Genomic DNA, 57,671 nt, shown 5'->3' with positions numbered 1-57,671 from the left:
GTTTACTTTAACAACAATTGTATTAGTATAAATTGCAGAGCGGATTTGTATTGCGTGAAATTCAAAGCCGCTTTTTTATTTTCTAATTGTCACAAAATTGCTGCGAGCTCTATTGTCGTGGCTAATCATGAAAAATAAAAAACAAGGAATGTTATGACTACTATTTTACGTATTGCCGCGACGATTTCTGCTACTACGCTATTGTTAGGCTGCGGTGGTAGCGATTCAAACGACCTACTCGACGACCTTAACGCAAACCGCGCAAAGTGGGAAAGCGCGAATATCGACAATTATCAGTTTGAATATCAAATTTCATGTTTTTGCACCGAAGAAACCACACTTCCTCGCTTAGTACTGGTAGAAGGTAGTCAGGTCACCTCTCAAACTATTATTGAAGGCAATATTGCCCTGCCGCTAGATGATGCATATACAGAAAGCATTGATAGCTTGTATCAACTTATTTCATTAGAAGAAAGTCGTGCCGAATCGCTATCGGTTAAATATGACCCGGAACGCGGCTACCCAACCGAAATTAAGGTCGATATTAACGAGCAAACGGCTGACGACGAATATACCCTAACAATTAGCAACCTTATTACCGCAGGTGATGTGGCTTGTACAGCAACGGTAGAAGATGGCCTCTTGCTTTCAGTAACCGATCAAACAACGCAAATGCCAAGCGCATGTGGAGTTACTGCTACTGCAATAGAAGAAGCGTATTCTGAAACTGTTATAGTTGATGAAACGGATTGTGCAGAAGACCATTTGATTGCAATGCTGGAAGAGCGTCCTGGCTTTTACACCCTCAAAGTACAAAAACAGGGTTATCAAGACTATCAGATAGATAACATAGGCATTGGTAAAGACTTATGTCATGTATTGACCAGAGAATTCAACGTAGAACTAGTACCAGAATAACCATTACTCAATGACTCTCGAAAAAAGCCTGAACCATAGAATGGAAAGACCCTTAGTAGTTAGACTATCCAATTACTGGGGTCACTTCAGAAAGCTCAGGCTTTTTCGTTAATTACCTTCGTGTCAGGCTTTTAGGATCAGGGCACAAGAACCATCTTACCTTTCACTTCCCGGTTCATTACCTTGGCCATGGCTTTCGTTGCTTGTTCTAAGGGCAATGCTTCATCTACGACCACTTTAACCTTACCTTGCACATACCAAGTTGAAAGCTCTTGCATGTTTTCAGCGAAGCCTTTTGGATCGTGCTGAGTAAACGAGCCCCAAAAAACGCCCATGACTGAATAGCCTTTTACCAGCGCTAAATTAACCGGGAATTTCGGGATCTCACCACCTGCAAAGCCAACCACAAGTAAACGCCCTTCCCATGCCATACTGCGGCTGCAAGCGTGGAATGTGTCACCGCCAACGCATTCATAAACTACATCGACACCTTTACCGCCTGTGACTTCTTTCAGCGTTTCTTTTAGATCTTTTTCTTTGTAGTTAATTAAAACATCAGCGCCATACTCTTTAGCAAGCGCCAGTTTTTCCTCTGTTGAGCAAACTGCAATAACTTTAGCGCCCATAATCTTGCCTATTTGCACTGCTGCTAAGCCAGTACCACCCGCTGCGCCGGTTACAACCAGTGTTTCGCCTGGCTGCAGTTTTGCGCGCTGCTTTAACGCGTGATGTGCTGTCGCATGCGCAGTTACAAGAGCAGCCCCCTCATTAACATGGATGGGATCAGGTAACGGCATAACATGAGTGGCAGGGATCAGCGCTTTTTCTGCGTAACCACCTAAGTTAGACAACGCGATAACTCGCTGACCTTCTTTTAAATGGCTTACGCCCTCACCTACTTCAGATATGGTGCCTGCCACTTCATTGCCAGGAATAAACGGGAAGTCTGGCTGCATTTGATACAGACCTTGCACCAATAGTCCGTCTGGAAAGTTCACCCCTGCGGCTTCAACATTTACGACTACATGCCCTTTTTTTACTTGCGGGTCTGCAACCTCTTTAAATTGAAGTTCTTCAAGTGGCCCAAAAGATTCGCATACAATTGCTTTCATACTGTCTCCAGTTGCTATGTTCGACGTGTATGCTATTGATAGCACGACATGTCATTAAATACGTTATATGGCGTTTATTCGCTTTGGTGAATGGTTTGGTTCGCAATTTGCGCCAGAGGTCGCACCATTGCGCCTAATTGCATAGCCTTCTCGCTTGACGCATTGCCATCGTGTGCGCGTTTTACTACGCCTTGTAAAATAGCGGCTAAACGGAAAAAACTAAATGCTAAATAGAATGTCCAATTATTGATCGCGCCTATTCCTCTACGTTTGCAATAGGCATCGATGTACTCTTCTTCCGTAGGTATACCTAACTGCTTCCTGTCAAGCCCACCTAGACCAGCGGCATGCGCTATGTCAGAGGGCAAGCGCAACTGCATACATTGGTAAGCCAAATCGGCATACGGATGCCCCAACGTTGATAATTCCCAATCAAGCACCGCGACTACTCTTGGGTTTTTAGGGTCAGACATATCAAACATCATATTGTCTAAACGAAAATCGCCATGGACCAACGAGACTTGACCATCATCTTTTGGCAGGTTGGCCTCAAGATACTGAATAAGACTTTCAATTTCTTCAACATGCTCAAGTTCAGACGCTCTATATTGCTTTGTCCACCTGCTTAGCTGACGTTCAAAGTAGCTGCCTGGCTTTCCATAATCGCGTAAGCCTGCGCTTTCAATATCTACACTGTGAAGCGCTGCAAGCACTCGGTTCATTTCATCATACATGGCACCACGAGTAGCAACAGATGCTATTTCAGGCAGTGCGCTATTCCAGAAAATGTCACCTTCAACATAGGCCATTATGTAAAACATGCTACCGATTATGCTGGCATCTTCACATAAATGGTACGCTTTGGGCACAGGCACTTCTGAGCCCTGCAACGCGTTGATAACGCGAAATTCTCGGTCAACCGCATGGGCCGATTTCAGTAACTTGCCCGGAGGTTGACGGCGTAACACGTAGACGCCGTTATCCGTAGTAAGCTTAAACGTCGGGTTCGATTGCCCACCCGCAAATTTCTCAGCGCTTTTGACGTGCCCAATACTCGGGCACGCAGAAGATAAATACGAATTCAGCACTGCTAAATCTATGACATGTGGGGCTTTCGCATTGTCTTTAGACACGTTCACTCCTTACCCGTAATTTTTTGTATTGTTTATTTACAACAATGACCTATTCAGCGACTGCTTTTTCTGCAATAAGATTACGACCTAACTGCATCATGTGAACCTGATCAGGGCCATCAGCCAGTTTGATAGTACGCGCATAAGCGTACATGGCAGACAATACGAAATCTTGGCTTGTACCTGCAGCGCCGTGCATCTGAATGGCTTGGTCGATAACGTTACAGGCCATAGTAGGTGCAACTATCTTGATAGCAGCGATAAGGTCGCGCGATACTTTGTTGCCATAGCGATCCATCTTATCTGCCGCTTTTAAAGTAAGCAGGCGCGCCTGTTCAATATCACAGTGCATCTGCGCAATGCTTTCTCTAACCGATTGCTGTTTTGACAACGGTTTGCCAAACGCCACTCGGCTTTCAACTCGTTCACAGGCCATATCGAGCGCGCGCTGTGCACAGCCAATAAGGCGCATACAATGGTGAATACGGCCCGGGCCTAAGCGCCCTTGCGCAATTTCAAAACCACGCCCTTCACCAAGCAGTAAGTTTTCTGCCGGTACACGTACATCTTCAAACAAGACTTCAGCATGACCAATAGGCTCGTCGTAATAGCCCATTGCAGCCATTGGGCGAACAATAGTTACACCCTTGGTGTCCATAGGAACTAAGATTTGAGACTGCTGCTGGTGACGAGGCGCATCGAAATCAGTTTTGCCCATTACCACCATAATTTTACAGTTTTCATTCATAGCACCGCTGGTGTACCACTTACGGCCGTTGATAACGTATTCATCGCCATCGCGCTTAATGGAAGTTTCGATGTTTGTCGCGTCACTTGATGCCACTGCAGGCTCTGTCATAGCAAAGGCTGAGCGTATTTCCCCGTTTAAGAGAGGCTCTAACCACTGCTTTTTCTGACTCTCGTTACCGTATTTCGCAAGCACTTCCATATTGCCGGTATCTGGCGCACTACAGTTGAAGATTTCAGAGCTAAACAAAACTCTGCCCATTTCTTCACAAAGTGGTGCATACTCTGCGTTAGTCAAGCCCGCGCCATATGGCTTATATTCTTCAGGTAAAAATAGATTCCAAAGGCCCCCTTCTTTTGCACGCTTTTTCAATGTATGCATCATTTCAGGCGTTTTCCAACGACCTTCGCCATTGTTGGCAGAGCCATTTTCTACGGCGTGAATGTATTCCTTTTCAATTGGATACACTTCTTCTTTCATAAACCCTTTTAGTTTTTCTAAAAGTGCTTGGGTCTTTTCATTATATTCAAAGTTCATAACTGCCCCATTTAGCTGTAGGTAATGGCGTGTAACCTGTCAATCACATCCAGGTGAGGTACGCTGTTGAAGTTATTAAGGTGAACGCCTCGCGCATTGGCAAAGCATTGAGAAAAACTGGCATTTCGGATCTGCAAATTCATATTCACAACGGTGGCCGCATCGTAGCCAAGAATGTGTTTGAGCATCATGGCAATTGCACCGCCAGAACTCACAACGAGAACACGCTTCGCATCTATACTTTGAAGGTGCGTGAGCATACTGTGAACTCTGTCTTCGAACTGACCCCATGTTTCATCAAGGAGTTCATGCGCCAATTCGTCTTGCGACCAGGCAAGCATTGCTTTTTTTAGTAATCGGTAATACTCAGAAGGCGAAGCACCTTCAGGTACTTTTGCTTCTGGATAGCGTGTTAAATAGGCGGTAGCCACTGCCTGAAAATTGAATTCATTCAGGGCGCTATTCACCGTAACTTCAGGTAGCGTATAGTCTTCAGTAGCAATACCCGAGGCAATACCCTCTTTGGTTTCGTGATGCCTAACCATGTCGCCAGAGAAAACTGCATCAAATTCAACATTGCGATGCTTGAAATAGTCACCAAGCCAAATGGCCTGTTGCCCACCCAGTTCACTAAGTTTGTCATAGTTCGCTTTGCCAAAAGAGGCTTGACCATGTCGCACTAAATAGATGTCTGTCATACCGCTGCCTGATGTTATTAATATGTTAACTTTCAACCAACATACTAAGGAAAACAGCGATATAAGTTTAATTGATATTTTGAATGAGTATGCATCATGTGAAACTATTCACTGCCAAACATCTGTTCGCTTTTTGCACGTTGCGAACAAAATTTGACATGATAGCTTCAAATGCGTGCAATATATGTTTATTAAATTGTATAGTGAAAAAACACGACACGACGTCATAGGGAAGTTGGCGTATTTAAAATGTAAAGGACTGTACGCATTTGGACGCGACCTTGTCGTGATTAATTTTGTTTAAAGCCCACCGCTTTTGAAAAATAAAAAGAACCAAAATGAAGTCACTTACACACGCTTTGTCTTGTAATAGCTTAAGCATATCTACACCACAAAACGCCACTACGCGTTGCCTATGTAGTTCGCCGTTTATTGCCTCTATTATATCGTCGACACTTACTTTGGCTCCCCACGCTCACGCCGATGAGAATGCTCTATTTACTCAGCATAACAAAAAGGCGCTGGAACACATTGTTGTACAGGCGCAAAAGACCAGTCAAAACTTGCAAGATGTACCTGTTGCAGTCACTGCGCTTTCAGGTCAAGATTTGGTTGAGACCGTAAGCCGAGACGTGTTTGACCTGCAAAACTACGTACCCGCATTTGGCGCGTTTCAAAATCAAAGCGTAACAAATTCAGGGTTTTCAATACGCGGCATTGGCACGTCTTCACAAAACTTCGGCTTCGAGTCTTCGGTGGGTTTATACGTAGATGGTGTATACCGTGCACGACAAAACGCGTTAATTAACGACTTAGTCGATATTGAATCTATTGAAGTGTTGCGTGGGCCACAGGGCACACTATTCGGAAAGAATACCGCCGCTGGCGCAATGACGTTAACTACGATCGCACCTTCACACGACGAGCGCAACGGCTTTGCCGAAGCCATAATCGGCAATGATAACTTGGTTCGTTTAAGCGCTGGCTCGTCGTTTTCGCTTGTCGACGATGTACTCGCCATGCGAGTATCTGGCTTTAGTTCTCACAGTGACGGTTTCATTACCGATGAGCGCAGCGGGCAAACCCTGAATAACCGTAACCGTTCTGCGATAAAAGCACAGCTGCTTTACACTCCAACAGCTGACATTAGCGTACGGCTTATTGCTGATTACGGCGAGCTAGACGAACGGTGCTGCGGCGCACTTACTTTTCAAAACAACATTCAGGCTAATGACATAGCGGGTAAATTCGGCACTGATGCACTGCTGCTTCAACCACCATTCAACGCCACCATCTACGGGCGTGAAAACTTTTATAATTATAAGACATCGCTGTCGCAGCCTCCCCTTTCAAAAATGGAAGATAAAGGACTGTCGGTTCAAGTAGATGTGGCTTTAAACAACGCATGGGATTTAGTGAGTATTAGCGCCTATCGTGCGTTTGATAGCTTAGATACGGTAGATACCGACTTTTCTGATGCGGACCTTCTTACTGCCACTAACGACGCCAAGCAGCAATCGTTTTCTCAAGAAATTAGATTACATTACACCAGTGAAGATGTGCGCGGTTTAATAGGTGTTTATTACTATAGCCAAAACCTAGATCTCACTTTCGATACTACTACGCAAGATGATTTTAGCTTATTTTTCAATGCAGCCGCGCCTGACCTCCTGCCTTTGGCTAATGCCATTAGCGAGCTATCTTCAATTACATCCGGTTTCATTGCACCTGCTGCAGCACCAGCGCCGTCCGGTACTGCTTTCGCGCACAGCGCCTATCAAGAGCAAGATAGTATTGCTTTATTCTCTCAGCTGGATTGGCTGTTAAACAGTGATTTCACGTTAACAACGGGCTTACGCTATACCCGCGAAGAAAAGTCGATTGTTGGAGCCTACGATGAGCAAGGGCCTGGTATTGATCGACTAAGTCAGGCCCCTGGGCAATGGCCAAATATCGGGCGCGCAGTTGAAGGGTTACAAAACATCGCTGCCGCGTTAGCGGCGGGACAAACTCCTACAGCACAGTCTCTTAACGCTATCGCACCATTTCAACAAGCTGGCTGGGGGTATTTTTTCTTGGGATCTGCAGCGGTTATGCCTCGCCCTGGTTTAAATGAGCAGCTAAATGATTCACAGTTAACCGGTACGGTAAAACTGGCTTATCACCCTAATGACAACACGTTAACCTACGCCAGTTTTGCCACAGGTTACAAAGCTGGCGGTACGAATACCGACAGAATTTTACCTTCGCTTAGCCCGCTTTTTAATGCTGAAAAATCACGTAGTGCTGAAATAGGTATCAAACACGATTTTGAAGAATACGGCGTTCGCATAAATGCCGCGGCTCACTATACACAAATTAGCGACTTTCAGGCGACGACCTTTACCGGAACGGGGTTCAACCTGCAAAATGCGGGCGATATCATAGTGAAAGGCATAGAGCTTGAAGCAACTTGGTTGGTAACAGAAAACACCGAATTACATGCCGTTGCATCGCGCACATTGGCGAACTTTGATGAGTTTGAACGCGGTACCTGTTGGGTAGCGTACACGTGGCATACGGACATTGATGACCCGGGCCGTGTGGAACCTAACGACCCGTTCTGTTCAAGAGACGGAGACCGCGTAGGCTTCGAGCCTCAGAACTCACTGTCTCTCATGCTGAATCACTATTTCGACGTTGGGAATTATCCAGCCTCCGCCAGTATTGACTACCAATACACGGGGGACGTATTTCTTGATGATGCGAACGACCCGTACAAATACGCTGACGACTTTTCATTATTTAACGTTCGCGTAAGTTTCACTATCCCACAATGGGATAGCGAAATTATTGCGTGGTCGCGCAACGTTTTCGATGAAGAGTACGTTGCACGAAGTGGCTTTGATGTACCCGTACAAACCGGAAAGATCATGGCCTACCCAGGCGCGCCTAGAAGCTTTGGCGTTACCTTCAGAAAGTCTTTCTAACGCTTTAAATGCGTAGGTTTGGTATGAAACACCGCATGGCACTGAGCGATAACAGACAGCGCTATATGCTCTGGTAGCTCACCACCAATGTCGAAACCAGCGGGGCTTGCGAAATACTGGGTAAAATTGGTATCGCCAAGCCCGGCTAAATCCATAATTTCCTGCTTACGGTGCAGTGGACCGAGCATTGCCATATAGGATAACGATTGCTTGCTTAGCACCTGCAGCGCCTTTGCATCAATTTCCCTGTGATGGGACATAAGCACTGCTGCTTGAATGTTATGTTCGCCCATGTGAAGACGTAAGCCTTCAGTAGACGGGTCTTCAATCAAGTAATTTACCTCGGGAAAATGTTCAAGTCTTGCTTGTGCAGGCCTTGGATCCCAAAGGCTGACTAAATAGCCCTGCAAACTAGCAAGCTTAGTCATAAAGGTAGCGTCGTACCCACCTCCAACAACAAGTAGGTGGATAGGCGGCAGCATCAAAACCGACAACATATGCTTGCCATCAACGGTGTCGAGTACAGCTTTTCTAGGTGTAGCAGAATGTTCTTCCAATTCCGTGCAATCACCCAAAGTGCCGTCTACCGCGCAGCGCCACTCACACGCTTTCCCGTTTGATAAGCTTTTGCTAACCACATCCAAAGATAAATACTGGTTACTCTCGTTAACTGGGACGAGTGCCAGATGCACTACGCCGCCGCACCCAACACCTAGCTTGAAAGCAATATCTTCTTCATCTTCATCGTCATAAACCGCAGTACGGCTAACGCCGTCAGTCATCACACGCTGTGCTTTTTTAACGATATCACTTTCCAAGCAGCCGCCGCTTAATATACCTAGCTGATGCCCGACATCACTAAACAGCATCATAGCGCCGGCCTTGCGATAGCATGAGCCTTCTGTTTTAAAAATAAACCCTAGCACCCACTTATGCTTGTTTTTAAGTGGAAGCCATTGGGCCAACAAATGGTTAACGTGATTACTCATAACTACCTCTAAACTGATCCAACCTGCTTACTGCTGCGATGCTGCTTGGGAAATAAATGCAGCCAATGTTGCAGGCTCTTGCGCACCTGCTACGCCCTGATTACCAATCACAAATGTAGGAACGCTTTGAATACCGCGCTGCATCCAAAGGGTTTCTTCCTCGCGAACTACTTGTGCGTATTTTTCGTTTTTGATTACTGCTTCAGTTTCGGCTTTATCAAGACCTACAGCCTCTGCCAGTTCTATCAGAACGCCTAGATCGTTCACGTCTTTACCATCAGTGAAGTAGGCGTTAAACAAGCTGAGTTTCATTGCTTCTTCAAGATCGTTTTGTGCTGCAAAGTGAATCAGCTGATGGGCCTTGAAAGTATTCTGCATACGGGAGTCGTCATTGAAATTAAATGCAAAACCCAACTCTTCACCTGCCTGTACGAGTCGTGCTCGATTCTCCACACTTTGCTGCTCGCTAATACCGTATTTTTCCATAATGTGTTCACGAAGGTTTTGCCCTTCTGCAGGCATATTTGGGTTTAGCTCGAACGGATGGAACTTGATATCTACTTCAATGTTATCAAGGGTTTTAATCGCTTCTTGCAACCGCTGATACCCCACAATACACCATGGGCATACTACGTCAGATACCATATTGACTGTTACTTTCTGTACACCTTGTGTACCTTTCTCACTTGCTGCCATAACATGACTCGCTTTATTGAAGTCTTGAATCTATAGGGGTTTAGATAAGGTTACAAAAAGAAACTTCAACCCCATTTAGCAACTATTTTCGTTGTCGCCCGTCAGTTTTAAAACGTCTTTTTTGAATCGTTTATATCGGCATGGTGAATGGGCGTGATTTTATCTAAAGCCAGGCGCGCCCAAATCTCGTAGCCCTTAGAAGACGGGTGGAAGCCATCTTCAGCCATTAAGCCACTTTGCTGAATATCGGTAACAGTGCCGCCTGGTTTGAACGCGGTAACAAACAATATTTCTGCGTTAGAACGTGCTGTTACGGATTTAACCAGAGCTTGGTTTAAAAGTAATGCTCGCCAGCCCAACAATGCCCGTAAAGGCTGCGGTAGCGCTGGAAAGCAATGAATAGGAGGAAGTGCAGTAAACACTATTTTTTTACAGCCAAATTTGTGCGTTAAAAGTGTACTGATGGCTTCAATATTTTGCTGCCATCGCTTTAGTGACACAAACTTAGTGACATCGTTAACGCCTATAGAAATAAGCGCGGAAGAGAAGTTTTCACGGGGGAGATCTCGCAGAAGACTAACCACATCTTCGCTTTTAAACCCTGTTTTGGCATGCAACGATACACGGGCTGGGACAATTTGACTAAGGCTAGAATACAATAGACCAGTTAGCGCACTCTGTTGCGTTAAAGCACCTACGCCAGCCGCTGCAGAGTCACCCGCTACCAATAAGTTAGTAGTTGGTAAGGGCGCACCTTGTACTGAAGCTAATATACGCTCTCCTTCAGGTTCAGGCAGAACAGCAGTCTTTTTTCGCACCCACATCGCCTGCACTAGTACAACAGGGGAAAGTAAAACAATGGCTAGGTTTAACGCCAAAACCTTGAAGTAGATCAAATCAAATACCTTAGCAATCACATAAGCTTAAACCATCAAGCTCAATTCGCGCCTATACACCTAAAGACAAGTGCAAACATATGACTAACATTAACAATTTACAACAAAAAGCCGTATCGACTATTACCAAGTATGCGCTTAACGCTCCTCGTTATACGTCTTATCCCACTGCACTTAAGTTTGAGCCATTGCAAATTGACCCGTTGCCGCAAGCATTAAACATTTCTAAAGCACCTGCGGTGAGCCTGTACGTGCACATTCCGTTTTGCAAAACACTATGTTATTACTGCGGTTGCAACAAAATAGTGACGCGTCATAACGAAAAAGCAGACGAATATTTAGACTATCTAGAAAAAGAATTCCTGTCTAAGCGTTATTTAACAGACGGCAGGCGTGTAGTTTCTCTGCACTTAGGTGGCGGTTCACCCAGCTTTTTGAGCGAGACTCAGCATACTTATTTAATGTACCTGCTAAAAAAACACTTTACCCTTGAAGTAGGTGCTGAGTTGTCTATTGAATTAGACCCCAGAAATATCGATAAACGTTACCTTCAGAACTTAAAATGTCTTGGCTACACGCGCATCAGCTTTGGTTTGCAAGACACCGACTACAACGTCCAGAAAACGATTAATCGTGTGCAAAGCACATCGCACATTGCTGACTTAGTGTTCGAAGCACGCTCGCTTGGTTTTGACTCAGTTAATTTGGATTTAATTTACGGTTTACCAAACCAATCACTAGACACGTTTTCATCAACCATTGCCGCTACTAAAGCAATGATGCCAGACCGCATCTCGCTTTTTAGCTACGCACACCTGCCTGAACGATTTGCGGCGCAGCGCAAATTTGCTGACGAAACATTGCCAACGAGTGAAGAAAAAGCGTCGTTATACAACCTCGCCGTTAAAAGCTTTACTAGTATAGGATACGAAATGATTGGTCTTGATCATTTTGCCCTAAGCAAAGACGCATTAGCCATTGCCAAGAATCAAGGTGAGCTTCACCGTAACTTCCAGGGTTATACTCTACGTGGCGACACTGACCTTATAGGGTTCGGCGTATCAGCTATTAGTACGGTAGGTAATGCGTATGCGCAGAATGCTAAAGATCTTAAGGAATATTATAGCCGCATAGACAACCACCTACCCTGCTCGAAGGTTGGACTTTCACTTACCGTAGATGACCTTATACGCAGAGACGTAATATCTAGCCTGATGTGCAATCTAGTGGTTAATAAACTAGCTATTGAAAGCAAACACCATATCAAATTCGATGAGTATTTTGCTTCAGCTTTGAATAATCTTGCAGAGATGAAACAAGATTCGCTTATTGAAATTACATCCGAGCATATTCGAGTGCCAGAGTCAGTGCGTATATATATTCGCGCAATTTGTGCGCGTTTCGACGCCTACTTGAATACAAGTGAAACGCTGAGTAGCTACTCCAAGGCCATATAAAACTAAGGCAATTTGAAGCGTGCAATTACCTGCATACCTATTTCAAGATTAAGGCGCTCAAGGGAAATACAGCTTATGCTGGCATAAAGGGATTGGTTGCTGTCGAGTACATTCAGCGTTAGTAATACTTTTGCATTTCTTGAAGTACCTCGCCCAATTTGAGGGTTATTTCCAGCCCCCTCTGTACCGCTAAGCTCAAACGATACATGTTCGATACTAGTTATACTGCACGGCAACGCATTTAGAATACTGCTTGTGCTGGCATTACCAAATTCAGTGATGTTGGTATCGATACTTACATCACAGGATTTGATCGCAAACCGAACCGGAACCGGCCCAGCACTTTGCTGGCGGAAATAAGACACCGACTCTTCTGTAATAAAAACCTCGTGTCCCGCCACAATCACGCGCTCTATACCTGTATTTTCCTGAGATGGATGTTGTTCTTCTGAAGCTAAAATACTTTGCTTTTTTTGCGCTTCAGTGCCGCCGCTTATATTTCCATGGTAAATATTGAGCTGTTCATCATGGGCAAGCTCGCCAAACGAGGAAGCCTTAAGCCCTTCAAGCACGCTAGAGGGCATCGCTCCCCCTTCCTTTTCGAATACTTGAGTCAATACCTCACGCGTTTTTCCACAAAGCTCGGTGCTGCCTTTATCAACGTAAACGAGTTCATCACTAAATAAGGCAAGATCGTCTAAGTCGTGAGAAATAACAAAGCAGGTAAGCTGCCCTGTCACACATAGGTTATTTAAAAATTGATAAATTTTACGGCGGGTAAAAATGTCGATTGCGCTTAGCGATTCATCTAGCAGTAGCACATCTGGCCCGTTGACCAACGCCCGCACAATCGCGACACGCTGTGCTTCTCCACCAGAAAGCGCTTGAACCGGCTTGTCGATTAAATGTTCGCTGCAGCAACCGCGCAAACTCTCTTCAATAGACAGCGCATTCGAGCTTGCGTGACGCTGCGCCAAGGCTAAATTACCCCGCACATCGGTATGGGGAAATAGCATGGGCTGCTGAAACACGATACCGACTTTTTTATCCGCCCACGGCGTTTGCACTTTTGCACTTTTCTCTACACCAGCCAAGGCACGAAACAGGCTACTCTTACCTGCGCCAGACGGACCGGTCACCCCAATGAATCGGCTTTGCGGCTGCAGTGAGATTTGTGCGTTAATGCGATTAGAAAGTCGCGCAGATATTTGCATGTTAACGTGCCTCATTGCTGCGGTTGATACCGTTCAAGCGATAGAGCGCCGCGAGCATCACGAATGAAAAAATAAGAAGGGCCAACGCAAGGTTGTGTGCACTGTTATATTCCAACGCTTCTACCTGTTCATATAGCGCGATAGACAGCACCTGAGTTTCTCCAGGAATATTGCCACCTATCATTAGTACTACGCCAAACTCGCCTATGGTATGGGCAAAGCTTAAGCCTAATGCCACAACGATGGGGGCTTTGCTTAAAGGAAGCACTATTTTCAAAAAGGCTTCGGTGGCCGAAAAACCTAACGTTTTTGCCACATCTAAATAACGGTTATCCAATTGTGAAAAACCGCTGTACAAAGGCTGTAGAGCAAATGGAAGGGAATAGATAACAGACCCCAATACCAAGCCTTCAAAGCTAAATGCTAAATTACTCCCGGTTAGGCTTTGCCATCCCTGCCCCAACGCACTTTGCGGTGAAAAAGCAATAAGTAGATAAAACCCCAGCACAGTTGGCGGTAACACCAAAGGCAACGCTAGTATCGACATAACCAGAGGCTTAGCTTTGCTCTGCCATTTCGCTAAAAACCACGCTAGCGGCAATGCGATTAACAACAGCAAACCACTGGTTATAAAGGCCAGCTTAAAGGTAAGTGATATGGCTTCAAGTGTCGATGCCCCGAAGAATTCTGTGAGCATACTTAGTTACCGACGCCCGATGCAATGATAGGTTCATAGCCCCATTCAATTAAGCTTTGCTGCACCCCTTGCGACATTAAATACTGTACGAACAGGCTGGGTGATGACACTCCACTAGCGTCACTCAACCGAAATGCTCTGGTTGGCTCAACGTTGTCGTTGTGAATAGGCTCATCAACTGGCGCTGCCGCATTTTTGATTAGAAGTGGTTCGAACAGATTCGGAGATAACGTAGCTACCGTTTTACTGTTAACCACCAACGACTGAATGATGGGTTTATACAAGGTTTCAGGTACCGGGACGATAACCGTAATAGCCTCAGCGCTTTCGGTAATCACAACACTATTAAAATTAGAAGGCAAGTTAGAAGATAAGTTTGCAGGCAAATCTAACGCCGATGAGTACGCAACGAACGCCCCTTTCACGCTGCCAGTAGTATAAAACTGCAAGGTTTGTAGCACGTTTTTACCCATCACTCTGTGAGGTAAAAACTGGTGCCATAAGGATAAGTTTTGCAACGTCTGTTGCGCAGCATCACCATAGGGAGCCAGTTTAGGGTTTGCGATAGCTACCTTGTTTTGTGGATTTTCCATTAATTGAACAAGCTGCTTCGACAAGCAATCGGTAAGCTGAACGTTTATTTGTGCAGTTGTGTCTCCAGTAGATGAGCGCGCGATTTGCTCGCAATTCCTTTCACCGGATGTCTTACTAGATATTTCACTGAATGCCTCACTTGATAAGTCGCCAGCATAGACAAACGCAAGCTTGCCTTTAGCGTAATCCACCAGATTGCCGTGGTGGACTAGGTTATTATCAACTAATGCTTGCGGCCGAGCGCGATCTGCAGATAGAAAAACGTCGAAGCTAGCACCATGTTGAATTTGCGCATACAAAGTACCGCTAGAAGATACCGTTACCGCGACTTCTATGCCGGTTAGCTCAGTAAACTGCTCGGCAATACTCTTTAGCGGTTTTGCAAAGTTTGCCGCAACGGCTATGTTAATTTTTTCGTCGCGCTTGAAATTTACTGACTGGTTTTGTTTTTCGGCACTAATAACACTCCCTTCATTTACATTATTATTTGCCGCTTCAAAACTACCCGCTTGTGCTGCAGAGCCGGAAAAAAACGTAACATCTGGGACTACACTTGCACTTGCGCTAACACTTACCAAAATAAGTATGGCCAAGTTAACAAAACTTGAAAGTCGCATTGCTAAAGAAAATAGCATTACTTTTTATGCATCCACTTAAGTGCCGCTTTATCGTCAGATGCTTTCGCCTCAACCCATTCAGATTTATCGCCCTTAAATTCTTTTTTCCAAAGCGGTACCGACTGTTTAAGCATGTCCATTAAGTAGCAGGCAGCGTCAAATGCGGCTTGGCGATGGGGAGCGGCGGCACCCACCCATACAATTTGTTCATTATTGTATATACGCCCTACTCTGTGCAGTGCGCCAGCGCTATTAAGTTCAAAACGATCTACAGCTTGCTCAAGTAGCAGCATTAATGCCTTTTCGGTCATACCGGGATAATGCTCTAATTCGATGCCGTCTATGTCGCCAGAATTATTATAATCACGCACTAACCCAGTAAAAGTAACGATCGCGCCTGTATTGCCACACGCCTTTTTGTCTGCTGACTGTTTTAGCCTAGCGTAAAGCTCGCCTTGGTCGAAATCTTCAACTTGAATTAGCGCGAACATAGCTAGCCCCCTGTCACAGGTGGAAATAGCGCCAGCTCATCACCGTCGCTAAGTTCGGTTTTAAGGTCGCAGAGCTCTTGATTACAGGCAGTAAGCACACTGCCCTCTAAGGCTAATGCCCACTTGTCACTGCGCGCTTTAAGCTGCGATATCACGGTCTCTATGGTGCTGTTCTCGCTTAGATTAAGCGCAATATTGTCCTCTCCCGTAATCTCTCGGGTTTGTGCGAATGTTTTTACCGTTACCTGCATACTTTGCCTGTTATCTACTTTGTTAAGGTCGCTTTGTGCGCACTGTTTGATAGTTTTTAAGCCTCGGAAATGGATTGAGCCTAAAGTGCATTGCTTTTTGAGCACGTGTACGCTTTATGCACTTTAGGCTCGTTTATTTTTAAGCTAGCAACTTTTCATGTGCACTAGGAACCAGACTGCCAATGGCCTGTCTTACCGCCTTTTTTCTCTAGTACCCGTACCCCTTCCATATGCATGCCGGGGTCGATGGCTTTGCACATATCAAACAAAGTTAACAACGCCACATTTACGCCCGTGAGCGCTTCCATTTCAACGCCGGTTTTACCGCTTAGCTTGCAATAGCAGGTGGCTTTAATTCGGCTTTGGTCGGCCTGAATGTCAAAGTTTATATCCACCTTTGACAGTGCCAATGGATGACAAAGAGGAATAAGATCGGCGCAGCGTTTTGCACCTTGAATTCCCGCTACTCGGGCAACTGCGAATACATCACCTTTTGCAATTTTTGCTTCAGAGATTTGGCGAATAACGTCTTCGCTTACGTATAAAAAACCTTCTGCTGTGGCTTCTCGCTTTGTAACGTCTTTGTCGCTAACGTCGACCATATTGGCTTCGCCGCCAGCGTTTAAATGGCTAAAGGTACTCATGCTTCCACCAGATGCTTTACGAAATTACACGGTCTAAAGTCGGCATCAAGCTGGCTAGAAATAATTTTTTCCCACGCCGTACGGCACGCGCCTGTTGAGCCTGGTAAGCAGAAAATAACCGTATTATTAGCAAAGCCCGCAACCGCGCGAGACTGAATAGTTGATGTGCCAATCTCTTCATAGCTAATTTGACGGAATAGCTCGCCAAAGCCGTCGACTTCTTTATCGAACAATACACTGATGGCCTCTGGCGTTGAGTCGCGGTGAGTAAAACCTGTACCACCGGTAATTAATACGGCGTGAATGTTTTTATCGGCAATCCATTTCGACACCACGGCGCGCTGCTGATAAATATCGTCTTTCACCAAATCGCGATCGTAAAGGTTATGGCCAACCGAGGTAAGCGCCTCTTTCAAGTAGTCTCCCGACTTGTCGTTTTCGAGGGTGCGCGTATCTGAAATAGTGAGTACGGCAATATTAAGGGGTTGGCTGACAACTGACATATGAAATCCTAATTTGATATGCGACATTTTGGCGGTTTTTGATAAAGTACCAGCCAAAATACTATTTGGTAATCACTTTATAAGGGTGCATACCATTAATTCAACAACTAAGTTGGCATAAACTATGTCTAAAAGCCTAACTCATCAGCAGGCTATGCGTTATAACCGCCATATCGTGCTTCCAAAAGTGGACCTAGACGGTCAAGAAGCGCTGCTAAACGCCAATATTTGTATCATTGGTATTGGCGGGCTTGGCACCGCGGCTGCTACTAACCTTTGCGCCAGTGGCGTGGGCTCTCTTACACTTATCGACCACGACACCGTCGAGGTCACCAACCTGCCAAGGCAAACCTTGTTTAGCGAACAAGATGTAGGCACAAGTAAAGTAGAGGCGGCTAAAGCGCGGCTTACTGCAATAAACAGTGACTGCGACATTACCGTAATGGCAGAACCGTTTTCGGCGCCCGGCACTACTGAGCTTTCACCAGTATTAAAACAAGCTATAGAGCGTGCTGACGTTGTGCTAGATTGCACCGACAATACAGACTCGCGAGATTTAATAAACCTACTGTGTTTTAAATTAAATACCCCGCTAGTGTCGGGTGCAGCCATTCGCTTTGAAGGCCAGCTTTTCGTCGCTATACCCGGTGAGAGCCGCTGCTATGCATGCTTACGAACGCTATTTGAATCACCCGATTTAAGCTGTGTTGAGGCAGGTATATTCTCGCCAGTAGTAAATATTGTTGGTACTTATCAAGCTATGCTTGCCATGCAAGTATTGATGGATTTCGATAATATTCCTAAAAACACGTTAATGACGTTTGATGCTCTGTCGCACGAGTGGCGAAACTGGAAGTTACCTAAAGGCGTAGATTGCGAGCTATGTGCTTGTTAAGTTCAGATACATTTGCGCATGAATTCTAAAAACGTGGTTAAAAGCAACAGACTAAAACAAAGAACAAGACAGAAAATAGGTTGATTTAAATGACAACCCAAGTAGTGAAAAAACACATGGTAGTGGCGCAAAACGCGTCTGGGCGTAACATGAACGTGCCAATTTATCGAATGAAGGGCGCTCGCCCTGGCCCCACCGTGTATATTCAAAGCTCTATTCACGGCGCTGAAGTGCAAGGCAACGTGGTAATTTACCATCTCATTCAGCGCTTAAAAGACATGGATATTTGCGGCGAAATTATCCTAGTGCCCAACTGTAATCCCATTGGTACTAACATTAAAGCCGGTGAGTACACATTAGGCCGGTTCGACCCTGTGAACGGCACAAACTGGAACCGCGGCTACTTCTTCGATAAAGATGCAGTTGAACATTTCGCCAAAACAGTCACCCGCGAAGAGTCAATTGAAGGCATAAAACAACGTTTTCGTGCGCACTTGTCTAACGCTATCGACAACAAACTGGCTGAACCATGGGGCCTAGGACTAGCGCAGCAGCTTAACCTGAAGCTACAGCAAATGGCGGTCAACGCCGATTTCGTACTAGATCTCCACAACGGCCCGGTGTCTACCCGTCACGTTTATATCCCCGAATACGCCAAAGACAGCGCCAAGCTGTTTAACATTCCTCACTGTATTTTTATTCCAAACGTATTTGCGGGGGCGTTGGACGAAGCGACGTTCTGCCCATGGTGGACACTGCAAGAAAGCATAAAAACTAATTTAGATCGCGAAATAAGCTTCAACGTTGAAGCCTTTACTCTGGAAATGGGTAGCCAAGAAGTAATCGACTTTAACGAAGGTAACATAGACGCCACCAGTATTCTTAGCTACCTAAACGCCAAAGGCGTGCTGCACGAGTGTGACATTAAGCCCAAAGCAATGCAGCGTTTAGGCGTGTACTTAAAAGACTACAAAACCCTGTTTACTAACTGGGGCGGCATGGTGGAGTACATGGCAAAACCAGGCCAAACCGTAAAGAAAGGCGAACCGCTGGCGCAAATTTTAAATATTGACGATCTGGATACCGACAACGGCAGCAGGACCTTAGAAGCGCCTTGCGATTTGATCCCTATTCTGCATTTCCCGTCCGCTTCGGTATTGAGTGGAACGCAGTTGTATAAGGTGTTTACGAATTATAAGGAGTTGTAGATTTTTGTACGCAAGTTGATGGAGTAAAACTTTATTACGACATGGTTGATTAGGGTACGTATAAACATCTCACACGAGTTAGTGATTTATTTTTTTGGATTACTATCTTGCCGTTCGATACAATAAATTGAACGGCAGAAGAGTACCTTAAGCTGCCCATCGCACAAAGGCACTTCGATGGCTGCAATGAGCGTAAAGCGGACCTTGGGACAAGGAATTTTTCCACCTCAAAGGACAGTAGACCAAATCCAACTTCATCTGCACACTGAAATACCAACCCTTGACAAGGATGCATTTGCTAGTAGCTCAATACTCTACCTATAAACGACATCGGCCAGAGCAGACATTGCTGTATCAATTAGTCGAAAGTCACTATCCAGAATTTATAAAGCAGCTTAAAGATCAAGGAAAGTCGTTACCACGCCATGTGGAAAAATAGTTTGCCGAATTTCTTAAGTGTGGTCGTCTTGAACACGGATTTTTGCGTGTTATTTGTGACAACTGCAAACATAAGAAGCGGGTCGTGTTCAGTTGCAAAAGCAGGGGTTTCTGCTGATACCCACCAATCTGATAAACTCGAACGCGTTTGCTGATACATCGCAAGGCCAGCGGTGAGTGAAAAACGCTTAAGTCTAATCTCCACAGGCAACGTCAGATATGAACTCAAGACGCCATATACAGATGGTACCACTCACGTTTTCTTTTCGCCGATTGACTTCATGGACAAACTTGCTGAACTTGTGCCACCACCTAGACTCAATCTTACTTGTTTTTACGGGGTATTTGCCCCCAATGCCAATGTACGTGCAGAGGTCACGGCTTCTCAGCGAGGAAAGAACAGCCCTCGGTTAGCAGAACATCTGAAAAATCCAGATAAACGCTACCACGCCCGCAGTATGTCGTGGGCTCAGCGTCCGGTGACCGGCGCAGTAAAGCGAGTATTCAACATTGATATTACCATTTGCGAAACGTGTGAGAGCAACAATGTCAAAATTGTCGCTTGTAATACACAGCCTACTATCATCAACAAGATATTGATGCACTTAGACAAAAACGGCTCTCCCATTACTGCCAACACATGCAGAGCACCACCGTTAGATGAAGTACTAGAACCACCGTCATTTGAAGACTTTGTCATTCAGCGAAATTTCGATTTTGTGGCTTAGTTGTTGTGCAAGCTGTGAGAAAAAAGGCGGCAATAAAACTTAGCCACATCACCTTAACTATCGAAAAAAAGAGAAACTATCTTTATGTTTGTTTATTTTGTGTAAGTGCTTCCTTAGTCACTGTTTCATTGAATTTACGCTTTAAACTTTAGCATTGAATACTTGTTTATTACCTACTATCAGCTAGTTTTAGATTAACGCGTTTTGAATTTAAGTGAATAAATGAAGTTGACGAGTGTGCAATTTTTCGCAGTATTGTTTCTACTCACCGTTAGTTATAAAACCTTAGGAAACGATAAATTTACTATAACGTGGGCTGTAAACGACGCCCCGCCTTTTCATATAATTGGAGGTGAGCTTCAAAATGGTGGAATTTGCGATGTGCTGATTGATGCGTTTTCAGAGTTGATGCCTGATACTCACTTCGATACTGTCATCATGCCGCAAAGCCGCATTAACATGCTGACCAAGCAAAAGCAAAATATGTGCTTTCCGTGTTTAATTAAACGTACCGACAACGATGTATGGGTGTACTCAGATGTAACCGTTTACCATGCGCCCCTTGGGATTATTGGTAAGCCAAGTGTATTAGGCGCATTCGTTGACGATAACGGCCGAATTTCCTTGGAAGCCCTTACTACAAGTAAAAAGCTTCGCTTGGGTAAGCCACGGGCTAGGCGCTATCCAGAGGTATTGCAAATCCACATCGATATTGCCCAAAAAGCGCGCACATTTGCTGAAATCAATGGTGAGAAGGCTACGTCAAGGGTACTCAGTCAAATAGAGGTAGGACGTATAGATTACACTCTTGAGTATCCGTCTATCTTGAAGTATTACAACTTAACCAACGCGCCCGAAGCGGTTGAGCACGAGCCGCTTAGGTATTATCAAACCACAGAACTTGCGGGGCAACGTGTTGCCGGTGCCGTGGGCTGTACCAGCAATGCGTGGGGAAAAGAAGCCGTTACAAAACTTAATCAAGCTTTACCGCACATAATGGCAAGCTCCATATATCAACAGCAACAGGCATTTTGGTATGGTTCTCCTACGCCAGCCCTGTAAACTACTGCGTAGGGTAGTAAATAGCGTTTGTTCTTCTTATACTTGCAAATTCTAAATATAGACGATTTAGACACCGACAACGGCAGCAGGACCTTAGAAGCGCCTTGCGATTTAATTCCTATTCTGCACTTCCCGTCGGCTTCGGTGTTAAGTGGTACACAGTTGTACAAGGTGTTTACGAATTATAAGGAGTTGTAGGTTTTTATACGCAAGTTGATGGAGTAAAACTTTATTACGACATGGTTGATTAGGCTATGTAGAAACGTCTTCCGCAAGCCGCTGGTTTATTCTTTGAATTAATTCCTGCCGTTCAATACGTTAAATTTAACGGCAGAAGAGTACCTTAAGCTGCCCATCGCTCAAAGACACTTCGATGGCTGCAATGAGCGTTTAGCGGACATTAGAGATAACCTTTGCGCTAGTCCGCCTCAGACAAAAAAGCGGACCTTCAGATTCTTGGTTTGCTTCCTAAGGGCTGCACATTTCAAAAAAGTTGAATATTTGCAGCTAGGGGGCTCATTGAAAACAAACAACCACTGCCTGATTTAAATTAAACCTTTTTAGCAATAAAAAACTGATAGCCAAACTCACCCAGATGAGACTTATAAAGGCTTACTTCGTTTTGTATATCTTCTACTGCTTGAGAGTTTTCCATCATCGGTGTAACCTCATGTAAACGCTGTTGCAACGGTTCATAGTAGTCCTTCCAAGCACGGTCCGAAACAGTGAATGTATGCTTTAGTTCATAACCTGCTCTTATTATTTGCGACTTGCGAGTTTCAACGGTTTGAATATCTGGGTAATCACTCTTCCAGTGGTTGATAGACGCCTTACTAGGCTTGTCTGTTAACCAAACTAAATCACTAAACACAAGTACTCCCTCTTCAATTAACAGAGATCTCCATTTAGTTAGTGCATTTTCAATTCCCATTATATATGCAGAGGCTTCGGCCCAAATTACGTCAAATTTATCAGTACCAAAATCAAGCTCAGTCATGCTAACGCACTTCGTGGTTACTCTGTCGTTCAAGCTGTGTCGCATCAACTTTTCGTCTAATTTACCTAAGGCTAATTCCTCATTGTCTGTTGCTATAATTTCAGCATTCGTTAGCTTAGCAAGTACTAGGGTCGAGTTACCTTTACCGCAACCAACTTCCAAAATTCTTTTGGGGTTATGTTTAACCATCTTAAACGCTTTGGTTGTGTCGTCTTCGCTGTTGGGTCCCCAAGACTCTAGGGGTTCAAAAATCTGCATGAAATCTTGCATATATTTGTCATGTTCGTTCATATCTTTTGATAACCATTTGACTCTGAGAGCTTGCTTTTCATCAAGTGTACTTAAAATGAATCAACGCTAATCTAATAAAAAGCGCCTAAGGTCTTGTTCTTGCCGCATTACGTACAAAATAAAGACTTTGTTGTCCTCAAATTTATAAAAAATTCGACAGGGCTTCACATAAAGCTCGCGGTAATTGAGGAATGGTAATTCAGAGACGTACTTTCCTGATTTAGGATATTCCTCAAGTATGTCTACTTTGGCGAAGATTTCTTTAACCAGTTACTTTGCCGCAACTAAATTAGATAGCGTTATGTATTCAGCAATATTGTCCAAGTCATTGAGAGCAAGTTCTGTCCATATTATTTCAGCCAATTATCCATTTTCTCTTTGGCCTGCAGGTTAGTTAAAACGTTATCATTTCTTATTGCCTGCTCACCTTTTGCAATACCTTCCAGAATTGACATACGCTTTTGCATCATCTCATAATCATCAACATCGACTAAGTAAGCCGATGGCTGACCATGTTCAGTAATCAAAACAGGCTCTTTTGAAGTGTGCAGGTCTTGCAGAATTTTTGTGGCTTGTCTCTTCAATGTAGTAACTAATTCTACTTTCACGATGCAGGTTCCAGCTTTCAAATGTACCACTACAGTATCACTTAACGATAACCACACAAGATTTCATTCGCTGAGAGCAGATTTGAAAAGAACTTACCACAATCTTCGCCACTAAAATTAAACCAATCGCCAAACTCATCACGCTGATTGAATACATCAAAACCATTATCAGAAGTTTTAAACCATAGTTCCCATACTCAATTTTTTTCAATCAATTTTAGTTCATAGTGTTTTAAAGGAAGCGGGCATTTTAGGTTAGAACTCATGGTAGTTTTTCCCCACAGAGGCTGGGTGTGCGGTAAACACGTAAATGGCGTTATTTTCTAAATCGAATTTTTTGTGAAAGTAGTCTTGGTTAGCTACTAGTGTTGTAATTGAATGTTTTCTGTTCTATTTTGAATCATACAAGGATGACGTCTTTTTGCCGCTTTTCAGTGCCACTGAATATAGAGTTCTTTGTGATTACAAATCAAAAGGACTCTAATATGAAAAACGCTATCATTTTAATGGTCACAACTTGCATTCTCTCGGGCTGTATCATTAAAACGAATAAAGTAAATGAAGTTTACGCTGGCAGCACCGCAAACATTGAATTCGATGGAATTGTTGACGTAATTAAAGGAACGAACAAAGATATCAGAATAGTTTTTATACATGGAATGGGTGGCTATTCCACGACCGACAACGTTAGCGATTACTCGCGTGTCATCAATGATTTGCGCTCAGCACTCAAAATAGAAAGTCCCTATAATGATGACTCTCTTGATAGCTTCAGCTACAAGGGTCAAGCTCTAAAATTCAATGTATTGTGGTGGTTGGACATCACTTCTCAAGCCAAAAGAAAACTAAGGGATGTCGATGACGACCCTGTATTAAATCCAAATAGAACCGCAACGACGAAACTCGCGAAAGATAGCCTACTTAATAATGGAATTGTTGACGTGGTCATGTATACGGGTAGTTCTAAAAAGCAGATAGTACAAAGGGTTAGAAGCCAAGTTTTAGATTTGAAAGGGCAGATTGATGAAAATGAAAAGCTCATTGTTGTCACCTTTAGTCTAGGCTCTAAGATCCTTATTGATGTTCTCAATGAACTGAAGGCGGATGGAGATCATGTTCTAGATAATCGTGTCGATATGATTTATATGATGGCAAACCAAATCGCTCTATTAAATACCGGAGATTCGGTAAACAAAGCTCCGAAAACGTTGTCTGAGAAAATGGCTAGCGATTATGACACACTTCACTCAATCTTAGATGACGGTACTATTGATGCTAGAAACGCTAACCAAAAAAAGAGAGTAATTGCGTTTAGCGATCCTAACGATCTTTTGTCTTACCCAATAGATGAGAGCAGTGTTGGCGAATTAAAAGGCCAATATGCCAATGTTGCGATATCAGTTGCGAGAAAAACCTACAAGGTTCCACTCCCTGGCGTATATAAATATGGTGTGGTTAATTATTTACAAGCTCACACAGGGTATGTACATGATGAAGTAGTGTCAGATTATCTGCTCTTTGGTACGAGTAAGTAACGATTCATTACTTGGTCTAAATAGGCGAAATATGAGTTTCACTTTTTAAAGATTAATGTCTTGCTCAATTTTGTTCGCCAATATTTGCGTGTTGGCATAGGGGCCAGTAGCAAAGCTAGCCCAATAGATATAACAATACGCTGTGCCGCAGCATTATTCTGCGGCACTAGCTACTCATCAACGTTGCACTACACTGCCCCTTCGCCTGCTATTAAATAGGCGAACCTGGCGGTAGCGGCTCTACTTCAAAGGTACTTGGCCATGCCTTACTAGCCCAATAAGTATCGAACTGTTCTTTCAGTATTTCATACTGATTGTCGTCGGCTTCATCGTCTAACCATTCGCTGAATTCAAGAAGAGCAAGTTCGGCCTCCATTCTTACTTCAGGCGCTAGCTTTTCATTAGTAACCGCCTGCATAACAGCGTTCAACGCCACTAACTGTAAGCGTTTTGCTAATGGGCTTTGTGACTTATTTTTATACCAGTGAACGTTAAGTATTTGCTTCACCAGCATAGAAACGCCTACTTTTTTACGTCGGTCATTAGTGCTTCTTGTTTGCCACTCTAAGCGGTTTAAGCGCTCTGGGTGCAATAGTAATTCAAACGCAAAGTTAGATGCTGAAGCGGCCGCAGAAACAGGGTCTAACATTAACCCCATTTTGCCCTTAAAGTGCTCGCGGGTAATATCGTCGCCATAAGCTGTAGGTGGAATAAGGGCGAGTACCGATTCAGGTATAGTCAAGTAGTCAGCGGTAGTAGCTGTAATTAACTGCTGCATCGCGCGCTGCTGCACCGCAGGTGCTACAAACTGCTGGCCCTGTGCCTTGGTATAGTCACCTTTGCGTTCGTATTCATACACTAAGCCGCCGACTTGCTTTGCAACGGCTTCTAACTGATAACGGTGGAGTAAGTAAATAGGCACTAAAGCATTTTCAAGCGAGGATAAACTGCTGTTTGGGCTTAAGGTGTCTAAACCTAAATTGGCTAACGCCAGTTCGCGTACTTGTGAAATTTCATCGAAGGCATCTAGCGGATTACTACCGTTTTCCCACATATGACCGTTTGCTGATGCATGACGACTACTGCGGGTATCGGGGTCTGACTTAAAGCTTAAGCCCTCATTACGGCCTTTTACGATAATCTTTGCCAAGATTTCGGCTTCTTCTACGTCGCTGGCAAAGTCTTGATAGCCATACGCTACGGCGTGAATATCCCATGCGCCTATGCCTTTTTCATACGCGCCTTCTAGGCTAATTTTGCCATTTTTAATGCTTATTTTGGGATGAGGGTAATCCATCACCGATGCACGGTTATTTTCGCTTGCCGCAAAGTTGTGCGCTATACCCAATGTGTGCCCTACTTCGTGGGCCGACAGCTGCCTAATGCGGTCTAGAGCCATTTCTTGCTGCGCAGTGGTGTCGGTGCTGCCGTCCTTAAAAGGACTGGTTAGGCCAAGGGCAATTAAATAATCTTGTCTTACACGCAATGAGCCGAGCGTAACGTGACCTTTGATAATTTCACCAGTGCGCGGGTCGACAACCGACGAACCATAAGACCAACCGCGCGTTGCGCGATGTACCCAGTTGATTACGTTATAGCGCACGTCCATTGGGTCGGCATCTTCGGGCAATACTTTCACCTGAAACGCATCTTTGTAGCCTGCGGCTTCATAGGCTTGATTCCACCAGCTCGCCCCTTCTTTGAGCGCGGTCATCACCGGCTCAGGAATACCTGGATCTAAATAATACACAATAGGCTCTTCTGCTTCGCTCATTGCAGCATGCGGGGTTTTCTTGTGTAAACGATGGCGGGTAATAAAACGCTGTTCGGTAGGCTCACTGATAGGCGTTGAATAATCAAAGTAACTGAATTTCCAGTAGCCAGAGTATGGGTGGTACTCTCTGGGCGTGTAATTGTCGTCAGGCAGTGCCACAAACGAATGATGCAAGTGAACCGTCACGCTCTCTGGGTCGGGCGTAACTTGCTGTATGTATTCGCCTGGCTTCTTACCTGCAAAGGTGACTAAAGACTCTAATTCAGTATTCTTTTCGAAGCCTTTGGTTTTAGGTAAATACACGCCGCTTCGCATTTTATCAACGCTGAAGCTACCTTGCTTGGTGCGTGCCATACGGTTTCCTATACCGTGAATATCGCTTAACAGAAAAGGCGTATAGTCGATGAGGCTAGCTCCGTCGCTGTTTGCTACCAGCGTGAAACCCGCGATAACCGAATCAGCAAAGGCTTCATCGATACTCTGCTTTTCGGCGTCACTGCCGTGGGCCGCGCGGTATTTGGTATTGTGCTGCTTTAATAAAATCTTGTTGCCAAATTTTTCAAAGCTGACCAAGCGCGTATCGCCCAACTGGCCGCGATCAAGGCCAATATCGTTAGACCCTACGCCATACGGCAAACTACTTTGAAACAGGTATTCGGCGTTGTCTGTTGGTACCGCCAAGTAAACTTTGTCGTTTTCATCGTCATAGTAAACAGGAATTAAACCATCTTTTTTAATCATATCGCTGGTGAATTCACCAATGCTTGGCAGTGCAGCCAATACGGAAGACGTAGACACGACAAATAATACCGTAATCGCAATGGCCGATTTAGCCGATGCTCTTACTTGTCGCGCCGCTTTATGAAAAATGTTCAATTGCAGCATGCAGTTAGTCCTTATTATTGTGAATTTCTAGCCTACCCTATGTGGTGGGTTTTGCCCATGGTAGTTCATCGTTTATTGTGCTCTATTTGCTTGTTATTTATCTGTGAACGGGCTTGCTTTTTTATAACCGAAGGTAACGTACTAAAAACGCAACTATATGAAATAAAACAGCTGGCATTGACTCTGCTCAACTGCCGTTTAAACGTTCAAAAACATAAGGGACAACAAATTGTTTGATCTTGGTCAACACCAAGCTTTGTTTGGGTTGTAGAGGTATTTTACGGCTTATAAAATCCGCCGCCTTGTTTAAAGCGTCTAGTAGCGGTTTTTTATCTATGACTTCAAAATTATCACCTAATCGCAGCTCTTCTAATCTACGTGAAGACTCGGCTTCAACATTGCCACACCAAACGTTAAACGCGCCAGAGCTGCTTGCACCTGCCGGTAGCTTACGCAACATGCGCTACGCTTTTGCCTATGGCGCCGATGCTGTTTATGCTGGGCAGCCACGTTACTCACTTCGCGTAAGAAATAACGAATTCAGCTTTGAGAACTTAGCGATAGGCATAGAAGAAGCACATGCTTTAGGTAAAAAGTTCTATGTAGTAAGCAACATTGCTCCGCACAACAGTAAGCTAGATACCTACTTAAAAGATATTTCACCAGTAATTGCTATGAAGCCCGATGCGTTAATTATGTCAGACCCAGGGCTTATTATGATGGTGCGCGATGCCTTTCCTGAAATGCCTATTCATTTAAGTGTACAGGCCAACGCGGTGAACTACGCTACGGTGAAGTTTTGGCAGACACAAGGTATTGAGCGCGTTATTTTGTCGCGAGAGCTCTCTTTGGAAGAAATTGAAACTATTCGCGAACATGTTCCAGACATGGAATTGGAAGTATTTGTGCATGGCGCGCTTTGTATGGCCTATTCGGGCCGCTGCTTATTGTCTGGATATATGAATAAACGCGATCCGAATCAGGGCACTTGTACCAATGCTTGTCGATGGTCTTACGATATTAAGGCAGGCGAGGAAAATGAAACTGGAGATATCGTTCAACCCACCGAAGTTGATAAAAAAGGGACAGCGCCTGAAATGGTAATTCCTACCCTTGGTGAAGGCACGCCAAGCTCCCAAGTGTTTATGTTAGAAGAAAAGGAAAAGCCTGGAGAACTGATGCCCGCTTTTGAAGACGTACATGGCACCTACATTATGAATTCTAAAGATTTGCGTGCCGTGCAACATGTTGGCAGGTTAACCCAAATGGGCGTGCATAGTTTAAAAATAGAAGGCCGCACTAAATCACATTACTACTGCGCTCGAACCGCTCAAGTCTATAGAAAAGCAATTGACGACGCGGTAGCAGGAAAGCCTTTTGATAGTGCATTAATGGGAAGCTTGGAAACTTTAGCTCATCGAGGTTATACCGAAGGTTTCTTGCGTCGCCATGCGCACCACGCGTATCAGAACTATGAGTATGGGCACTCAGTCAGCGACAAACAGCAATTTGTTGGTGAAGTGATTGATCGTTGTGAAGAGTCTGGCTATGCAATTATAAACGTCAAAAACAAATTCTGTGTAGGTGACTCGCTTGAGTTGATGACGCCAAGCGGCAACGTTACCTTTGCTCTTAATGAAATGCTGGATAAGAACAACCATCCTATTACAGATGCTAAAGGTTCAGGACACCAAGTAAGAATACCGATACCTAGCGATGTATCTTTAAATTTTGCCCTACTGTTGCGAAACCTAGATGAAGGCGTTGATACCCGCAATCCATTTCGAAAAGCACCAAATGCAGTAACACCCGAAAACGTGAGCGAGGCATGATGTATGGCACTGCTTATTCTTGATAGCTGCATTAACTGCGACATGTGCGAACCAGAATGCCCTAATGGCGCTATAAGTATGGGCAATAAAGTGTATGAAATAGACCCTTTGCGCTGTACTGAATGCGTAGGGCATTACGATGCGCCTACTTGCGCAGCGGTATGCCCAATCGATGTTGTTAAGCCCGACCCGCACAATAAAGAGTCACTAGACGAGTTGGCCGAAAAGTTTGTTCGTTTAAACAGTTAGCAAAAAGTAATTCAGCGAGTTAATTGTACTTCTCGAAGAATTCCCTTGAATCATAACCAAGAGTGGTCCCTAATTGCGGTAAAGTTTGAATTGGCACTACTAATAAGGGGTTTATTTTGAAGTTTGCCTCTCGCGCTACGGCGATCTCTCCGTTTCTTGCTATGGCCTATGGCGAAAAAGCCACGACACTAGAACAGCAAGGTAAAGATGTTATAAGACTTAATTTAGGCGAGCCTGATTTCGGCGCACCCGCGGCAGTGCTCGCCGCAATGAAAGAAAGCTTAAATGCCCCAGTTTTTCCCTATACCTCGGCGCTGGGCATGCCTGAACTACGTGAAGCCATTGCACGCTTTTATGATGTTAAACATGGCGTAGCGGTAAGCCCTTCTAGAGTGGTCGTGACCGCTGGGGCTTCTGGCGCTTTACTTTTGGCAAGTGCTGCCTTGGTTGAACCAGGCGACAACGTGATATTGGGAGACCCGTCTTACCCCTGTAATCGACGTTTTTTAAACGCATTTGGCGCAGAGGTAACGCTGGTGCCAACACGCAGCGAAGATAACTTTCAGCTAACCGCGGAAAGTGTCGCCGATAATTGGAAGCACAACACGAAAGGTGTACTTATCGCCACACCTGCCAATCCTACAGGTACGGTTATAGATGCAGAAAAACTGATTAAAATTGGTGAATACTGCAAATCCCAAGGTGGTTTCTTAATTGTTGACGAGATTTACTTAGATCTTTCGCTTTCGGCTGATCTTGATATTCGCGATGATGCATTCGCTTCCCAATCGACCCTGGGCACTAATACCAAACTTCAAACCGTACTTGCCAATGCACAGCTTGAAGAAACAGTGGTCGTAATAAACAGTTTTTCCAAATATTTTGGCATGACCGGCTGGCGTCTTGGCTGGTGTGTGGTACCTGAAGCGATGACGCCCATCGTTGAAAAACTCGCGCAGAATTTGTTTATTTGCCCCTCTACCCTTTCGCAAAAGGCCGCCCTTGCGTGCTTTACGCCTGAGTCGCTGGAGCAGTGCGAGCAAAACCGCCATACGCTGGAAAAGCGTGCTTCCCTTGTTTTTAGTGCACTTGAAAACATGGGGCTTGGTTTAGATGCAAAGCCTGACGGTGCGTTTTACGGCTACATCAATATTAAGCACACAGGGCTAAGTGCAATTGAATTTTGTGATGCCCTACTCTCACAACATCATGTAGCGCTTACTCCGGGTAATGATTTTGGTGAGCACAATGCCAACCATTACGTAAGGCTGTCTTTCGCCACTAGCATTGAACGCTTGAAGGAAGGCCTGTCGCGACTAGCAGTGTTTGTAGAGTCAATAAGCTAACGTTTTTTATACTCACTGTTTAATTTCGTGAATAGACAAATATTACCGAAAAAAATGATAGATATGTGTGCTTGTGCGTATATTGGGTAACGCATATTAATGACACGTGTCGAAACGAAATAAAACAGGACAAAACAATGAGTAACGAACGGGAATTTGATGTAATTATCTTCGGTGCTACAGGCTTCACGGGCAAACTAGTGGCTGAGTATTTTCAAGCGCAGTATGGCAGTGACAGCAATGTTAAATGGGCAGTGGCAGGTCGTAACGAAGCAAAACTTAATGATGTTAAACAAGAGCTAGGCATTAGCGATAGCGTTGCGAGTATTGTAGCCGACGGTGACGATGCCAATGCACTTGACGCAATGACAAAGCGCACAGCCGTTGTACTTACCACTGTTGGGCCGTATCAAATTTACGGCGAAAAGTTACTTTCTGCATGTGTCGATAACGGCACCGGCTATACAGATCTTTGCGGTGAGCCTGCCTGGATGCACCAAATGATCAACAAGTACGAAGCGAAAGCTAAAGAAACCGGCGCAAACATTGTGTTCTCGTGTGGCTTTGATTCTGTGCCTTTTGACCTTGGTGTGCACTACCTTCAAGAACATGCCAAAAAGCAAACTGGCGATGTCATTGAATATGTAAAAGGTCGTGTACGCAAAATGCAGGGCACGTTTTCTGGCGGTACGGCTGCCAGTTTAAAAGCGACCATGGCGGCTGCGCACAAAGATAAGTCTGTCATGGCTGCGCTTATTAATCCGCACTCATTAACCGATGGCGCGTCAAATCAGCCACAGCCCGATGGCAACAAACCTTACTTCGATGAGCAGTTAGGCACATGGGTTGCACCATTTATTATGGCGGCAATAAATACTAAGAACGTACACCGCTCTAACTACCTAGCAGGCTACGCTTACGGTAAAAACTTTCAGTATGATGAAATGATGATGACTGGCCCAGGTGAGAAAGGTGAAGCCATGGCGAATCACGTTGCCAAAGATAAGTCGCTTGCAAGTGATGATGGCCCTAAACCAGGTGAAGGCCCGAGCAAAGAAGAGCGCGAAAATGGCTTTTACGATGTCATGTTTGTGGGTACCGCTACCAATGGTGATATGCTAGCCGTATCGGTAAAAGGCGACAAGGATCCAGGTTACGGCTCTACCAGTAAAATGATTTCAGAATCTGCCCTTTGCTTGTGCAAAGACGTTAGTTTATCTGGTGGTTTCTTTACACCTGCGGCAGCACTTGGTAACAAGCTTATCCGCCGTTTAGAAGAAAAAGCAGGCTTAACGTTTGCTATCGAGAAATAGCGATTCAAAAAATGAAGGCTGAACACAACTTGCGTTCAGCCTTTTCTCTCTGCGCTAGGTGTTATTGTTCTTTTTTAAGCGAGTACCGCTTTTAATGCTTTAACGCAGGCATCGGTTTCTGCAGGCGTACCCACACTTATTCGCGACCATGAATCGTAACCCGGCCAGGTGCGCCCTACTACCTTTATACCCTGAGCTTTCATTTTTTCCGCGAACTTGTCGTGCGGCATACCCGTATCCATGTAAATGAAATTTCCTTGTGGATTCGGCGCATATGGCTGTTTTAATTCTTTAGCAGCTTTTACTAACTTATCACGTTCAGTTTTAATCCGTGAGCGCATGGTGTCTAGGTTCGCGTGGTCATCCATGCTAGCCATACCCGCAACCAGTGCCAAGTAGTTTACGCCACCCATTCGCAACATTCCGCCCATCGTTTTTGCTTGCACAGCAGGCATAATGGCGTAACCGAGACGCTGGCCTGCCATGGCATGAATTTTCGAAAATGTCCGGCAAATTACTACATTATGTCCTTCTGCTACTAGCTTCGACTGCACGTTAGCCGGGTAAGCATCAGACATTTCAATGTAGGCTTCATCAATGAAGACTTGCGCTTTCTTCGATACGCGTTTTGCAAAAACCGTAAGTTTGGCCGCATCTACCATGCTGCCCGTTGGATTGTTTGGATTACATACATAAACTGCGGTTGTATCTTCAGTTACTGCCGCTTCAATGGCGTCTAGGTCGAAAGTCATGTCACTAGCAAGGGGCACGTAAGTCACGTCTGCCCCCATAAATTCAGCGCCTCGTGGTACACCTTCATAGGTTGCCATAGACGTTACTAGCTTATTACCATTTTTCGTGATCCAGTCGGCATAGCCAAAAAGAATAGGTGAAGAACCGTTTGTGATAACGATTTGGTCAGCAGATACGCCTTCTTGCTCAGCAATTTTCTGCGCCAATACTTCAACCGTAGCATCGGTATAACGCGCTAGATTTAAAAGCTCGCTTTGCATTGCCTTAGCGGCCTTTTTCGAAGGTCCAAAGGCATTTTCATTTGACGATAAGCGAATAAGACCGTCGTTCACGTTAGGTGTAGCCGAGGGAAAATGTTCGGTAGGCATTCCCGCCGCACGCAGGTTGCCCATAATACTGTCGACACTCGTCGTCAGGGCCACTGCACCAGCCCCTAAACCCACTGATTTTAACCAATTGCGACGTGACGAATTCACCGTGGCTTGTTGTACATTTTTATTCATATTTCGCTCAGCCTTCTATCTACAATGTCTTTAGACTAAAGGCTAAATTTTAAACGCGCAATAGCCTAAAAATGCTAACTCATTGACACTATTGCACTTTTTACGTGCACAAAACGCACTAAAATTGACAATACAAGAAGTTTTAACGTCTTAAGCCGTTACATTGCGGTGCAGCGATATTTTGAGCATTTGAGCGTTTGCGATGAATGACATTTTTTAAACAAACTGGAGGGGGTTAAAGCGTGAAGACTCACGCTTTAACAAATTGTCTTTAACAAGACGATGCTTGAGACGGTTTATTTAGCGCGTCTAGCTCTCGAGAAAGCGACTAGAGACAACAAAAAGATACCAAACGTTGCAGGCTCAGAAACCTGGGCAATTGAAAGTTGTGCGTTTCGGCCGATATCATAAGCCTCGTCATTAGCCGTGATATACCAAGTTCCATCATCGAAAAACTCTAAATCAAACGTAATCAACGTAAGAAGAGCTTCTTCACCTGTGTTGACTAATGTACCCATTTTAATATATTCGCCTGTCAACGGGTCTACAGGAACGTAAGTATCGAAAGATATTGATAAGAAATAACTTTCTAAATTACCTGTAATTTTACCCGATACGGTCAAGTTTTCGCCAAATTCAGCATAATAGCCCTCTGGTGGAACCGTACCAGTTACTGTTGCAAGAAACTCAGTGCGTTCAATGTCACTAAATATTGCGTCAGAGTTATCTATCCAAGCATCGTCAGAGGAATACCCCGCGTTATATATGATCAAATTGTCTACGTGATTTGATGGGCCATCGTATTGAAATGAATAGAGGTTAGACGAATTAAAACGAAAGTCTTGGCCATAAGTGAAGCCATCTACAACAATGTTACCTGATACATCTATCGGATCTGAAAAACTATCGTCACCCTTTGTGCCTAAACAATCAGAACAACTTCCAGTCCAGCTAATTATCGTTCTGTTTTGAGCATCGGTTTCAATAATCAAACCAGCAGATGCTGACGATGCTAGCCCTATGAGCGCTAATGAAAGGCATACATTTCTAAAATACATTTTAATTCCTTTTTTAATTTTAATAGCTTAATTGCTGCGAGATATAAGCAAATCCTAATCCATGTTTTATTTTTATATTTTTCATAAGGTTATAATTTTTTTCTAAATTTTTGTAAATTTTTCCGACACTCGAAAAGCACTATAAGCTTCGATATTTTTTAAATTTCACGAAGCAAAAAAGCAAAGCAATAATCGTTTGAGATACAAATGGATACATCATGTAACGAATTGTATTTATCAGAGTGTCCTCCGCATGATTCTTTAAACTTTAATACGACAACTAAAGTACAAAACTTTGTTATCACCATTAAACAGGAGTTTAAAATGGCTAAGGATCACGGTAATCAAATCAAAAACGACGATACTTACGAGGCTCTTCGCGATGAAGGCTACAGCAAGGAGAAGTCAGCGCGAATAGCGAATGCACAGGCGAACAGCAAACAAACGCCTTCTAAAGATGGCGGAAAAAGCAAACCATACGAGGACCGCACTAAAGATGAGCTTTACCAAAAAGCAAAAGAGGTAGGTATTGAAGGCCGCTCAAACATGAACAAAGACGAGCTAATCGACGCGCTACGCAACCACTAGTGCCGAGTACAGCATCACTTATAGGGCTGGTCTTATCGAGAATTGACCAGCTCATGGTTATTCATGATTTTAGGTAGTACAAAGCGTTTCTAGCTATCAATGTTAGTTGCGAAGCAAAACCCTATTTCTTAAACGGCGTCGCAAAAAGTGCTGTGTAAGTGGGCTGAACTTCACTAATACCAGTATCTTCAGTATCAGCGTCCTTAAACGTTCCAAATAACCGGTCCCAAAGAATACACACGCATCCAAAGTTAGTGTTGCTTTCACTGATAATAGTTTCTCTCATTAAAATTCCGTTTCACTAAAAACAAACCCGCTTAGCTTTTGCTAAATTGCTCACGAAATTGCTACGACATTGATATGACAAACACTCACATTTTCTAATATAAAAGCATATTAATGAATAATACTCATCAATAAATGAAAAAGAGTCATTTTTATTCATATATAAACCCGCGTATAACTTATTAATAGCTTTTACAGCACACACAGCACTCGGTTTAATTTAGGAATAGAAGCGCACTCTCATGAACAACAACGTTAGCAACGACTTTTCTTTTACTATTAACAGCGTTCAGTTTAATGAAGATTATCGCCCTTCAGATAACACACGCATTACCACTAATTTTGCTAATTTAGCGCGTGGTGAGCGCCGAAAAGAGAACTTACGTGATGCATTAAGCATGATTAACAATCGCTTCAACGCGTTAGCTAGCTGGGACAATGAGCGTGGCGATCGCTATACCGTTGAACTAAAAATAATATCGGTAGATATTGATGTAGAGGGCAACGGCAACACCTTCCCTACTATCGAGATTTTACAAACCAACATTATCGATAAACAAACGGGAAAGCGTACCCAAGGTACTGTAGGCAACAACTTCTCATCTTATGTTCGAGATTACGATTTTAGCGTCCGTCTATCTAATCATAACCGTGGCCAATCGTCATTCAGTGTTCCTAACGATTTTGGCGATCTACATGGAAAGCTGTTCCAGTGCTTTGTTAACTCAGAAGCCTACAAAGCGCATTTTTCAAAACTCCCGGTTATATGCTTAAGCGTTTCCGATAATAAAACCTATCGCAGAACAGAAAACCAGCACCCTGTCTTAGGCATTGAATATCAACCTAACGAGACCTCGTTGACCGAGCAGTATTTCAAAAAAATGGGCTTAAACGTTCGTTATTTTATGCCGCCAAATAGCGCCGCGCCTTTCGCGTTTTACTTCTTTGGCGATTTGCTGAACGACTATACAAATTTAGAGCTTATCAGCACTATCGCGACGATGGAAACGTTTCAGAAAATCTATCGCCCTGAAATCTATAACGCAAACGCACAAGCGGGCTTAAGTTATAGGCCGAATTTGAAAAATAGCGATCACTCAATAACGCGCATTATTTACGACCGCGACGAGCGCAGTCACCTTGCCGTTGAGCAAGGCAAATTTGTGGAAGAGAACTTTATCAAGCCTTATCAGCATAAGCTGGAGCAATTTACAGCAAGTTACGCCAGATAAACTCTCTGAAACTGGTTGTTAGAAACTTGTTCGTTGCAAATTGCAATCTACAGCTCGCTAAGGTGAGTCTCCAAACTTAATGGGGCGGCACGGCTTGCCCCGAAGGCATTGATACAAATTACTGACTTAAAGATTACGAATTATATGAAAAAACTACTCCCCACTTCTATCGCTGGCAGTCTTCCAAAGCCCTCATGGCTTGCCGAGCCTGAAACGTTATGGTCGCCATGGAAACTGGAAGATGATGCCTTGGAAGAAGGTAAGAAAGACGCCCTTCGCATTACGCTTCAGGAACAAACGGTATCGGACATTGATATCGTGTGCGACGGTGAGCAAACCCGTCAGCACTTTGTAACCACATTTATTGAACACCTCGACGGTGTCGATTTTGAAAAACGTAAAACGGTACGTATTCGCAATCGATACGACGCGAGCGTGCCTGTTGTAACGCAAGCAGTTACTCGACCCAAATCAGTGTTCGTTGAAGATGCTAAGTTTTTACGAAGCCAAACTGACAAGACTATTAAATGGGCGTTACCTGGCCCAATGACTATGGTCGACACCTTATACGACGACCACTATAAAAGTCGCGAAAAGCTCGCGTGGGAATTTGCAAAAATTCTAAACCAAGAAGCGAAAGAGTTAGAGGCTGCTGGCGTTGATATTATTCAGTTCGACGAACCCTCATTTAACGTGTTCTTTGATGAAGTAAACGAATGGGGAATTGCTGCACTAGAGCGCGCTATTGAAGGGCTAAAATGTGAAACCGCGGTACACATTTGCTACGGTTACGGCATTAAAGCAAACACCGACTGGAAGAAAACGCTAGGCTCAGAGTGGCGTCAATACGAAGAAAGCTTTCCCAAGCTAGCAAAGTCGAGCATCGATATGGTGTCATTAGAATGCCACAACTCCCATGTACCTATCGAACTCATTTCCTTGCTAAGAGGAAAGAAAGTTTTGGTAGGTGCCATTGATGTTGCCACCGACACTATAGAAACCCCAGAAGAAGTGGCCGCTACTTTGCGGGAAGCTTTGAAGTACGTAGACGCAGATAAGCTCTACCCTTGTACCAATTGCGGTATGGCTCCCCTTTCTCGAGATATTGCAAGAGGAAAACTTGAAGCACTTAGCGCTGGTGCTGACATAGTAAGGCAAGAACTTGCACAAAAGCTAAGTACATAACCTGCCTCGTTCCCCGTTAAAAGCGTTGGATAAACGCTTTTCTCGGGGCTGGTTTATTCGGTTAAATCTTCATCTTCTCACCACGGCGCAAAAAAATGCAATTATTTATTAACAATGTTGTTAACATTTTCAAATCCAGCGACAAAATATCAATTTATTAAGTTAAGTAGCAAAATAAATTAAGCACTGTTGGAATATAAATCAGAGACAGAAATAAACCTAACTTAATTTGCTGTTATGTCTTGACTGACGCTCAAAAAATATTACGCACACCGCACAAATAAAAGGCTAAAATCTAGAAATTAAAATTACCGATGAAATAACGCTCTAAACTTGTTTAATATCAAAACAACACCACAACACATAATGAAAACCTACTATTTAATCGTTTTTTAACAAGATGTTGCAAAGCAATCCCCCCCTTCTTTTATTCATCGTAAAATATTGATTTCGCTTGTTCCTGCTCATTAGAATGCGCGCCCTCTTAGACATAAGTATAAATTCGTACATAAATTAGCCTTGTAAGGCTTACCTACAATTTTGGGCCTTATTTAACAACAAGCACATAAATTCTAATTCATTAGGAACAATCCATGATAAACATTGCAACTGCTGTTCGGTTAGCATTGGCTGGAAGTGTCGCTCTGACATCTAGCAACGTATTAGCGCAAGACTCAGCTACCGAAACCGCTGATGTTGAAAAAATTCAAGTTACAGGTTCTCGTATTTCACGTCAGGGCGCGATCGCGCCATCTCCAGTTACCGCCATTTCTGGCGAGTCACTACTTAACTCTGGCGCGATGAACATTGGCGAAGTGCTTAACGAACTGCCTTCATTAGCCAACACGTTCTCACTCGGTAACTCAAGTCAATTCATCGGTACTGCGGGTTTAAACATTCTAGACCTTCGCGGTATGGGGACAGACCGTACACTTGTTTTGGTTGACGGTAAAAGGCACGTGTCTTCATCAGCGGGCACAGCTGCTGTCGATACTAATACCATTCCAACTTCATGGATTGAGCGCGTAGAAATCGTTACGGGCGGTGCATCTGCCGTGTACGGTGCTGACGCCGTAACGGGTGTGGTTAACTTCATTCTTAAAAAGAATATAGAAGGGTTTGATATCAGCGCAACGCAAGGTTTTGCGCAAGAAAATGGTTATAAAAACGATAAGTACCAAGCGTCTTACGGTTTTAACTTCGACGATGACCGCGGCAACATCGCTTTTGCAGCTGAATATAGTTCACAAGAATCGCTTGATGCACTAGACAACCCATGGACAGCAACAGCATACCGAAACATGAGCTTCGAAAGCATCATGGGCTACGAGCGCAGTGAAGATCAGCTTGATTCAAAAGCATTCCCTGATAACTTTTACACGCCAAATGCGGGATACTACGTACTAAATAACGCTGGTGTGTTTGGCGATGGTACAAAAACCTTTAATGCAAACGGTTCAATCAAAGACATCTATATTGGTGACCAAGTAGATGGCGTTTTCTGCGCAAATTGCGACTTTTTCAACCTTCGTCAATTTACACAGCTACAGCCTGAGTTTGACCGTACTAACCTAAACGTCAAAGGTAATTACGAGCTAAATGACGACACGACTGTATACGCACAAGCTAAATACGCGCGTACACGAGCGGTTTCTATGGCACAGCCAGCGTTTTTCTTTTACAGCGACGAAACTGACATCAGCATCGATAATGCCTTTCTAGACGATAGCGTTCGTGACTACATGCAAATGAATGGCTTAGATACGATTCAGCTAAACCGTATGATGACTGACCTAGGTCGCCGTACTGAAGCGGATGAGCGCGAAACCTATCGCTATGTATTGGGTATCGAGGGCTACATCAATGATGAATGGAGCTACGAGGCGTTCGTAAATTACGGTAAAACAGAGTTAGAGCGTGAAAACCGCAACAATCTGATTTTGCAAAACTTCTATAACGCATTAAACGCTGTTGAAGACGACAATGGCAACATCGTATGTGCATCAGGAAGTGACGACGGCTGTGTGCCGCTTAACATTATGGGTTATGGTCAGCCGTCACAAGAAGCTATCGAATATGTTAATACCACCTCTGTAGGTACAAGCAAAATTGAACAGTATAATGCGGGAGCAACAATCGCCAACTCGGGCATTTACGAGTTGCCAGCAGGCTACGTAGGCTTCGCGGCGGGTGTTGAATATCGCAAAGAGAAAAGTGAAATTGATGAGCCAGACAACGCAGCAGGCACATTCTTCAATGCCCTTGGTGAAGATAAAGGTGAGTACGATGTCTCTGAGGTATTTACAGAAGTAACTGTTCCGCTTCTTGAAGGTTTACCAGGCGTAGATTTGCTAACATTCGACACAGCGGCGCGTATTGCTAATTACTCATCTATTGGCAACGCAAAAAGCTGGAAGCTTGGTTTAGATTGGCAGGTTTTCGAAGACTTACGTGTTAGAGCAACCAAGTCATCTGCGCTTCGTGCACCAAACATTAGCGAACTTTACGGTGAAGCCAGTCAAACATTCTTCAACGTAGACGACCCGTGCCGTACAGACGAGCTAGAAGACCTAGCGAATGCTGACCAACGCATTGCAAACTGCGCAGCATTAGGTGTGCCAGCAGATTTTAACTCTGACTACGACTCGGCTACTTTGGAAGGCGTAAACGGTGGGAACATCGACCTTCAAGCAGAACAGTCTATTTCTAAAACCCTAGGTTTGGTTTACACGCCAGCTTGGTTTGAAGGCTTTACAGCGACAGTCGATTACTGGGAAATTGAGCTTACTGACGCAATTACCAACATAGACGGTCAAACGATTCTAGACCGCTGCGTAGACTCTGAAACGGGCATTGATAATCCTTACTGTGGTCTTATCGACCGTGATTCGGAAACAGGCGAAATTACCGAAATTCGCAGCTACGCACTAAACATCGCGGGTCAAGAAGCAAAAGGTGTAGATTTTGAATTAGGTTACGACTTCGATGCACTTGAAGGTGCATTCCGTACAAGCCTGATTGCAACTTATCTAAAAGACCGCAAAGAATTCCCATTCCAAGACAACCCAGAGCTATTTTATCAAAACGCCGGCACTGCTGGTGAATCGGATTGGCAAGGTGTATTTACGGTTAACTACAGCCGTGGCGATTGGGAAGCAAGCTGGAAAACACGCTACATAGAGCGCGCAAGCATTTATGACAACCAAGAACTAGCACGTAACCCTAACCCAAGTAACCGTATGGAACTACCTTCATACGCAGTAACTGATGTAACTGCCGGTTACAACTTTAAAAATGGGGTAAGCCTAACCGTAGGTATTGATAACTTGTTCAACCGCGCGCTACCTACAGGTACAACAGGTACTGGCTCAACTGACGCTGCATATGACAACATCGGGCGTTTTGGCTATGTAACCGTAGCGTACAAAATGTAATTTACGATTTAGTACGTAAACCAAAAACCGGCGTTTTTACGCCGGTTTTATAAGCATATCTGACAATGGCATAAGCTTTACTTCTGCACAAAAAAGCGGAGATTCATCATCCACCCACCCCACGCAGGTAAGATGGTTGGGATCTGTGTCAACAGGCGCAACCAGTATATTTAAACAATCATTACTTTTAAGTTGTGCTAACTGCTGGTTATCGATGCACATGTTTTGAGAAACATAGATCATGGGGTTTTGTATTAAGTCGTATTCTAAGGCCTGCGCCCTTTCTAACATCGCTGATGACATTAAAGAAAGTGGATAGAAATGTGGGAAACGGACCTTATCCACGAACTCATCAATATACTGGGTTTGATCGGCGAAAGCGCTTAGCAGATAATTTTTAACGTTACCGACGATCATCCACTTTCGTTTTAGAAAAACACTGTTATCAAACAAGGTTCGATCTGTCATTCTTGAAAGCTTTTCTTTGCTGTATTTTAGTAGCTGAGAGTCGACAGACATGAAATCAGACTGACGGTAGGAGCCCATTAAACTGGGTTTTCCAGACGCTTTTAAAATTAATCGTTGCGATTCTTGCTCACCCTTGTCTGTTTCAGTAACACGGGTACGTTTTAATACTAGATTAAGTTCGTCACCCACTTTTGCTGGGTTAACGAAAGTAAACTCGTAAACTGAACATTGTCTCCATTTAATGGCAGGTTCACTTCGATTTATCTGGGTTTCTACATAAAGACCAAGTTGAAACCCCAGCGCTATGGTACCTTGAAACGGGTTTTCTGATATACGTTGCCAACGCATAGGGTCGTGAAATAAATTGAAATCGTCCGTGGCATTTCGAGCGATATCGATATGTAACTGGGTAAGTGTATGCAATTGCTTTCCTTAAAAGAGGAAACATCGACTGATTTTCTAATTCTTAGACACACACCTCGTGTATTCGTAATTATTAAAATTAGGGTTTGTCGAAGACATCAAGCCACAATCTACATTTCAGTATAGAGTACACTAGCCATAGCAACTAGTTTTCTATTTTCTATTTCTAACTTTATGCCTATTATTACAAGTTCGCTAAAAAGCATTACTTTATCGCTATGTATACATCAATGTGATTGCCGTTTACATAGTGCTCGAAATCTACCGTGAATGTTCTTTCATACTCCGCATTTTCTTGGGTAAAGTACTTCCAAACATCGGTCCAAGCATCAATAGCAATTTGCGGCATTTCTCCTTGCTTCGTAAAAACGAGATACTTCCCCGATGGAATAGTGATGCTTTCGACTATTACATTTTCTAGCACTTTCTTACCATCATAGCCTGCTAGCACGGAAAAGTTTCCAGCATGATCACTTTCATAGTTAAAATACACACCATATACGCGTTCACCGCTCACATAATCTACGGAAATCGTGTTGTCAAAGCGCTGCCATAGCCCAGGAATTTTTCCATGCTGAGAAAACTCGGCTTCGTTGTTCGTTTGCACCGAAAAGCCTTTTATGTGTATAGGTTCAGATATATGCCTAATTTCCATTTTTATATGCCTTTCTCAATTGGGTTGGCTTGTTGATTGTAATTATTGATTGCTGAAAGTGAAGCTAACACCACCTCAAAGGTAAGGCAAAACTGTTATCAAACTTAATATTTCAGTACTTCCCGATTATCAACAAGCAATTCGCCTTCGGAACAAATATAATCCTGTTTTTTCTCTTTGAAGCTGAAATACATTGTGAATCAACGTTTTTTACTTGCCATACTCGCAGTGCTTTTGGCCATGATAACGATCCAATCGGGTGCATCATTTGCCAAACAACTCTTTCCTATCGTGGGGCCTGAAGGTACAAGCGCCCTGCGTGCATTCTTCGCGGCCTTGGTGTTAACAATAATCTTCAAACCTTGGAAAGCAAGCTTAAGTGCGAAAGGATGGCGAAACGTCATTATTTATGGCACCTGTTTAGGGGCAATGAATATCATCTTCTACCTTGCCATTGCGCGTATTCCATTAGGTATAGGCGTTGCTCTTGAATTTACAGGTCCATTAGCGGTGGCCTTTTTTAGCGCAAGAAAAAAACGTGATTTTGCGTGGGCCATTTTAGCCGTTGCTGGCGTTTGTTTACTGCTTCCGGATATTTTCGGTGCATCATCGAAAGCGCTAGATCCTATCGGCGTAATGCTAGCGCTAACCGCGGGCGCTTTTTGGGCCGGCTACATTGTATTTGGTAACAAAACAGGCAATGAAGGTTCGGGCGGTGTTACGGTTACCTTAGGAATGCTAGTAGCCGCCATCTGTGTGGTCCCCATTGGTATAGTAAGTCAAGGTAGTGCGTTGCTATCTTCAGAAGCGATGCTCATTGGCTGCGCAGTTGGTATTTTCTCATCCGCTATTCCCTACACTTTAGAAATGAGCGCCATGCGTAATATGCCCAAGCAGACTTTCAGCATAATGATGAGCGTAGAGCCTGCCGTAGCAGCTGTAGCGGCCTTTATCATTATTGATGAAACCCTTACGCTGACTCAGTGGCTAGCAGTAGCTTTAGTGGTCATAGCGACCGCTGGTAGTTCTGCTACTCAAAAACAAGTGCCCAAACAAAAGCAGCTTGAAACGCTTTCTTGAGGTTTCAAGCTAAGTTGCTTAGCTCTTTTTGCTTTAGCTCTTATTACCTGAGCTGCCTTTGCCTTCTTCTTTCCACTGTATTGTTTTGTGAACTAAGCGGCTATTTTTCCCGTTTAACTCAGTGTAAATAGTTAAACTAACGCTACAGGGAATGATGATGAAACACTACGCGGTAAATACAGAAGTTGAATGGGAATGGGGCAACGGCAGTGCCACAGGCAACATAAGAGAGAAATTTACTAGCGATGTTGAACGTACTATTAAAGGCTCATCTGTAAAGCGCGAAGCCAGCGATAGTGATCCTGCCTACCTTATTGAACAAGATGATGGCAGTAAGGTTTTAAAATCTCACAGCGAAATTAAAAAATCGTCGTAACTTTGCTCTTAATCTACTTTGAATGAAATGCAGCTTTCTTTTTTCACTGACAGTGATGTGGTCAACGTAGCGAAGTCACTTGTTGGCAATTTTCTCTTTAGCAGTGTCGGTGGTGCAATTACCGGAGGAATGATCACAGAAACTGAAGCTTATTGCGGTGAACGTGATCTTGCCATGCAAAAACACTTATTGCGCCGGCCCTCATCTGTTACAACGCTTAAGAAAGAGGGCGGCATAGCCTACATCTACACGGTTTACGGTTACCATAGCATGTTCAATATTGTCACTAACGAGGTGGGCTATGCTGATTCTGTGCTTATTCGAGCAATCAAGCCTACCGTGGGCTTAGATATAATACATGAACGACGAGGGTCAAACATTGCGGTGCGTAACTTATGTGACGGCCCGGCGAAGCTTTCGCAGGCTTTAGCCTTAACACCAGCGCTAAATGGCGAACCCGTGGTAAACAGTAATAATATCTGGATTGAAAGCAACGCCGAATTTAATGCCGCCGAGAAAATTATCAGCGCACCTCGCATAGGCATAGATTACGCCAGAGAAGATAAAAACGAAGATAGAAAAGGCGATAAAAGGGATAAAGAAAGCAAAGCGCATCCCGCACGGGATGATACAAGCCTGCCTTGGCGCTTCACACTTAAACAGGGTGTATGAAAAGGCTTGATGTGACAATTTCCTTCGCTCTTCCTTAGGAAGTCCTTAGTCAGTTAGGGCATACGTAAGCTTACAGTCTATATACTTCAGCAGTTTGTTTACTACCCTTGGTACGGCGATATCCCCATTAGCATTTTTGGCTTCTACAAAAATATCACAGTCATCGTACTGAATTTGCTGGCGTATAACATAGTCGTTGAGTTCGTCGAACAGCGTTTCTTTTAAAGGCACCATGCCGACAAAAACGTCAGCTTTTTGGTCATCAACATTCCCTTCACGCTTAATAAAATAAGCGCCTTCAATTTCTCTTTTTAGCGTATAGGCCTGCATGGCATCTAACTTTGTTAAGCGAAAGTGCACGCTTATTTGAGGTTCTGTCACTGCTTCTCTCAATGTTTATCGCTTAATGTTTACTTTCCAAGGCGGATTTACTCTATTTTCTCCCGCCCAATAAAGCTTTATTTTATTGCCTGATGGGTCTTTTAAAACAGCTTCTTTCCAAAGATAGCGTTGCTCAGTAGGCGGTTGCTCAAAATGAATACCCTTTTCTACAAGCGATGTATATAGCTCGTCTAACGCTTCATGCTCAAAGTAAATCACGCTGTGATTTTGTACACTTTCGCTTTCTAAAGAGAGTGAAAACGTAGAGGTGCCTTCTGGGCAAGTAAATCTTGCATAATGCGGTGTATCTACTATTTGTGTAAACCCAAGGGTAAGGTAAAACTCAACCGCTTCAGCCATATTGGTAACAGGTAGTGTAACTTGATTCAATTCCATTAACACTTGCTCCTTATATAAGATATCTAAATCGCGCTAGCTTGCTCGTTATTACCCGAAGGCTAACCTTAGTCTTTACAAACTAAAGCTAATAAAACCAATAATACCTCAGTAAGTCTCATTGAGTCTGCTATCTATTTGAATAATCACTTATTCACACTTTTATGTGGGCATAGATTTGAACGCTTTAGACTAGCTTTGCTTCTGCTTGATCCACATCAACGCAGGGCAAACGTAACTCCACCACAATAAAGTCATCAGAATTACCTCGTGAAACTTTGTATGTTAACGCTAGTGAATGATACAGATGCAAATGATAATATTGTGCCGGAGTCACATGGGCTATATCGGCTGCATATAAAGCCGAATAGACAGATGGCTATAGAAAACAAACCTGTTTTCGGTGCGAACATTACGTTACACAGCAGCTTATTAAAGCACGATCATTTTGTTGCGACACCGAATAATATATTGGGCTGGCTAGATCACTGCGGCTTATCACACTTTGCAGTGAAAGCGGAGACCAACAATTCAGAAAACGATAACACTTCTGTACTTTTGCCCTCACAGTTTTTAAACGCTGAAGGCGGCATTTTGCGTGTAACCGCCCCAACCCGCATTTATTTGATAAGCAAAACGCCCATTGCCATCAACAAAAACGGCCTGTGTCTGTTTACGCCTGTGAAATAACAACGCAGAAATGTACTCTGACCCCAAAACTTTGGGGTCAGAGTACATTTTCTTCTACTCGAATTCTGGGGTGACGTGTGGTGTGCTCTCTAAGTGCAGGCTGATTGCTTCTGACAGTCCTGAATAGCGCTTATCTACTCGCTGAACCATATGGCTAAATGTCGTGTTGTCTGAAATGATCAAACAACCACCTTTGGCTCGGGTTAAGCCGGTATACACTAGCCCCCGATGGAATAGGTTGGCGGTTTTCTCACTATCGGGCTTGGGCAGTATGAGTACAACATGGTTGAATTCAGAGCCCTGGGATTTATGAATGGTCATGGCATAAACAGTTTCAAACTGTGGCACTCTTGATAACGATATGCTGCGTAACACTTGTTTTTGCATTTGGTTTTGTACGCCATTAGCATTCTCGCCCGTACCTGATGAGGCTTGTTGGTCTGCACCTTTGGCGTCTTGGTAAAACCATGCATACAGCTTACCCGTGCTATCAGGCCAGATTACGCCTACTTCACCGTTAGATAGCCGCTGTGGATGATGATTCTTTACAATCATAATGGGTTGACCTTGATAGAAGTGCCCTTCTCGCTTTTTAATTTTGTGCTTGATGGCATCGAACACCAAGCTATTTAGGCCCTCTACTCCCATTGCACCTTTTCGAACCGGTGTGAGCCACCTGACATAGTTTAAGCGGTTAAGCGCCTCGTCAGCACTATTGGCATCAAAAATGGGAAAGAAGCTTTCTTTAGCCAATTCATGTAAATCACGACTACCAACTTCACCTTCTGACCATAGATGCACGCCTTCTTTTAAGCGTGACTTAGTGGTGGCAGCTAGGTTTGCGGTTTTACTACTTCCATCGCCCCCTTCGGCGATGGCAGCGATCGCTCCATCAGCATCACCTTTCTGGATGGCCGTTGCGACTTTTGCAACTTGGCCTTTGAAACGCTGCGGTGCCTGCAGTGTTGCCACGTAGCTTTTGGCTTGCTCATTAACAGGTAACATAGGAAGATGAGGGCACAGCGTGGCAATATGCTGGCGCATTAACGAGGGTACGCCCCCCAATGAAAGTGGGTCGCTATCAATGTGTAAGCTACTTTCGTCACTCGGCGATGCATTCTCTTCTACGTCAAGGCGTGTTGTGTTACTAACTAGCTGCTCTAACACATTGCCAAGCTCAACAGCTGGAAGCTGGTCGGCATCGCCGATAAAATAGAGTCGTGCGTGGTCTGGCAATGCGCGAACAATGCGCGTCATTAACGCTAGGTCGACCATACTTGCCTCATCGACAATAAGCACATCGGCGGCTAATTGATTGTGCTGATTGTACTTGGTTGATACACCGTATTCTCGCAATCCTAACAATCTATGCAGTGTTACAGCGTCATTAGGCACGTTATCAAGCGCAGTATCTTCCACCTTGCCGCGAAGCCCTTCAATACTGTTAACGATAGACTCGGTCATACGTTGCTGCGCTTTACCGGTTGGGGCAGCCAATACAATATTTAGGTCTTTGTCACACGCCTGTAGCGCCAGTAATAGACGTAACACGGTATAGGTTTTACCGGTTCCAGGCCCACCATTTATGACACAGAAACCCTGCATTAAACTTTTAGCAACAGCAATTTGCTGCCAATCTTGTTGAGCTGTCGTTTCGGTGGGGAATATAGCGGGCCAAAGTTGCTTTACTTTATCATTTGCGTCTTCTGTTAACGGCGTAAGCGCCGCTCGCTTCACTATGTCTCGCGCTACCTCTTGTTCAAACTCATAATAGCGACGGCTATAAAGCCTACCGTTTTCATAAACAAATAACTGAGCAACTTGTTCATTTCCCAGCGCGCTTTTTACGATTTTTAGTAAAGGAGTAAGCTGAGGTAGTTCTAAACCTGTCTTAAGGGCCTGTTCTGGCTCTTGTTGATATATGACCCCTTGGGGATTGTGAATAGATGATGCACTTTCGCTTTCTTGCACTTGGGCCGACAAGCCAGCCGCTTCTTCGGTGTCAGTCTCTTTGAAAAGGGTCGTTCCAGCTACTTCTTTAAGATAGATACAGCTATGCCCGTTACGCTGCATGTATGACAAATACGCCAGTACCCCAGCCCAGATAAACCTCTCTTCTTGTGCGAGTTCATCAATAAAGCCAAACGCTTTTGCAACAAATTTGTCGATAGCTTCGATGCCAAATAAGTTATCGAAAAACGACGATACAGAATGTGGATTGTTGTTCATTATTTTCCTAACTTTATTGTCCTTGATGCCACTACTTGTCATCGAAACTAAACTGCTGCTGTTCTGAAGGCTGTTGAGTAGTGCCTGCACTTTTCGAATTGCCGCTTTGCTGACTATTGCTACCACTTTCAAATATTGAATCTATTTGCATGAGCAAAGACGAAGGAATATCGGTATAAAACACCCCTTCACCCCTTTCGTTCTCTGGGTGCATGCCGCGTAAGTATAGGTAATACACACCGCCGAAATGAACATCAGGGTCGTAATCAGGCAGGGTATTTTTTAAATAGCGATGTAACGCCAAGCAGTAAATTAAGTATTGAAGATCGTAAAGGTGGTGCTGATTATTGTGAAACAGCGCAGCGGGTAAGTAGCTATCTAACGTATCTCCAAGCCAAGTTGATTTGTAATCCGCCACAAAAAACTGACCATCATGCTCAAAAATCAAGTCAATGAAACCGTGCATCATTCCCTGCAATTTCGTCGTGATTAGCTGAGGCGCGGCCTCGGCCTTACCGCCAATAGATTCAGCTACAGATTGGCGGTGGCGAGCAAGAACGTCACGAAGCTGAGCCCATTGCGTATCGTTCATGGGAAAGTAGAACTCTGCTTCGCGCAAGGTTTGTGCTAACGGTAAGTCACTCATGCTTAGTTGCATTTTAGGATACAAGGGCGTCTGTAAAGCTTCCTCCAGCCACTCGTAAAGTAGCGGCGTGCGCTTTTCGTCTAGACCAAAGCGTTTAACGAGTTCTTTGCCAGTCTCTTCCCATTCAGGCGCACTAAAATCACTGTTCTCAAGAATATCGTGAAGTAAGTTACCTGCGCTCGCACCTTTCTCTAAAGTAAAACGCAAGTCACCTTTACTGATTGTAGCTGTAGTGCTAGAAGAAGCATCTGCATTTATTGAGCCTAACAGCTCTTCTCCCCCAACAATTGAATCCGTCGCGTACACCTCTTCGTCACGAATGGTTTGAAGTACGGGCACGCTCGGAAGTGTTTGGCCTGAAGTTTCCACTTCTGATGTGTTTGGGCTCGTACTCACCGTGGTCAAACGGCTCATCGCAGAAAATGAATACAGTCGCCACTCTTCGCTCGCCGTGCCGGTAAATTGCAACGCGCTAAGTTGTGGCAGCTCGTCTTCTTGCTCAAAGCCTGAATACACTTCTTCGAACTCGTCACCGTCGATGTGACTTGCATGAGACGCATCTTCTGCGGCGACCCTGCTTAATATACTTGGCCAATCGTTGTTGCCGCTATCCCCGTTCACGCCCAAGGCTCGTGCCAGTGCGCTTTTTTCATTGTTGGCAAGCGGTACAACCCCCATGTAGCAGCGGTGCGCCGCCCGGGTTACCGCCACATAAGCCAAGCGCATATCTTCCGCTTCGCTTTCGCGTTGAACCCGAGCGATGGCTTGTGGCGTTTGCCCCAGCTGCATCTGCAAGTCTTGCTTCTCTTCGTCGTAATAGGTAAAAATTTGAGATGTCGCCTTTCCATTTTTCGACGCGTCTTTATAGCCCGTGGCATAGGGTACAAAAACTATTGGATACTCAAGCCCTTTAGAGCCATGCTGAGTAATCAGGCGGATAAGCTGACTATCACTCTCAAGGCGTAGCGTTAGCTCTTCGTCACTTTCCGGCTTGTGGATTTGCTTATTCAACCAATCCAGTAGTTGCTCAGGGCGCTGGTGTGTCGTGCTGGCTTTTTCCAGTACTTCCGCTAAATGCTGATAGTTGGTTAACGCCCGCTCCACACTGTCGGCATGGGGTTGATAACTGTCTTGCATTAAGTACAGCAGTACGCTCATACAGCCTTTTTGCAGCCACATCTCTCGCAGGGACAGTACTTTATCGATAGCGGCATCCCACTGAGCATCATCTTCGTGATAAAGCAGTTCGATAAGGGTATTTGCGCTATAGCCCCAAAGCGGAGATGCCAAACTGGACGCTACTTTACTGGTGTCGTTCGCGTGCCAAATGCCATTAAGCAACCTAAGCACGTCTTTCGCCTCAGCACTGGCAAATAGATTACTGCGATCGCTTAAATAAACACAGGCCAGCCCTTTTTGCTGTAATACATTTTTGATAGCGCCTGCTTCGGTTCTGTCTTTGACCAGAATGGCGATATCTTGAGGTTTTACTGGCGTAGTGTGACCGTCCGCCGCTTTAAAATGCGCTTCATTCAACAAGCGATAAATTTCTTGCGCAATCCACTGCGCCATTTTACGCCGCATAATGTTAGTGTTTTCTTTCTCCTCTAAACACATGCTCACGTAATTCATTGCACTGCGTTTCACTACATTATTTTGATCAGCGGGGTCTACCAAAGGTGCCTTAGCAGCTGCGGCTTTAGGGGTAAATTCAACAGGGTTGTAATTAATGCCGAAGCCAAATACATCAGTGGGTTTGCCCGATGCCACTGGCGCACCGTAGAATAATCGATTGTAGGCCCTTACCATACCTTCCACTGAACGCCAGTTGGTGTTCATCACCCAGCGGTAATCCGCTTGCCTACCCGCTTTTAAATAGGTAAAAATGTCGCCTCCCCGAAAGCGATAAATAGCCTGTTTCGGGTCGCCTATCATTAGCAGCGCACTTTCATCAGCGTCAGGTGAATTAGGATAAACCGAATCTAGAATAGCGTATTGCTTAGCATCAGTGTCCTGAAACTCATCGATTAGCGCGACTGGAAACTTTTTGCGAAGTTCTGGCACAAGGGTATTGTTTGGCTTTATAACCTCATCAGATAACATGCGAATAAGGTCGTCAAAGTCGATAACACCCAGCTGCTTTTTCTGCTTTTCAGCTCGCTCTTTGATAAAAGCAATAGCTTCGATAACCAACTTGAAAACAGGTATTTTACCAAGTGCTTTATCTTTCTCGACAAAGGCTTTTTTAAGCGCCCCAGCAAACTCCTTAATTGGCGTTAAAATCTCTTTTACGCCTGAAGAATTCCGAGCATATCGATTCCCCTTAACAAAAGCCTCTGCTTCTGGTGGTGCGAGATAATACTGCTGCTCACTTACGCAAGACCCTAACCACGCTTTAAGCGCAGCCAATTCTTGGGGTCTTTCTTTTTTATGGGCCGGCGTTTTAATAAGTTGCTCTACAATTAACCCTTCGTTTTCTTCCACACTTTGCAGTAAAGATTTCGCATAGGCCAAAGACGTGTTTGGCGCGTCATCCAGTTGCTTATTAAAAGCCGCTTCAATGTCGTCTTCAGTAAGCATCAATGGGGTCAGAGTACTTTTTATACTTACGTTAAATTCACGCAGCAGACTTTCTGGTGTATGCCAACCACTCTCTGCCAATAGCCTGAAATCGTCCTCGCTTTTTATGATTTTCCGGATGAAATCTTCGGCAGCTTGAAGGTATAAATCACTAGTATCGTTACCCAAGTTAAGCGACATAGCAAAGCCACTGTTAAACGCCAGTTGTGTAATAACGTGCTGACAGAAACCATGGATAGTGAACACCGATGCCTCATCGAGTTCCAGTTGAGCCGCTTTCAACAGGGCTAAGCTCTCATCAGGATCGCAGCTATTGAACAAACTTTGATAAACCGGGTCGCAGGTAGAGTCTATCTCGTTGCCGTTGTCTTTAGCTTGCTGCCAAATAAGCAATGCCTCTCTTAGCGTGGCCGCAATCCGCCCCTTAATTTCTTCGGTGGCGGCTTTAGTGAAGGTCATCACCAATATTTCTTTAACGTTAAGCTTTTTTTCTAACAGCAAGCGTAGGTACAAACGCGTAATGTTAAAGGTTTTACCTGTACCTGCGCTCGCTTCAATAAGATGTCGCCCTTTCAGCGGCATGGCTACTACGTCAAGCAATTGCGCTTCGGTACTGCTTCGCTTGTTTATCGGACTTTCAGGGGATACAGAATGCTGGCTCATAATTTCTCCTCCTGAGATGCATTATTGACCATGGAAAAAAGTACAAAGGCACTCAAGTGCGGAACATCGTTCCACCTTACACCTTGCGGGAATAGCCAGTTGAGGTAAGGGTTGTTTGCCATGTCCGCACTGTACTGCCCGTTACTTTGCTGCCAATCGGTGAGCGCACGCTGTAGTTCAACCGTGTCAAAGAGTGCGGCAGACTGACTAACTATCAGTTTCGCTTTTTCGCTTTTATCACTTATTACGCTAGTAGTGTCGCTGTCTTTCTCAGCAAACGGGCAGACTTCGTCAATTACCTGTTGAATTTGCTCAACAATGGCTTTGTCAGTTTCACAAGTAACGTCTGTATTATGCAGTAGTGCAAGCAGGATATCGCTAAACATATCCGGTTTTATGCTTTCAACTACGGGCTTAGTCTCTGAGTTTCTTGTGCCAGGCATAAAAGAGCCAAACAAGCTTAAATGCACTGGCGTTGGCGCCGTATAAACAGCCATATAAAGCTGCTCTATAAACAAGAGTAACCGCACCGCAGTTTGTCGGTCATAAGAAGGGAAACGCTGCTTTTTCAATACAGTTTCGCCCTTTTCCCATGAACACGAATAAATATCCAATGGATAATTGCTGTATCTTGTTGCTTCATCACTGCCTGAAAAGATCAATTGAGAGATGAAAAAGCTTAACGCGCGGTGGGAGTCTATTTTACCGGCACAAAGCTCTACTAACGCGTCGCTACCAACGAGGGCAGTTGTGGTAAAGGTGATGAATTTACCTTGGAACTGCGCCTTTACAGGTTCAGCTTCGTGGGGCCCCATAGCCTGACTTAATGCTAACGCCCCTTCTTTCCACATTTCAACTTCATCTCTGGCGACGGGGTTATTGGGAATATCGCCCCGAAGTGACGCAAAAGAGATCACCTGTTCACCGTATGACATTGAGTCGTGCTCTTGTGATAACTTGCGTTCAGGCGATGAGAAGATGGCATCAAGCACCTGATAGCGCAGCAACGCATTGGTTTCAAATGGCTCGCTGTTTTCCAGCAGTGTAAATGACTGTGATAAATTTACACCTAGCCTTTGTATAGCAAAGTGCTCAAGAGGGTCTTTAAAGGCTCTTGCAATTTGGCTATTTGATAGTCGAAGTACTTGTGTTGAAAGCGCATTGGATGACTTATCAGGCATCGCTAAATGATTAGAGTCGTTGCTATCAACACCTGTCTTATCAGCCTGTGACTTTGTATGCTGTAGCGCATCGGCCAGTCTAAGCCAACCGGTTTCGTAGCTTGGCAATTGTCCAGCGAATCCCTCTTCACTAAAGGGGTGAAGCGGCGCATGCACACGGTAGCTCGACAAAGCCAGAGCGTAGCTATTTTCCAGCATGTCCATAAACTCAGCTAGAACCAGACTAGGCTGGCGCTCACTGTTATTAGTAACATCGTTGCCTTGGTAGCTTAAGTACAGGCTTTCCCGCGTTGAAATAATGGCTTCAAGGAACAAATATCTGTCTTCTAAACGCCTCGAACGATCACCAACCCTACGGTTCGCACCTGCCATTAAGTCCAGGCCTAGAGGGCTAGATTTTCTTGGGAACTCACTGTCGTTTAGGCCAAGAATACACACTTTTTTAAACGGTATACTTCGCATTGGCAACATTGAACACACGGTGACCTGACCAGTCATGAAGTGGTTACCTGCGTCTGGTGATGAGAATCGATTCAGCAAAAGATCTCGGACTTGGCGCAAGGACAATTCATGCTGGTAACCTGCTTCTTCGCATCGTGCTGCAAGATCGGCTGCAACGTTAGCAATAAGATCCCAGCTTTGCTGCTGGTCTTTTATAGGCATAAAGCACGCATCGCGAAGGTCGATTAACGCTTTTGACCACTGTTCAGGTGTTCTAGGAGCGGTTAACTCTTGTGCGAATTCCCCGAGCATTGCCACAATATCAATAAGTTTACCTAGGGTTAGCGCACTTTGCCCTTCAACGTCTGGAATAGTAAGTAGGTCACTCACAACCACTTCGGCGTCTTGCGCCAACATCCCCATTAGCAGCCTGCGAATGCCCCACCACCAGCTGTACGTTTCATCCAGTTTAACGCCCTCTGATACAGCGGTTTTATGGGTGCTATTAAGGCCCCAATGGATATGGGCTTGTTTCAGCCACACCACCATTTGCTCAATATCGTCTTGGGACACTGAAAAACGTTTTTGTACAGAATCTAGCTGCAGGTAATCCATAATATCCGATACGCCGAAGCGGCTATCAGGTAGCTGCAGAAGCGCCATAAATGCCGCAATAAGAGGCTCTGCGTCCATAGGGCTTCTATCTGCAATGGTACAGGGAAGTCTAACCTGCCCGGTGCCAGCCAAGCTTTTAGTACCTACCCTGTGAAATACAGCATCAACAAATGGCGCATAGTTTTCAATAGCCGGGCACATCACAAGAATATCTGACGGGGTACGCGTTTTATCTTGAGACAACCAATGAAGCAGATGGTCGTGTAACACTTGCACCTCGCGAAGCGCGGAATGAGTGCACATGATAGTGACGCTATCATCATTTTGTTTTAGTTCGCTAGTGAATGGCGCAGGTTGAGCGGCTTGTAAAATATCGTTATGGATATAATCCAGCAGGCCGCGAGTAGGCTCTGTATCACCGTTGTCGACCACTTCGTCGAATTCTGGCGAATCAAAAGCGCTTATCTCAAACGTGTCCAGTTCGGTAAGAAGATTAAATAGCTCTCTGCCCTGCTTACCTAAGTTGCCAAGTAATGGGTTGGACTGGTCTTCTTCCATCCATTTTTTAAGTCCTTCCAGACGTAATAGCTTGGCTTGTTCGATACTACTTTTCGCTTCCCCCCAATAATTTACGCTGGGGTTTAGGTGGAATATATGAATATCAATATGCTGTGCGAGGGCGTCAAAAAATGCTATTAGTTGCGGTGCCATGGTGTTAATGGCAAAAACAATAACGCGCTTGGGTAAATGACCGACGGGATCATTTGGTATGTCATCTGCCTCTAACGCCTCTAGGGTCATTTGATGCAAACGGGCAGGATGCAACGGCTCTTCTTTGGCAAGAATACGCCAAATTTCGCTTTGCCATAATTCCATATCATCGAATACAGCCCGTTCATTAGCTTCCCACTTAAACAGCCAGTCGGGACGGTATAAGAGATATTGTTCGTACACGTCAGCTAACGCAGTAGCAAGTTGAAGACGCTGAAGGCCCTGCTCCTGCTCGCTGCCGGCGTTTTTCCAATATCTATTTACTTGCTCAAAAGCTTCACCGTTCATCAGTGAGTCATCTTGAAGAATATTGTCAATGCGCCAAGACAGTACTTCACGACGATAAGGAGATTGCTTAGGTACTTTATCCTGCCCTAATACAGAGCGCGCTGTATTCCACATAAAGCGTACAGGCAGCGGGTAATCAATGTTCATCGCCACGCCATGTTCAGTGGCTAATTGCATACTAACCCAATGTTGCATACCTGGGCTTTCAACCAGAATGGTTTCTGGCGTAAATACCCCCAAGGGTTGCTGACGTAAAAGCGTGGTAAGAAGAAAACTTAAGTGTTCTAATTTATTAGAGGGATATAACGCAAGCAATCGAAAAATCCTTTGTAAAACGTGCTATTAGGTTCTGTATAAAGACTATGCACGCATCGTCGACCTTATCAATTAAGTGTATCGCATTAGGCCAAGTAGTTAAGTTATTTCTCAAAAAAATAGATAAGCAAATGTCTTATGAAGATAAAAATAAGGACTAAGGCAATGATATAAATAAGCGTATCCAATTAACTCAGTGACAAGTAATAGGGGAAAGCTAGGTTTCGGATGTACGAGAAAAGTGAGGAGATCGGTTTTTAGACAAAAAAAACCCATACAGACCTCAGGACACGAAAAATCTGTATGGGTAAGGTTTACGGTCTACTCAGTAACAACGTGAATAAGCGTTGCCTGGCACTCATTCACGTTAGCGCTACTGGGCAGCACTGTTAACTCTTTAGGTTTTGCAGGTAGAATGCCAAGTTTTTAATCCAAATATTTCAATAACTTAGGGTGCGTTAAAAAATATGACTAATCAGTCATGGTTTTACTCTGGTGCAAGTGCACCACAAGCAAGCACTTGGTAAAGAAGATGGTTCACTATAATTGGCTAAAATTTAGCAGTTTCTCCTTCATCGCCATTCAAGTACAATTTCGCCTTTAAAAGACGCATTACACATTCACGGTCAGGAGCAACAATGTTAACCGCCCAACAACTCGCCACCATGCTTTCTCTTCAAGATAAAATGAACGCCAAGGTAAATCCAGACTGGCTAAATGCAGGATATGGATACTTGCGTGCAGCTATGGTTGAGTCTGTTGAAGCCATTGAACATCACGGCTGGAAATGGTGGAAAGCACAGAAAAAAGACTTGCCTCAGCTTCAAATGGAGCTCGTGGACATTTGGCATTTTGCGCTGAGCGCCTGCATTATTGAATATAAAGGTGATATCAGTGAGTCTGCCAAAAGTATTGCGGCTGAGCTGGCAAGTGGCAATACTCACGTGACCTTCGATGGTAAAGACTACGACGCATCTAATCAGTCCCTTCTTGATAATTTAGAATTAATGACAGGCCTATGCGCCGCTAAGCGCTTCAGCGTTCCACTATTTATGTTTATCGTGAGGCAATGCGAAATGTCGGCTGACGAGTTGTATCGTCAGTATGTTGGCAAAAATGTTCTTAATTTCTTCCGTCAAGATAACGGTTACAAAGAAGGTACATACGTCAAAGTATGGGAAGGCCGCGAAGACAACGAGCATTTAGTTGAAGTCATGGACGCACTTGATTTGACTAAGCCCGATTTTAGCGATTTAGTGTACGAAGGCTTACGCGCACGCTACTCTTCTTAACCTTCCCTTAGGCTTGATAAAGCTTCATTCCGATAGCGTTTTAAGCTTTAGCGTTGAGGTGAGACTCGCGTATTAGAGAGTGCTGTGTGGAGACTTAAGCGGGCAGAAGAAATAACCTGTTCATCGCCTGGTTGTTTTAATAAGGC

General features: G+C 44.3%; 49 protein-coding genes and 2 pseudogenes. 22 read left to right on the top strand and 29 right to left on the bottom strand.

Annotation, left to right across the window (positions count from 1 at the left end):
• Positions 1 to 153 precede the first annotated feature (153 nt).
• Entirely contained in the window at positions 154 to 918 is a 765-nt protein-coding gene (locus V7R55_RS14565) for a DUF6174 domain-containing protein (RefSeq protein ID WP_334060025.1), read from the top strand.
• A gap of 137 nt (positions 919 to 1,055) precedes the next feature.
• Here the strand turns inward: V7R55_RS14565 and V7R55_RS14560 are convergent, their stop codons facing one another.
• From V7R55_RS14560 to V7R55_RS14545, 4 genes are all read right to left on the bottom strand, one after another.
• Positions 1,056 to 2,030, bottom strand: coding sequence for an NADPH:quinone oxidoreductase family protein (locus V7R55_RS14560; protein ID WP_334060024.1), 975 nt, complete (start codon positions 2,028 to 2,030; stop codon positions 1,056 to 1,058).
• A gap of 74 nt (positions 2,031 to 2,104) precedes the next feature.
• Positions 2,105 to 3,163, bottom strand: coding sequence for a phosphotransferase family protein (locus tag V7R55_RS14555; RefSeq protein ID WP_334060023.1), 1,059 nt, complete (start codon positions 3,161 to 3,163; stop codon positions 2,105 to 2,107).
• Between the two features lie 49 nt (positions 3,164 to 3,212).
• Entirely contained in the window at positions 3,213 to 4,448 is a 1,236-nt protein-coding gene (locus V7R55_RS14550; protein ID WP_334060022.1) for an acyl-CoA dehydrogenase family protein, read from the bottom strand.
• A gap of 11 nt (positions 4,449 to 4,459) precedes the next feature.
• Positions 4,460 to 5,146, bottom strand: coding sequence for a histidine phosphatase family protein (locus tag V7R55_RS14545; protein WP_039216471.1), 687 nt, complete (start codon positions 5,144 to 5,146; stop codon positions 4,460 to 4,462).
• 338 nt (positions 5,147 to 5,484) lie between these two features.
• On the opposite strand from V7R55_RS14545, the gene V7R55_RS14540 reads away from it, so the two are divergent.
• Positions 5,485 to 8,115: a TonB-dependent receptor gene (locus V7R55_RS14540; protein WP_334060021.1), complete on the top strand. Its 2,631-nt coding sequence runs from the start codon at positions 5,485 to 5,487 to the stop codon at positions 8,113 to 8,115.
• Here V7R55_RS14540 and V7R55_RS14535 read toward each other — a convergent pair.
• The 3 genes from V7R55_RS14535 to V7R55_RS14525 all read right to left on the bottom strand — a co-directional run bounded on the left by V7R55_RS14535 (position 8,112) and on the right by V7R55_RS14525 (position 10,696).
• Positions 8,112 to 9,104, bottom strand: a complete 993-nt coding sequence (locus V7R55_RS14535; protein WP_334060019.1) for an XdhC family protein — start codon at positions 9,102 to 9,104, stop codon at positions 8,112 to 8,114. The genes V7R55_RS14540 and V7R55_RS14535 overlap by 4 nt on opposite strands.
• 27 nt (positions 9,105 to 9,131) lie before the next feature.
• Complete coding sequence (locus V7R55_RS14530) at positions 9,132 to 9,800, bottom strand: DsbA family oxidoreductase (protein ID WP_334060018.1); 669 nt, start codon at positions 9,798 to 9,800, stop codon at positions 9,132 to 9,134.
• A 107-nt stretch (positions 9,801 to 9,907) separates the two neighbouring features.
• Positions 9,908 to 10,696, bottom strand: coding sequence for an SGNH/GDSL hydrolase family protein (locus V7R55_RS14525; RefSeq protein ID WP_334060017.1), 789 nt, complete (start codon positions 10,694 to 10,696; stop codon positions 9,908 to 9,910).
• 80 nt (positions 10,697 to 10,776) lie between these two features.
• Between V7R55_RS14525 and hemN the strand changes: the two genes are divergently transcribed.
• Positions 10,777 to 12,153, top strand: coding sequence for an oxygen-independent coproporphyrinogen III oxidase (gene hemN, locus V7R55_RS14520; protein ID WP_334060016.1), 1,377 nt, complete (start codon positions 10,777 to 10,779; stop codon positions 12,151 to 12,153).
• Positions 12,154 to 12,155: 2 nt separating this feature from the next.
• Here the strand turns inward: hemN and V7R55_RS14515 are convergent, their stop codons facing one another.
• Genes V7R55_RS14515 through moaB form a run of 7 tightly spaced genes read right to left on the bottom strand, consistent with a single transcriptional unit; the run spans position 12,156 to position 17,164 of the window.
• The gene (locus tag V7R55_RS14515; RefSeq protein ID WP_334060015.1) at positions 12,156 to 13,367 is read right to left on the bottom strand and encodes an ATP-binding cassette domain-containing protein; all 1,212 of its coding nucleotides are present in this window, start codon (positions 13,365 to 13,367) and stop codon (positions 12,156 to 12,158) included.
• 1 nt (position 13,368) lies between these two features.
• The gene (gene modB, locus V7R55_RS14510) at positions 13,369 to 14,064 is read right to left on the bottom strand and encodes a molybdate ABC transporter permease subunit (protein ID WP_334060014.1); all 696 of its coding nucleotides are present in this window, start codon (positions 14,062 to 14,064) and stop codon (positions 13,369 to 13,371) included.
• Between the two features lie 2 nt (positions 14,065 to 14,066).
• Positions 14,067 to 15,293, bottom strand: a complete 1,227-nt coding sequence (gene modA, locus V7R55_RS14505; protein ID WP_334060012.1) for a molybdate ABC transporter substrate-binding protein — start codon at positions 15,291 to 15,293, stop codon at positions 14,067 to 14,069.
• A complete protein-coding gene (locus tag V7R55_RS14500) occupies positions 15,293 to 15,766 on the bottom strand; it encodes a molybdenum cofactor biosynthesis protein MoaE (protein ID WP_334060011.1) in 474 nt (157 codons plus the stop codon). The genes modA and V7R55_RS14500 overlap by 1 nt, the downstream gene beginning before the upstream one ends.
• A gap of 2 nt (positions 15,767 to 15,768) precedes the next feature.
• Entirely contained in the window at positions 15,769 to 16,122 is a 354-nt protein-coding gene (locus V7R55_RS14495) for a MoaD/ThiS family protein (protein WP_334060010.1), read from the bottom strand.
• Between the two features lie 59 nt (positions 16,123 to 16,181).
• Positions 16,182 to 16,661 carry a cyclic pyranopterin monophosphate synthase MoaC gene (gene moaC / locus V7R55_RS14490; RefSeq protein WP_334060009.1) on the bottom strand — a complete coding sequence of 160 codons (480 nt, stop codon included), beginning with the start codon at positions 16,659 to 16,661 and terminating at the stop codon, positions 16,182 to 16,184.
• Complete coding sequence (gene moaB / locus V7R55_RS14485; protein WP_014949775.1) at positions 16,658 to 17,164, bottom strand: molybdenum cofactor biosynthesis protein B; 507 nt, start codon at positions 17,162 to 17,164, stop codon at positions 16,658 to 16,660. Before moaB ends, moaC begins: the two co-directional genes overlap by 4 nt.
• Before the next feature lie 124 nt (positions 17,165 to 17,288).
• Between moaB and V7R55_RS14480 the strand changes: the two genes are divergently transcribed.
• Positions 17,289 to 18,059 carry a HesA/MoeB/ThiF family protein gene (locus V7R55_RS14480; RefSeq protein WP_334060007.1) on the top strand — a complete coding sequence of 257 codons (771 nt, stop codon included), beginning with the start codon at positions 17,289 to 17,291 and terminating at the stop codon, positions 18,057 to 18,059.
• Between the two features lie 89 nt (positions 18,060 to 18,148).
• On the top strand, positions 18,149 to 19,267 hold the full coding sequence (locus V7R55_RS14475; protein ID WP_334060006.1) for a succinylglutamate desuccinylase/aspartoacylase domain-containing protein: 1,119 nt from the start codon (positions 18,149 to 18,151) through the stop codon (positions 19,265 to 19,267).
• A 415-nt stretch (positions 19,268 to 19,682) separates the two neighbouring features.
• Here V7R55_RS14475 and V7R55_RS19545 read toward each other — a convergent pair whose 3' ends face one another.
• The gene (locus tag V7R55_RS19545) at positions 19,683 to 19,958 is read right to left on the bottom strand and encodes a hypothetical protein (protein ID WP_438823599.1); all 276 of its coding nucleotides are present in this window, start codon (positions 19,956 to 19,958) and stop codon (positions 19,683 to 19,685) included.
• On the opposite strand from V7R55_RS19545, the gene V7R55_RS19540 reads away from it, so the two are divergent.
• The 3 genes and pseudogenes from V7R55_RS19540 to V7R55_RS14460 form a co-directional block, all read left to right on the top strand.
• The gene (locus V7R55_RS19540; RefSeq protein ID WP_438823598.1) at positions 19,879 to 20,433 is read left to right on the top strand and encodes a transposase; all 555 of its coding nucleotides are present in this window, start codon (positions 19,879 to 19,881) and stop codon (positions 20,431 to 20,433) included. The genes V7R55_RS19545 and V7R55_RS19540 overlap by 80 nt on opposite strands.
• 222 nt (positions 20,434 to 20,655) lie before the next feature.
• Positions 20,656 to 21,495 (top strand): hypothetical protein, encoded by an 840-nt coding sequence (locus tag V7R55_RS14465; protein ID WP_334060005.1) that lies wholly within the window; start codon positions 20,656 to 20,658, stop codon positions 21,493 to 21,495.
• A 45-nt stretch (positions 21,496 to 21,540) separates the two neighbouring features.
• Positions 21,541 to 21,693, top strand: a pseudogene (locus V7R55_RS14460) (peptidase M14); the annotation flags it as partial.
• Between the two features lie 352 nt (positions 21,694 to 22,045).
• On the opposite strand, the gene V7R55_RS14455 reads toward V7R55_RS14460, so the two are convergent.
• The 3 genes and pseudogenes from V7R55_RS14455 to V7R55_RS14445 all read right to left on the bottom strand — a co-directional run bounded on the left by V7R55_RS14455 (position 22,046) and on the right by V7R55_RS14445 (position 23,391).
• Positions 22,046 to 22,750, bottom strand: a complete 705-nt coding sequence (locus V7R55_RS14455) for a class I SAM-dependent methyltransferase (RefSeq protein WP_334060004.1) — start codon at positions 22,748 to 22,750, stop codon at positions 22,046 to 22,048.
• A 99-nt stretch (positions 22,751 to 22,849) separates the two neighbouring features.
• Positions 22,850 to 23,146 (bottom strand): annotated as a pseudogene (locus V7R55_RS14450) (type II toxin-antitoxin system RelE/ParE family toxin).
• The gene (locus tag V7R55_RS14445) at positions 23,134 to 23,391 is read right to left on the bottom strand and encodes a type II toxin-antitoxin system Phd/YefM family antitoxin (protein ID WP_334060002.1); all 258 of its coding nucleotides are present in this window, start codon (positions 23,389 to 23,391) and stop codon (positions 23,134 to 23,136) included. The pseudogene V7R55_RS14450 and the gene V7R55_RS14445 overlap by 13 nt, the downstream one beginning before the upstream one ends.
• Before the next feature lie 485 nt (positions 23,392 to 23,876).
• Here V7R55_RS14445 and V7R55_RS14440 point away from each other — a divergent pair, with 485 nt between their 5' ends.
• The gene (locus tag V7R55_RS14440) at positions 23,877 to 24,926 is read left to right on the top strand and encodes a hypothetical protein (protein WP_334060001.1); all 1,050 of its coding nucleotides are present in this window, start codon (positions 23,877 to 23,879) and stop codon (positions 24,924 to 24,926) included.
• A 211-nt stretch (positions 24,927 to 25,137) separates the two neighbouring features.
• Here the strand turns inward: V7R55_RS14440 and V7R55_RS14435 are convergent, their stop codons facing one another.
• Complete coding sequence (locus V7R55_RS14435) at positions 25,138 to 27,585, bottom strand: zinc-dependent metalloprotease (RefSeq protein WP_334059999.1); 2,448 nt, start codon at positions 27,583 to 27,585, stop codon at positions 25,138 to 25,140.
• A 335-nt stretch (positions 27,586 to 27,920) separates the two neighbouring features.
• Between V7R55_RS14435 and trhP the strand changes: the two genes are divergently transcribed.
• The 4 genes from trhP (at position 27,921) to V7R55_RS14415 (ending at position 32,325) form a co-directional block, all read left to right on the top strand.
• Positions 27,921 to 29,417 (top strand): prephenate-dependent tRNA uridine(34) hydroxylase TrhP, encoded by a 1,497-nt coding sequence (gene trhP / locus V7R55_RS14430; protein WP_334059998.1) that lies wholly within the window; start codon positions 27,921 to 27,923, stop codon positions 29,415 to 29,417.
• Positions 29,418 to 29,420: 3 nt separating this feature from the next.
• A complete protein-coding gene (locus V7R55_RS14425) occupies positions 29,421 to 29,666 on the top strand; it encodes a YfhL family 4Fe-4S dicluster ferredoxin (RefSeq protein WP_334059997.1) in 246 nt (81 codons plus the stop codon).
• Between the two features lie 116 nt (positions 29,667 to 29,782).
• A complete protein-coding gene (locus tag V7R55_RS14420) occupies positions 29,783 to 31,012 on the top strand; it encodes an aminotransferase class I/II-fold pyridoxal phosphate-dependent enzyme (protein WP_334059996.1) in 1,230 nt (409 codons plus the stop codon).
• Positions 31,013 to 31,149: 137 nt separating this feature from the next.
• Positions 31,150 to 32,325 carry a saccharopine dehydrogenase family protein gene (locus V7R55_RS14415; protein WP_334059995.1) on the top strand — a complete coding sequence of 392 codons (1,176 nt, stop codon included), beginning with the start codon at positions 31,150 to 31,152 and terminating at the stop codon, positions 32,323 to 32,325.
• 74 nt (positions 32,326 to 32,399) lie between these two features.
• Here V7R55_RS14415 and V7R55_RS14410 read toward each other — a convergent pair whose 3' ends face one another.
• Both V7R55_RS14410 and V7R55_RS14405 read right to left on the bottom strand, forming a co-directional pair.
• Positions 32,400 to 33,581 (bottom strand): pyridoxal phosphate-dependent aminotransferase, encoded by a 1,182-nt coding sequence (locus tag V7R55_RS14410; RefSeq protein ID WP_334059994.1) that lies wholly within the window; start codon positions 33,579 to 33,581, stop codon positions 32,400 to 32,402.
• Between the two features lie 296 nt (positions 33,582 to 33,877).
• Positions 33,878 to 34,639 (bottom strand): hypothetical protein, encoded by a 762-nt coding sequence (locus tag V7R55_RS14405; RefSeq protein ID WP_334059993.1) that lies wholly within the window; start codon positions 34,637 to 34,639, stop codon positions 33,878 to 33,880.
• A gap of 324 nt (positions 34,640 to 34,963) precedes the next feature.
• On the opposite strand from V7R55_RS14405, the gene V7R55_RS14400 reads away from it, so the two are divergent.
• A complete protein-coding gene (locus V7R55_RS14400; RefSeq protein ID WP_334059992.1) occupies positions 34,964 to 35,227 on the top strand; it encodes a Rho termination factor N-terminal domain-containing protein in 264 nt (87 codons plus the stop codon).
• A gap of 121 nt (positions 35,228 to 35,348) precedes the next feature.
• Here V7R55_RS14400 and V7R55_RS14395 read toward each other — a convergent pair whose 3' ends face one another.
• On the bottom strand, positions 35,349 to 35,513 hold the full coding sequence (locus tag V7R55_RS14395) for a sterol desaturase family protein (RefSeq protein ID WP_334059991.1): 165 nt from the start codon (positions 35,511 to 35,513) through the stop codon (positions 35,349 to 35,351).
• A 241-nt stretch (positions 35,514 to 35,754) separates the two neighbouring features.
• Here V7R55_RS14395 and V7R55_RS14390 point away from each other — a divergent pair, with 241 nt between their 5' ends.
• From V7R55_RS14390 to V7R55_RS14380, 3 genes are all read left to right on the top strand, one after another.
• Entirely contained in the window at positions 35,755 to 36,744 is a 990-nt protein-coding gene (locus V7R55_RS14390) for a DUF1852 domain-containing protein (RefSeq protein ID WP_334059990.1), read from the top strand.
• 144 nt (positions 36,745 to 36,888) lie between these two features.
• Positions 36,889 to 37,929, top strand: a complete 1,041-nt coding sequence (locus tag V7R55_RS14385) for a methionine synthase (protein ID WP_334059989.1) — start codon at positions 36,889 to 36,891, stop codon at positions 37,927 to 37,929.
• A 593-nt stretch (positions 37,930 to 38,522) separates the two neighbouring features.
• On the top strand, positions 38,523 to 41,363 hold the full coding sequence (locus V7R55_RS14380) for a TonB-dependent receptor domain-containing protein (RefSeq protein WP_334059988.1): 2,841 nt from the start codon (positions 38,523 to 38,525) through the stop codon (positions 41,361 to 41,363).
• A 36-nt stretch (positions 41,364 to 41,399) separates the two neighbouring features.
• Here the strand turns inward: V7R55_RS14380 and V7R55_RS14375 are convergent, their stop codons facing one another.
• Both V7R55_RS14375 and V7R55_RS14370 read right to left on the bottom strand, forming a co-directional pair.
• The gene (locus V7R55_RS14375; RefSeq protein ID WP_334059987.1) at positions 41,400 to 42,254 is read right to left on the bottom strand and encodes a hypothetical protein; all 855 of its coding nucleotides are present in this window, start codon (positions 42,252 to 42,254) and stop codon (positions 41,400 to 41,402) included.
• A 205-nt stretch (positions 42,255 to 42,459) separates the two neighbouring features.
• The gene (locus V7R55_RS14370; protein WP_334059986.1) at positions 42,460 to 42,909 is read right to left on the bottom strand and encodes a GyrI-like domain-containing protein; all 450 of its coding nucleotides are present in this window, start codon (positions 42,907 to 42,909) and stop codon (positions 42,460 to 42,462) included.
• 195 nt (positions 42,910 to 43,104) lie between these two features.
• Here V7R55_RS14370 and V7R55_RS14365 point away from each other — a divergent pair, with 195 nt between their 5' ends.
• The 3 genes from V7R55_RS14365 (at position 43,105) to V7R55_RS14355 (ending at position 45,037) form a co-directional block, all read left to right on the top strand.
• On the top strand, positions 43,105 to 43,989 hold the full coding sequence (locus V7R55_RS14365) for an EamA family transporter (RefSeq protein WP_334059985.1): 885 nt from the start codon (positions 43,105 to 43,107) through the stop codon (positions 43,987 to 43,989).
• Between the two features lie 151 nt (positions 43,990 to 44,140).
• Positions 44,141 to 44,365 (top strand): DUF2945 domain-containing protein, encoded by a 225-nt coding sequence (locus V7R55_RS14360; protein ID WP_334059984.1) that lies wholly within the window; start codon positions 44,141 to 44,143, stop codon positions 44,363 to 44,365.
• A 27-nt stretch (positions 44,366 to 44,392) separates the two neighbouring features.
• Positions 44,393 to 45,037, top strand: coding sequence for a DNA-3-methyladenine glycosylase (locus V7R55_RS14355; protein ID WP_334059983.1), 645 nt, complete (start codon positions 44,393 to 44,395; stop codon positions 45,035 to 45,037).
• A 45-nt stretch (positions 45,038 to 45,082) separates the two neighbouring features.
• Here V7R55_RS14355 and V7R55_RS14350 read toward each other — a convergent pair whose 3' ends face one another.
• Positions 45,083 to 45,418, bottom strand: a complete 336-nt coding sequence (locus V7R55_RS14350) for a hypothetical protein (RefSeq protein ID WP_334059982.1) — start codon at positions 45,416 to 45,418, stop codon at positions 45,083 to 45,085.
• Positions 45,419 to 45,433: 15 nt separating this feature from the next.
• Positions 45,434 to 45,814, bottom strand: coding sequence for a VOC family protein (locus V7R55_RS14345; protein ID WP_334059981.1), 381 nt, complete (start codon positions 45,812 to 45,814; stop codon positions 45,434 to 45,436).
• 282 nt (positions 45,815 to 46,096) lie between these two features.
• On the opposite strand from V7R55_RS14345, the gene V7R55_RS14340 reads away from it, so the two are divergent.
• Positions 46,097 to 46,504 (top strand): hypothetical protein, encoded by a 408-nt coding sequence (locus tag V7R55_RS14340; RefSeq protein WP_334059980.1) that lies wholly within the window; start codon positions 46,097 to 46,099, stop codon positions 46,502 to 46,504.
• 54 nt (positions 46,505 to 46,558) lie between these two features.
• Here the strand turns inward: V7R55_RS14340 and recD are convergent, their stop codons facing one another.
• The 3 genes from recD to recC are packed head-to-tail and all read right to left on the bottom strand — an operon-like array spanning position 46,559 to position 56,233.
• A complete protein-coding gene (gene recD, locus V7R55_RS14335) occupies positions 46,559 to 48,733 on the bottom strand; it encodes an exodeoxyribonuclease V subunit alpha (RefSeq protein WP_334059979.1) in 2,175 nt (724 codons plus the stop codon).
• A 31-nt stretch (positions 48,734 to 48,764) separates the two neighbouring features.
• Positions 48,765 to 52,622 carry an exodeoxyribonuclease V subunit beta gene (gene recB / locus V7R55_RS14330; RefSeq protein WP_334059978.1) on the bottom strand — a complete coding sequence of 1,286 codons (3,858 nt, stop codon included), beginning with the start codon at positions 52,620 to 52,622 and terminating at the stop codon, positions 48,765 to 48,767.
• Positions 52,619 to 56,233, bottom strand: a complete 3,615-nt coding sequence (gene recC / locus V7R55_RS14325; protein ID WP_334059977.1) for an exodeoxyribonuclease V subunit gamma — start codon at positions 56,231 to 56,233, stop codon at positions 52,619 to 52,621. Before recC ends, recB begins: the two co-directional genes overlap by 4 nt.
• Before the next feature lie 638 nt (positions 56,234 to 56,871).
• On the opposite strand from recC, the gene V7R55_RS14320 reads away from it, so the two are divergent.
• Positions 56,872 to 57,525, top strand: a complete 654-nt coding sequence (locus V7R55_RS14320) for a dUTP diphosphatase (protein WP_334059976.1) — start codon at positions 56,872 to 56,874, stop codon at positions 57,523 to 57,525.
• The last annotated feature ends 146 nt before the right edge of the window (positions 57,526 to 57,671 follow it).

Origin of the sequence: Alteromonas sp. S005 (assembly GCF_036864475.1) — a bacterium.
Classification (GTDB): Bacteria; Pseudomonadota; Gammaproteobacteria; order Enterobacterales; family Alteromonadaceae; genus Alteromonas.
This window is presented reverse-complemented; position numbering and strand designations above follow the sequence as displayed.

Excerpts from the sequence above, each read along its gene's own strand:
- V7R55_RS14565 (WP_334060025.1), top strand. The coding sequence starts at position 154 with ATGACTACTATTTTACGTATTGCCGCGACGATTTCTGCTACTACGCTA.
- V7R55_RS14560 (WP_334060024.1), bottom strand. The coding sequence starts at position 2,030 with ATGAAAGCAATTGTATGCGAATCTTTTGGGCCACTTGAAGAACTTCAA.
- V7R55_RS14550 (WP_334060022.1), bottom strand. The coding sequence starts at position 4,448 with ATGAACTTTGAATATAATGAAAAGACCCAAGCACTTTTAGAAAAACTA.
- V7R55_RS14545 (WP_039216471.1), bottom strand. The coding sequence starts at position 5,146 with ATGACAGACATCTATTTAGTGCGACATGGTCAAGCCTCTTTTGGCAAA.
- V7R55_RS14540 (WP_334060021.1), top strand. The coding sequence starts at position 5,485 with ATGAAGTCACTTACACACGCTTTGTCTTGTAATAGCTTAAGCATATCT.
- V7R55_RS14535 (WP_334060019.1), bottom strand. The coding sequence starts at position 9,104 with ATGAGTAATCACGTTAACCATTTGTTGGCCCAATGGCTTCCACTTAAA.
- V7R55_RS14530 (WP_334060018.1), bottom strand. The coding sequence starts at position 9,800 with ATGGCAGCAAGTGAGAAAGGTACACAAGGTGTACAGAAAGTAACAGTC.
- hemN (WP_334060016.1), top strand. The coding sequence starts at position 10,777 with ATGACTAACATTAACAATTTACAACAAAAAGCCGTATCGACTATTACC.
- V7R55_RS14515 (WP_334060015.1), bottom strand. The coding sequence starts at position 13,367 with ATGCAAATATCTGCGCGACTTTCTAATCGCATTAACGCACAAATCTCA.
- modB (WP_334060014.1), bottom strand. The coding sequence starts at position 14,064 with ATGCTCACAGAATTCTTCGGGGCATCGACACTTGAAGCCATATCACTT.
- modA (WP_334060012.1), bottom strand. The coding sequence starts at position 15,293 with ATGCTATTTTCTTTAGCAATGCGACTTTCAAGTTTTGTTAACTTGGCC.
- V7R55_RS14500 (WP_334060011.1), bottom strand. The coding sequence starts at position 15,766 with ATGTTCGCGCTAATTCAAGTTGAAGATTTCGACCAAGGCGAGCTTTAC.
- moaC (WP_334060009.1), bottom strand. The coding sequence starts at position 16,661 with ATGAGTACCTTTAGCCATTTAAACGCTGGCGGCGAAGCCAATATGGTC.
- moaB (WP_014949775.1), bottom strand. The coding sequence starts at position 17,164 with ATGTCAGTTGTCAGCCAACCCCTTAATATTGCCGTACTCACTATTTCA.
- V7R55_RS14480 (WP_334060007.1), top strand. The coding sequence starts at position 17,289 with ATGTCTAAAAGCCTAACTCATCAGCAGGCTATGCGTTATAACCGCCAT.
- V7R55_RS14475 (WP_334060006.1), top strand. The coding sequence starts at position 18,149 with ATGACAACCCAAGTAGTGAAAAAACACATGGTAGTGGCGCAAAACGCG.
- V7R55_RS14465 (WP_334060005.1), top strand. The coding sequence starts at position 20,656 with ATGAAGTTGACGAGTGTGCAATTTTTCGCAGTATTGTTTCTACTCACC.
- V7R55_RS14455 (WP_334060004.1), bottom strand. The coding sequence starts at position 22,750 with ATGCAGATTTTTGAACCCCTAGAGTCTTGGGGACCCAACAGCGAAGAC.
- V7R55_RS14440 (WP_334060001.1), top strand. The coding sequence starts at position 23,877 with ATGAAAAACGCTATCATTTTAATGGTCACAACTTGCATTCTCTCGGGC.
- V7R55_RS14435 (WP_334059999.1), bottom strand. The coding sequence starts at position 27,585 with ATGCTGCAATTGAACATTTTTCATAAAGCGGCGCGACAAGTAAGAGCA.
- trhP (WP_334059998.1), top strand. The coding sequence starts at position 27,921 with ATGACTTCAAAATTATCACCTAATCGCAGCTCTTCTAATCTACGTGAA.
- V7R55_RS14425 (WP_334059997.1), top strand. The coding sequence starts at position 29,421 with ATGGCACTGCTTATTCTTGATAGCTGCATTAACTGCGACATGTGCGAA.
- V7R55_RS14415 (WP_334059995.1), top strand. The coding sequence starts at position 31,150 with ATGAGTAACGAACGGGAATTTGATGTAATTATCTTCGGTGCTACAGGC.
- V7R55_RS14410 (WP_334059994.1), bottom strand. The coding sequence starts at position 33,581 with ATGAATAAAAATGTACAACAAGCCACGGTGAATTCGTCACGTCGCAAT.
- V7R55_RS14405 (WP_334059993.1), bottom strand. The coding sequence starts at position 34,639 with ATGTATTTTAGAAATGTATGCCTTTCATTAGCGCTCATAGGGCTAGCA.
- V7R55_RS14400 (WP_334059992.1), top strand. The coding sequence starts at position 34,964 with ATGGCTAAGGATCACGGTAATCAAATCAAAAACGACGATACTTACGAG.
- V7R55_RS14395 (WP_334059991.1), bottom strand. The coding sequence starts at position 35,513 with ATGAGAGAAACTATTATCAGTGAAAGCAACACTAACTTTGGATGCGTG.
- V7R55_RS14390 (WP_334059990.1), top strand. The coding sequence starts at position 35,755 with ATGAACAACAACGTTAGCAACGACTTTTCTTTTACTATTAACAGCGTT.
- V7R55_RS14385 (WP_334059989.1), top strand. The coding sequence starts at position 36,889 with ATGAAAAAACTACTCCCCACTTCTATCGCTGGCAGTCTTCCAAAGCCC.
- V7R55_RS14380 (WP_334059988.1), top strand. The coding sequence starts at position 38,523 with ATGATAAACATTGCAACTGCTGTTCGGTTAGCATTGGCTGGAAGTGTC.
- V7R55_RS14370 (WP_334059986.1), bottom strand. The coding sequence starts at position 42,909 with ATGGAAATTAGGCATATATCTGAACCTATACACATAAAAGGCTTTTCG.
- V7R55_RS14360 (WP_334059984.1), top strand. The coding sequence starts at position 44,141 with ATGATGATGAAACACTACGCGGTAAATACAGAAGTTGAATGGGAATGG.
- V7R55_RS14355 (WP_334059983.1), top strand. The coding sequence starts at position 44,393 with ATGCAGCTTTCTTTTTTCACTGACAGTGATGTGGTCAACGTAGCGAAG.
- V7R55_RS14345 (WP_334059981.1), bottom strand. The coding sequence starts at position 45,814 with ATGGAATTGAATCAAGTTACACTACCTGTTACCAATATGGCTGAAGCG.
- V7R55_RS14340 (WP_334059980.1), top strand. The coding sequence starts at position 46,097 with ATGTTAACGCTAGTGAATGATACAGATGCAAATGATAATATTGTGCCG.
- recD (WP_334059979.1), bottom strand. The coding sequence starts at position 48,733 with ATGAACAACAATCCACATTCTGTATCGTCGTTTTTCGATAACTTATTT.
- recB (WP_334059978.1), bottom strand. The coding sequence starts at position 52,622 with ATGAGCCAGCATTCTGTATCCCCTGAAAGTCCGATAAACAAGCGAAGC.
- V7R55_RS14320 (WP_334059976.1), top strand. The coding sequence starts at position 56,872 with ATGTTAACCGCCCAACAACTCGCCACCATGCTTTCTCTTCAAGATAAA.